At 61.9% G+C, this 57,379-nt stretch carries 45 protein-coding genes and 3 pseudogenes (1 of these 48 cut by a window edge); 21 read left to right on the top strand and 27 right to left on the bottom strand.

All coding sequences use genetic code 11. The features are described from left to right. Positions 1-74, top strand: the 3' end of a protein-coding gene (locus tag ACZRN6_RS30555) for a substrate-binding periplasmic protein (protein ID WP_464009581.1). Its footprint begins 715 nt before the window's first position; 74 of the gene's 789 nt are visible here — the last part of the coding sequence; the start codon falls outside the window, past its left edge; it ends in the stop codon at positions 72-74. Between the two features lie 66 nt (positions 75-140). After that, positions 141-1,154 carry a GNAT family N-acetyltransferase gene (locus ACZRN6_RS30550; RefSeq protein ID WP_464009580.1) on the top strand — a complete coding sequence of 338 codons (1,014 nt, stop codon included), beginning with the start codon at positions 141-143 and terminating at the stop codon, positions 1,152-1,154. A 791-nt stretch (positions 1,155-1,945) separates the two neighbouring features. Here the strand turns inward: ACZRN6_RS30550 and ACZRN6_RS30545 are convergent. Continuing rightward, on the bottom strand, positions 1,946-2,497 hold the full coding sequence (locus ACZRN6_RS30545; protein WP_076953019.1) for an RNA polymerase factor sigma-70: 552 nt from the start codon (positions 2,495-2,497) through the stop codon (positions 1,946-1,948). A 278-nt stretch (positions 2,498-2,775) separates the two neighbouring features. Here ACZRN6_RS30545 and ACZRN6_RS30540 point away from each other — a divergent pair, with 278 nt between their 5' ends. The 3 genes from ACZRN6_RS30540 to ACZRN6_RS30530 all read left to right on the top strand — a co-directional run bounded on the left by ACZRN6_RS30540 (position 2,776) and on the right by ACZRN6_RS30530 (position 19,247). Beyond that, a complete protein-coding gene (locus ACZRN6_RS30540; protein WP_322146312.1) occupies positions 2,776-3,534 on the top strand; it encodes a thioesterase II family protein in 759 nt (252 codons plus the stop codon). A gap of 59 nt (positions 3,535-3,593) precedes the next feature. Next, positions 3,594-16,532 (top strand): non-ribosomal peptide synthetase, encoded by a 12,939-nt coding sequence (locus ACZRN6_RS30535; RefSeq protein ID WP_464009579.1) that lies wholly within the window; start codon positions 3,594-3,596, stop codon positions 16,530-16,532. A gap of 132 nt (positions 16,533-16,664) precedes the next feature. After that, positions 16,665-19,247 (top strand): hypothetical protein, encoded by a 2,583-nt coding sequence (locus tag ACZRN6_RS30530; RefSeq protein ID WP_464009578.1) that lies wholly within the window; start codon positions 16,665-16,667, stop codon positions 19,245-19,247. Between the two features lie 61 nt (positions 19,248-19,308). Here the strand turns inward: ACZRN6_RS30530 and ACZRN6_RS30525 are convergent. The 4 genes and pseudogenes from ACZRN6_RS30525 to dsbD form a co-directional block, all read right to left on the bottom strand. Further along, positions 19,309-19,442 (bottom strand): annotated as a pseudogene (locus ACZRN6_RS30525) (thiol:disulfide interchange protein DsbG); the annotation flags it as partial. 269 nt (positions 19,443-19,711) lie between these two features. Beyond that, positions 19,712-20,473, bottom strand: coding sequence for a thiol:disulfide interchange protein DsbG (gene dsbG, locus ACZRN6_RS30520; RefSeq protein WP_017479476.1), 762 nt, complete (start codon positions 20,471-20,473; stop codon positions 19,712-19,714). Next, positions 20,449-21,318, bottom strand: coding sequence for a TlpA disulfide reductase family protein (locus ACZRN6_RS30515; protein WP_167663529.1), 870 nt, complete (start codon positions 21,316-21,318; stop codon positions 20,449-20,451). The genes dsbG and ACZRN6_RS30515 overlap by 25 nt, the downstream gene beginning before the upstream one ends. Next, on the bottom strand, positions 21,318-23,048 hold the full coding sequence (gene dsbD / locus ACZRN6_RS30510) for a protein-disulfide reductase DsbD (RefSeq protein ID WP_464009577.1): 1,731 nt from the start codon (positions 23,046-23,048) through the stop codon (positions 21,318-21,320). The genes ACZRN6_RS30515 and dsbD overlap by 1 nt, the downstream gene beginning before the upstream one ends. A 175-nt stretch (positions 23,049-23,223) precedes the next feature. Between dsbD and ACZRN6_RS30505 the strand changes: the two genes are divergently transcribed. The 5 genes from ACZRN6_RS30505 to ACZRN6_RS30485 all read left to right on the top strand — a co-directional run bounded on the left by ACZRN6_RS30505 (position 23,224) and on the right by ACZRN6_RS30485 (position 27,972). Next, a complete protein-coding gene (locus ACZRN6_RS30505) occupies positions 23,224-23,904 on the top strand; it encodes a response regulator (protein ID WP_322146306.1) in 681 nt (226 codons plus the stop codon). Next, a complete protein-coding gene (locus ACZRN6_RS30500) occupies positions 23,904-25,223 on the top strand; it encodes an ATP-binding protein (protein ID WP_464009576.1) in 1,320 nt (439 codons plus the stop codon). The genes ACZRN6_RS30505 and ACZRN6_RS30500 overlap by 1 nt, the downstream gene beginning before the upstream one ends. A gap of 123 nt (positions 25,224-25,346) precedes the next feature. Continuing rightward, the gene (locus tag ACZRN6_RS30495) at positions 25,347-26,114 is read left to right on the top strand and encodes an N-acetylmuramoyl-L-alanine amidase (RefSeq protein ID WP_464009575.1); all 768 of its coding nucleotides are present in this window, start codon (positions 25,347-25,349) and stop codon (positions 26,112-26,114) included. 179 nt (positions 26,115-26,293) lie between these two features. Next, on the top strand, positions 26,294-27,694 hold the full coding sequence (locus ACZRN6_RS30490; RefSeq protein WP_464009574.1) for a diaminobutyrate--2-oxoglutarate transaminase: 1,401 nt from the start codon (positions 26,294-26,296) through the stop codon (positions 27,692-27,694). Between the two features lie 53 nt (positions 27,695-27,747). Continuing rightward, positions 27,748-27,972 (top strand): MbtH family protein, encoded by a 225-nt coding sequence (locus ACZRN6_RS30485; protein WP_322146302.1) that lies wholly within the window; start codon positions 27,748-27,750, stop codon positions 27,970-27,972. Between the two features lie 183 nt (positions 27,973-28,155). Here ACZRN6_RS30485 and ACZRN6_RS30480 read toward each other — a convergent pair whose 3' ends face one another. The 8 genes from ACZRN6_RS30480 to ACZRN6_RS30445 are packed head-to-tail and all read right to left on the bottom strand — an operon-like array spanning position 28,156 to position 34,310. Then, positions 28,156-29,103, bottom strand: coding sequence for a metal ABC transporter solute-binding protein, Zn/Mn family (locus ACZRN6_RS30480; RefSeq protein WP_464009573.1), 948 nt, complete (start codon positions 29,101-29,103; stop codon positions 28,156-28,158). Continuing rightward, positions 29,103-30,002, bottom strand: coding sequence for a metal ABC transporter permease (locus tag ACZRN6_RS30475; RefSeq protein WP_029300631.1), 900 nt, complete (start codon positions 30,000-30,002; stop codon positions 29,103-29,105). The genes ACZRN6_RS30480 and ACZRN6_RS30475 overlap by 1 nt, the downstream gene beginning before the upstream one ends. After that, positions 29,999-30,745, bottom strand: coding sequence for a metal ABC transporter ATP-binding protein (locus ACZRN6_RS30470; RefSeq protein ID WP_322146300.1), 747 nt, complete (start codon positions 30,743-30,745; stop codon positions 29,999-30,001). Before ACZRN6_RS30470 ends, ACZRN6_RS30475 begins: the two co-directional genes overlap by 4 nt. Next, positions 30,742-31,662 (bottom strand): metal ABC transporter substrate-binding protein, encoded by a 921-nt coding sequence (locus ACZRN6_RS30465; RefSeq protein ID WP_464009572.1) that lies wholly within the window; start codon positions 31,660-31,662, stop codon positions 30,742-30,744. Before ACZRN6_RS30465 ends, ACZRN6_RS30470 begins: the two co-directional genes overlap by 4 nt. A gap of 26 nt (positions 31,663-31,688) precedes the next feature. Further along, entirely contained in the window at positions 31,689-32,249 is a 561-nt protein-coding gene (locus ACZRN6_RS30460; RefSeq protein WP_464009571.1) for a DUF6162 family protein, read from the bottom strand. Continuing rightward, a complete protein-coding gene (locus tag ACZRN6_RS30455; RefSeq protein WP_322146297.1) occupies positions 32,246-32,575 on the bottom strand; it encodes a hypothetical protein in 330 nt (109 codons plus the stop codon). The genes ACZRN6_RS30460 and ACZRN6_RS30455 overlap by 4 nt, the downstream gene beginning before the upstream one ends. After that, positions 32,572-33,111 carry a thiamine pyrophosphate-binding protein gene (locus ACZRN6_RS30450; protein WP_464009570.1) on the bottom strand — a complete coding sequence of 180 codons (540 nt, stop codon included), beginning with the start codon at positions 33,109-33,111 and terminating at the stop codon, positions 32,572-32,574. Before ACZRN6_RS30450 ends, ACZRN6_RS30455 begins: the two co-directional genes overlap by 4 nt. After that, on the bottom strand, positions 33,108-34,310 hold the full coding sequence (locus tag ACZRN6_RS30445) for a PepSY-associated TM helix domain-containing protein (RefSeq protein ID WP_464009569.1): 1,203 nt from the start codon (positions 34,308-34,310) through the stop codon (positions 33,108-33,110). The genes ACZRN6_RS30450 and ACZRN6_RS30445 overlap by 4 nt, the downstream gene beginning before the upstream one ends. Before the next feature lie 251 nt (positions 34,311-34,561). On the opposite strand from ACZRN6_RS30445, the gene leuC reads away from it, so the two are divergent. Both leuC and leuD read left to right on the top strand, forming a co-directional pair. Continuing rightward, complete coding sequence (gene leuC / locus ACZRN6_RS30440) at positions 34,562-35,983, top strand: 3-isopropylmalate dehydratase large subunit (protein ID WP_464009568.1); 1,422 nt, start codon at positions 34,562-34,564, stop codon at positions 35,981-35,983. Further along, a complete protein-coding gene (gene leuD / locus ACZRN6_RS30435) occupies positions 35,980-36,597 on the top strand; it encodes a 3-isopropylmalate dehydratase small subunit (RefSeq protein ID WP_464009567.1) in 618 nt (205 codons plus the stop codon). Before leuC ends, leuD begins: the two co-directional genes overlap by 4 nt. Positions 36,598-37,384: 787 nt before the next feature. Here the strand turns inward: leuD and ACZRN6_RS30430 are convergent. From ACZRN6_RS30430 to ACZRN6_RS30420, 3 genes are all read right to left on the bottom strand, one after another. After that, positions 37,385-38,299 carry a LysR substrate-binding domain-containing protein gene (locus tag ACZRN6_RS30430; protein WP_464009566.1) on the bottom strand — a complete coding sequence of 305 codons (915 nt, stop codon included), beginning with the start codon at positions 38,297-38,299 and terminating at the stop codon, positions 37,385-37,387. Positions 38,300-38,386: 87 nt separating this feature from the next. After that, positions 38,387-39,691, bottom strand: coding sequence for a C4-dicarboxylate transporter DctA (gene dctA / locus ACZRN6_RS30425; RefSeq protein WP_322146291.1), 1,305 nt, complete (start codon positions 39,689-39,691; stop codon positions 38,387-38,389). A gap of 98 nt (positions 39,692-39,789) precedes the next feature. Then, positions 39,790-40,665 carry an alpha/beta fold hydrolase gene (locus tag ACZRN6_RS30420; protein ID WP_322146290.1) on the bottom strand — a complete coding sequence of 292 codons (876 nt, stop codon included), beginning with the start codon at positions 40,663-40,665 and terminating at the stop codon, positions 39,790-39,792. Between the two features lie 298 nt (positions 40,666-40,963). Between ACZRN6_RS30420 and ACZRN6_RS30415 the strand changes: the two genes are divergently transcribed. Genes ACZRN6_RS30415 through ACZRN6_RS30405 form a run of 3 tightly spaced genes read left to right on the top strand, consistent with a single transcriptional unit; the run spans position 40,964 to position 43,662 of the window. Further along, a complete protein-coding gene (locus ACZRN6_RS30415) occupies positions 40,964-42,187 on the top strand; it encodes an SfnB family sulfur acquisition oxidoreductase (RefSeq protein ID WP_464009565.1) in 1,224 nt (407 codons plus the stop codon). A gap of 3 nt (positions 42,188-42,190) precedes the next feature. Next, positions 42,191-42,856, top strand: coding sequence for a methionine ABC transporter permease (locus ACZRN6_RS30410; RefSeq protein WP_322146288.1), 666 nt, complete (start codon positions 42,191-42,193; stop codon positions 42,854-42,856). Positions 42,857-42,891: 35 nt separating this feature from the next. Further along, positions 42,892-43,662, top strand: a complete 771-nt coding sequence (locus tag ACZRN6_RS30405; RefSeq protein WP_464009564.1) for a MetQ/NlpA family ABC transporter substrate-binding protein — start codon at positions 42,892-42,894, stop codon at positions 43,660-43,662. A 122-nt stretch (positions 43,663-43,784) separates the two neighbouring features. On the opposite strand, the gene soxR is transcribed toward ACZRN6_RS30405, so the two are convergent. Beyond that, positions 43,785-44,234, bottom strand: a complete 450-nt coding sequence (soxR, locus tag ACZRN6_RS30400; RefSeq protein WP_322146286.1) for a redox-sensitive transcriptional activator SoxR — start codon at positions 44,232-44,234, stop codon at positions 43,785-43,787. Between the two features lie 90 nt (positions 44,235-44,324). On the opposite strand from soxR, the gene ACZRN6_RS30395 reads away from it, so the two are divergent. Beyond that, complete coding sequence (locus ACZRN6_RS30395) at positions 44,325-44,690, top strand: antibiotic biosynthesis monooxygenase (protein ID WP_322146285.1); 366 nt, start codon at positions 44,325-44,327, stop codon at positions 44,688-44,690. Here ACZRN6_RS30395 and ACZRN6_RS30390 read toward each other — a convergent pair. The 4 genes from ACZRN6_RS30390 to msuE are packed head-to-tail and all read right to left on the bottom strand — an operon-like array spanning position 44,679 to position 48,747. Further along, positions 44,679-45,782, bottom strand: a complete 1,104-nt coding sequence (locus ACZRN6_RS30390; RefSeq protein WP_003210127.1) for a sigma-54 interaction domain-containing protein — start codon at positions 45,780-45,782, stop codon at positions 44,679-44,681. The genes ACZRN6_RS30395 and ACZRN6_RS30390 overlap by 12 nt on opposite strands. A gap of 11 nt (positions 45,783-45,793) precedes the next feature. Next, positions 45,794-46,981 (bottom strand): acyl-CoA dehydrogenase family protein, encoded by a 1,188-nt coding sequence (locus ACZRN6_RS30385; RefSeq protein ID WP_464009563.1) that lies wholly within the window; start codon positions 46,979-46,981, stop codon positions 45,794-45,796. Between the two features lie 47 nt (positions 46,982-47,028). Beyond that, entirely contained in the window at positions 47,029-48,174 is a 1,146-nt protein-coding gene (ssuD, locus tag ACZRN6_RS30380) for an FMNH2-dependent alkanesulfonate monooxygenase (RefSeq protein ID WP_322146283.1), read from the bottom strand. Positions 48,175-48,183: 9 nt separating this feature from the next. Beyond that, positions 48,184-48,747: an FMN reductase gene (msuE, locus tag ACZRN6_RS30375; protein ID WP_088425167.1), complete on the bottom strand. Its 564-nt coding sequence runs from the start codon at positions 48,745-48,747 to the stop codon at positions 48,184-48,186. A gap of 397 nt (positions 48,748-49,144) precedes the next feature. On the opposite strand from msuE, the gene ACZRN6_RS30370 reads away from it, so the two are divergent. The 3 genes from ACZRN6_RS30370 to ACZRN6_RS30360 all read left to right on the top strand — a co-directional run bounded on the left by ACZRN6_RS30370 (position 49,145) and on the right by ACZRN6_RS30360 (position 52,647). After that, positions 49,145-49,414, top strand: coding sequence for a hypothetical protein (locus ACZRN6_RS30370; protein WP_322146282.1), 270 nt, complete (start codon positions 49,145-49,147; stop codon positions 49,412-49,414). 227 nt (positions 49,415-49,641) lie between these two features. Next, positions 49,642-50,802, top strand: a complete 1,161-nt coding sequence (locus tag ACZRN6_RS30365; protein WP_322146281.1) for a cysteine desulfurase family protein — start codon at positions 49,642-49,644, stop codon at positions 50,800-50,802. 36 nt (positions 50,803-50,838) lie between these two features. After that, positions 50,839-52,647 (top strand): aminopeptidase P family protein, encoded by a 1,809-nt coding sequence (locus ACZRN6_RS30360; protein ID WP_464009562.1) that lies wholly within the window; start codon positions 50,839-50,841, stop codon positions 52,645-52,647. On the opposite strand, the gene ACZRN6_RS30355 is transcribed toward ACZRN6_RS30360, so the two are convergent. Then, positions 52,640-52,792, bottom strand: a complete 153-nt coding sequence (locus tag ACZRN6_RS30355; RefSeq protein ID WP_416152145.1) for a hypothetical protein — start codon at positions 52,790-52,792, stop codon at positions 52,640-52,642. The two genes, ACZRN6_RS30360 and ACZRN6_RS30355, sit on opposite strands and share 8 nt — an antisense overlap. Positions 52,793-52,796: 4 nt before the next feature. Further along, positions 52,797-52,985, bottom strand: a pseudogene (locus ACZRN6_RS30350) (LysR family transcriptional regulator); the annotation flags it as partial. A 133-nt stretch (positions 52,986-53,118) separates the two neighbouring features. Here ACZRN6_RS30350 and ACZRN6_RS30345 point away from each other — a divergent pair. Further along, positions 53,119-53,600, top strand: a pseudogene (locus ACZRN6_RS30345) (alcohol dehydrogenase catalytic domain-containing protein). Here the strand turns inward: ACZRN6_RS30345 and ACZRN6_RS30340 are convergent. Together ACZRN6_RS30340 and ACZRN6_RS30335 are read right to left on the bottom strand one after the other, a co-directional pair. Further along, positions 53,597-54,187 (bottom strand): 2-hydroxychromene-2-carboxylate isomerase, encoded by a 591-nt coding sequence (locus ACZRN6_RS30340; protein ID WP_464009561.1) that lies wholly within the window; start codon positions 54,185-54,187, stop codon positions 53,597-53,599. The pseudogene ACZRN6_RS30345 and the gene ACZRN6_RS30340 sit on opposite strands and share 4 nt — an antisense overlap. 33 nt (positions 54,188-54,220) lie before the next feature. Beyond that, complete coding sequence (locus tag ACZRN6_RS30335) at positions 54,221-54,952, bottom strand: SDR family oxidoreductase (RefSeq protein ID WP_464009560.1); 732 nt, start codon at positions 54,950-54,952, stop codon at positions 54,221-54,223. A gap of 90 nt (positions 54,953-55,042) precedes the next feature. Between ACZRN6_RS30335 and ACZRN6_RS30330 the strand changes: the two genes are divergently transcribed. Then, positions 55,043-55,603, top strand: coding sequence for a TetR/AcrR family transcriptional regulator (locus ACZRN6_RS30330; protein WP_322146277.1), 561 nt, complete (start codon positions 55,043-55,045; stop codon positions 55,601-55,603). Between the two features lie 12 nt (positions 55,604-55,615). Here the strand turns inward: ACZRN6_RS30330 and ACZRN6_RS30325 are convergent, their stop codons facing one another. Together ACZRN6_RS30325 and rhtA are read right to left on the bottom strand one after the other, a co-directional pair. Further along, on the bottom strand, positions 55,616-55,897 hold the full coding sequence (locus tag ACZRN6_RS30325; protein ID WP_322146276.1) for a hypothetical protein: 282 nt from the start codon (positions 55,895-55,897) through the stop codon (positions 55,616-55,618). Positions 55,898-56,064: 167 nt separating this feature from the next. After that, positions 56,065-56,952, bottom strand: coding sequence for a threonine/homoserine exporter RhtA (gene rhtA, locus ACZRN6_RS30320; RefSeq protein ID WP_322146275.1), 888 nt, complete (start codon positions 56,950-56,952; stop codon positions 56,065-56,067). Positions 56,953-57,379: the final 427 nt, after the last annotated feature.

Genomic DNA, 57,379 nt, shown 5'->3' with positions numbered 1-57,379 from the left:
AGCAACTGCGCGATAATGGCCAGTTGCTGAAGATCTTCGAGCCTTACCGCATCGATGTGATGCCGGTGCCGTGATCGTCTAAATTTTTGCGCTTGGCTCACGTCACTTGTTGAACTGTCGACGATTCGTGAGCACATCCCATGTCCAATCTGAATGACCTTTCTGTCTTGCCCTTGCCGGCGGGGCCGGCCCTTGACGCTGATGAAACTGACAGCCGCCTGAGCCTCACCCTTGAGGGCCAGCCGCTGATTCGCTTGCGCCTTGAGCGTGGTGACGAGTTGCTGGTGCATTTGCAGGCGCCGGGCAGTGTGCCGGCTGTGCGTGCGGTGTGGGCGGCCTGTTATTGGCTGTTTGCCAGGGAGCCTGGGCGCCAGCGGCTGGTCTGGTGCCTTGAGCATGCGCCGGAAGATGCCTTGCGCAGCGGGTTGCTGGTGGCGACCGCAGTTGCCGGGCAGTTTTATTGTGAGCGCACGTTGTTTTGGCAATTGCCGCAGCCGTGGTTGGGGCAGTCTCTGAGTGGCGCTTATCCGCAGCAGATGATGATCAGTGGTGGCAAGCGTCATCCCTCGCGTGCGCCGAAGCCTCGGGGTGAGGTGTATCGACGGTTTGATGCGCGGTTGGGGGCGTGGGTTTCATTGCGAACGGTGGAGATTGATGTTGACCTGGCGCGGTTTAATCGTTGGCAGAACAGTGCGCGGGTGGCGAGTTTCTGGCAGGAAAGTGGCAGCCTGGAGCAGCATCGGGAGTATCTGGACAAGCTGGAAGCGGACCCGCATGCGTTGACGTTGATCGGCTGTTTTGATGATGAGCCGTTTGCTTATTTCGAGGCGTATTGGGCGAAGGAGGATCGGATTGCGCCGTTCTATGACGCGGCGGATTACGATCGCGGGATTCATATGTTGGTGGGGGAAGAGCATCACCGGGGGCCGCATAAGGTTGCGAGTTGGCTGTCGGCGTTGGTGCATTATCTGTTTCTTGATGATCCGCGTACGCAGCGTGTGGTGGCTGAACCTCGGGCGGATAACGGGAAGATGATTGGGTATATGCAGAATCAGTGTTTCCACTGTGAGAAGGAGTTTGATTTTCCGCATAAGCGGGCGGCGTTGATGATCCTGGGGCGGGAGCGGTTTTTTGAGCGGTGTGGGTTGGTTTGATCGGGTACATATCCGTTATTCGGGTAACGGCTACTTAGGGTTCCGCTCTTACAGCGGGTCACTTTTGAAAAGCGCAAAAGTAACCAAAACGCTCTGCCCCGCCTGTCGGCGCCTCGCTGTGGCTCGGCGTTCCCTCACTCCGGAATTGCTCCGCGGGCCGCCGCGACGGCCCGTCCCTGGCCCGTCGCGGCTAAACCGGCGTCCTGCCGGTTTACCCGCTCCTCAATCCCTGCGTTCGGCCTCGGGCTGAATGGGGCAGTCAGATCAAGATCAAAAGCAAGAGCACGGCGGCCTGAAAGCCGACCTGAGTGTTAAAAGCCAGATCAAGATCTGTAGGAGCTGGCTTGCCGGCGATGCAGGCGACTCGGTTTCTCAGACACCCAGCGGCGATGCCATCGCCGGCAAGCCAGCTCCTACATTTGAACCGTGCCTGCTTTAGCTTTTGATCTGGCTTTTAACACTCAAGCCGGCCTGTAGGCCGCTGTGTTCTTGATCTGCTTGTGATCTTGATCTTAGGCGCCCCGTCAACCACGCTGGCCGAACGCAGGTATTACGGAGCGGGTAAACCGGCAGGACGCCGGTTTAGCCGCGACGGGCCAGGGACGGGCCGTCGCGGCGGCCCGCGGAGTAATGCCGGAGTGAGGGCACACCGAGCCTAAGCGAGGTGCCGAGTGGTGGGGCAAGAGCCTTTTGGTTACTTTTGGGCTCCTTTCAAAAGTGACCCGCCGTAAGGGCGGAACCCATCTAAGCCATCACCCAAATACCGGATACACACCCAACCGCAAAAACACTCAAACCCGCCGCGCAAACGTGTCGCTATGAGTTCCGGACACCTTGCGACAATGCACCAACGCATCCCGAATCATAAAATTCACAAGCGTCGGCGAAACCCCCAGCTCCTTGGCAATATCCTTCTGCGGCACCCCATGCAACCGGTACATCTCAAACGCATAACGCGTGCGCTGAGGCAGCTCGGTCAGCGCATCAGCGATGTTCTCCAACGTCGAAAAATTGATGTGCGAAGTCTCAGGTGAAGCACCATGAATAACCACATTCAAGCCTTCCTCTTCAGTGCCGGAATACTTCAATTCCAGCGCCTGCTTGCGGTAGTGATCAATCGCCAGGTTACGCACGATCTGGAACAAATAACTCAGCTGCGCCTTGAACGACGACGTTATGGTCGGTGCCGATTGCAAGCGGAAGTAGGCGTCCTGCACCACGTCTTCGGCGCGGGATCGGCAGCCGGTGATACGCGCCGCGATCTTGACCAGGATCAGTCGGTTATCGACGAAAGCCTGGAGTAGGGGTGAGTCGCACCTGCCTGTGGATACTTGTTCCGTCATGGAATTCACCTTGTTGCAAGAGAAGGTTGGGGGAGGGCGTCCTTGCTGAGGCCTCCTACACATCGGGCAACAAATTATGCTTAATGATAATGATTGTCAAATGAGAAGACGAACTAATCTTATGCATTATCCAGTGATGTGAACCGTGTCTCGCTGACTAATTATTTCCAGGTGTCATCCGTTCTCAAGGATGAAAGGCCAGTTAACAAACCGGCCAAGGATCAGCGCCTGGAGGAGGACAAAATGGGGTTTTATCGTGTAAGCGGGAGTGGTCTGAAATGAACACACCGGCTCGATTACGCCTGTTTTGCCTGCCTTATTCCGGCGCCAGCGCCATGGTCTACAGCCGCTGGCGGCGCGTGCTGCCCGAGTGGTTGCAAGTGCGGCCACTGGAGCTGCCGGGGCGCGGCGTGCGCATGGATGAGCCACTGCAGCGCGACATCAAGGCATTGGCCGGGCAATTGGCCGATGAGATCAGTGCCGAGCTAAATGGCCCCTACGCGCTGTTCGGCCACAGCCTCGGCGGCCTGCTGGCGTTCGAGCTGGCCCATGCCCTGCGTGAGCGGGGTGTACCGCAACCATTGGCGCTGTTCGCCTCGGGCACCGCCGGCCCGGCCCGTCGCGATGTGAGCGAATACGCCATCGAGAAAAACGACGAGCAACTGATCGCCCGCCTGCGCGAACTCAAGGGCACCGGCGAAGACGCGCTGGCCAATGCCGAACTGATGCAGTTGATGCTGCCGATCCTGCGGGCCGACTTCCTCCTGTGCGGCAGTTTCGAGTACGGCGAGCGTGAGCCACTGAGCCTGCCGATCCACGTATTCGGCGGCAAGCAGGACACGGTGCGCGCCGATCAACTGCTGGACTGGCAGCAAGACACCGCCAGCGGTTTTTCCCTCGATATGTTCGACGGTCACCACTTCTTCCTGGTGCAGCACGAGAGTTCTGTACTGCGCTGTGTGCGGCGCTATGCCGACGAACACCTGGCCCGCTGGCGCAATGGCGCAGCACGGCAGATGGCCCGGGCGACCGGCTGAACAAGCCCCGGCCACACATTCCCCGATTTCCCCGTAAGCCGATTTCAGGCAGGAACCCCATGATGGACGCCTTCGAACTTCCCCGCACCCTGGTCCAGTCCCTTCAACGCCGTGCCGAGCAAACCCCCGATCAACTGGCGTTGCGCTTCCTCGCCGAAACGGCCGGGCAGAACGTGGTCCTCAGTTACCGTGACCTCGACCTGCGCGCCCGCACCATCGCCGCCGCCTTGCAGGCCAACGCCGACCTGGGCGACCGCGCGGTACTGTTGTTTCCCAGCGGGCCGGATTATGTCGCGGCGTTTTTTGGTTGCCTGTATGCCGGGGTCATCGCGGTGCCGGCGTACCCGCCGGAGTCCACCCGCCGTCATCACCAGGAGCGGCTGCTGTCGATCATCGCAGACGCCGAGCCCCGGTTGCTGCTGACCACTTCCAGCCTCGGTGATTCGCTGGCACAGCTGGACGCCGCGCCACCATTACTGTGTGTTGACCAGCTAAGTGCGGGCATCGCCACCGACTGGATGGCGCCGAACCTGGCGGACGATGACATCGCCTTCCTGCAATACACCTCCGGTTCCACCGCATTGCCCAAGGGTGTGCAAGTCACCCACGGCAACCTGGTGGCCAACGAGTTGCTGATCCGCCGAGGCTTTGGTATCGACCTGAACCCCGACGACGTGATTGTCAGCTGGTTGCCGCTGTACCACGACATGGGCTTGATCGGCGGCCTGCTGCAACCGATCTTCAGCGGTGTGCCGTGCGTGCTGATGTCGCCGGCGTACTTCCTCGGTCGGCCACTGCGCTGGCTGGAAGCGATCAGCGAATACGGCGGCACCATCAGTGGTGGGCCGGACTTTGCCTACCGCCTGTGCAGCGAGCGGGTCAGCGAGTCGGCACTCGGGCGCCTGGATTTGAGCCAGTGGCGCGTGGCGTATTCAGGTTCCGAGCCGATCCGTCTCGACACCCTGGAACGCTTCGCCGAGAAGTTCGCCGCCTGCGGTTTTACCCCGAACAATTTCTTCGCGTCCTATGGCTTGGCCGAGGCCACGTTGTTTGTTGCCGGCGGCTCCCGTGGCAACGGCATCCCGGCCCTGCGCCTGGACGAACACGCCTTGGCCGCCAACCGCGCCGAGTCCGGGCAGGGTGTTGCGATCATGAGTTGCGGCACCAGCCAGCCTGAACACGCGGTGCTGATTGCCGACCCCGCCACCCTGGCGACGCTTCCCGACAATGCCGTGGGTGAAATCTGGGCCGCCGGCCCGAGCATCGCCCAGGGTTACTGGCGCAACCCTGAGGCCACCGCCAAGACGTTCGTCCAGCACCAAGGCCGGACCTGGCTGCGTACCGGCGACCTGGGGTTTATTCGCGAAGGTGAAGTGTTCATCACCGGCCGCCTGAAAGACCTGCTGATTGTGCGGGGCCACAACCTGTATCCCCAGGACATCGAGCAAGCCATCGAGCGTGAAGTGGAAGTGGTGCGCAAGGGCCGGGTCGCGGCGTTCGCGGTAAATGACAACGGCCTGGAAGGCATCGGCATTGCCGCTGAAATCAGCCGCAGCGTACAGAAAATCCTGCCGCCCGAAGCGCTGATCAAGGCGATTCGCCAAGCGGTGGCCGAAGCCTGCCAGGAAGCCCCGAGCGTGGTGGTGTTGCTCAATCCCGGTGGCTTGCCGAAAACTTCCAGCGGCAAGGTGCAGCGTTCGGCCTGCCGCACGCGCCTGGCAGATGGCAGCCTCGACAGTTATGCGCAGTTCCCCGGCGCGCAAGCACAGGTCGGCGATACGGCCCTGGAATCGGAACTGCAATGCCGGATTGCCGCGATCTGGTGCGAGCAATTGCAGGTGGCGCAGGTCGCGGCCGACGATCACTTTTTCCTGCTGGGCGGCAACTCCATCAGCGCCACTCAGGTGGTCGCTCGCTTGCGGGAAACCCTCGGCCTGGAGCTGAACCTGCGCCTGTTGTTTGAAGCGCCAACCCTGGCCGCCTTCGCCGCCAGCGTCGCGCAATTGCAGCAGGACGGCGGCGTTGCCCAAGGCGCGATTCATGCCCTGTCGCGCCAGGAAGACTTGCCGCAATCCCTGGCACAAAACCGCCTGTGGATCACCTGGCAACTCGACCCGCACAGCAGCGCCTACACCATCCCCGGCGCCCTGCGTTTGCGCGGTGAGCTGGATGAAGACGCAGTGCGCTCAAGCTTCCAGCAACTGGTCCAGCGGCATGAAGCCCTGCGCACGCGTTTTTTTGAACGCGATGGCCAAGCTTTCCAGCGGGTCGATGCCAAGGCTGATTTCGAGCTGCAAGTCATCGACCTTAGCCACCTGCCTGCCGCCGAACGTGAAGCCCGCGCGAACCAGATCCGCGAAGACGCAGCCCGCACCCCGTTCGACCTGGAGAAAGGCCCGCTGCTATGGGTGACGTTGGTACGCCTGGATGACGAAGATCACCAACTGCTGGTGACGATGCACCACATCATCGCGGACGGCTGGTCGCTTACCGTATTGATCGAAGAATTCTCCCGCCTGTACGCCGCCGCGTCCCAGGGCCAAACCCTGGCGCTGCCGGCCCTGGCCCTGCAATACGCCGACTACGGCAGTTGGCAGCGCCAGTGGCTGGCCGAAGGCGAGGCCCAGCGGCAACTGGCTTACTGGAAAGCACAACTGGGCGACGAACACCCAACCCTGAGCCTGGCCACCGATCACCCGCGTTCGGCGCATCACGTACGCAGTGCTTCACGCTATAGCGTGCGCGTCAGCGCGAGCCTCAGCGAGGCCATTCGCAAGACCGCCCAAACTCACGAAGCCACGTCGTTCATGCTGTTGCTGGCGGCGTTCCAGAGCCTGCTCTATCGCTACAGCGGCCAGCGCGATATACGCATCGGCGTGCCCAACGCCAACCGTGCGCGCCAGGAAACCCAAGGCCTGATCGGCTTTTTTATCAACACCCTCGTATTGCGCGCCGAACTGGATGCACACCTGCCATTCGCCGATTTGCTCGCGGCAACGCGAACTGCGGCGCTGGGCGCCCAGGCCCATCAAGACTTGCCGTTCGAGCAACTCCTGGAAGCCTTCCCCCACGCCCGCGAGCAAGGCTTGTTCCAGGTGATGTTCAACCACCAGCAACGTGACCTCGGCGCGTTGCGCCGCCTGCCGGGCCTGCTCGCCGACGAGTTGCCATGGCACAGTCGCGAAGCCAAGTTCGACCTGCAACTGCACAGCGAAGAAGACCGCAACGGCCGCTTGAGCCTGTCGTTCGACTACGCCGACGAACTGTTCGAAACTGTAACGGTGGAGCGGCTGGCCGAGCATTTCATCAACCTGCTGCAAGCCGTCTGCGAACAACCGCAGCAGGCCATCGGCGACGTGAAACTGCTACGCGCCGACGAACGCACCCAACAAGGTCAGTGGGGCGCCGCGCCGTGCACACCGGCGCAGCACTGGCTGCCGGAACAACTCAACCAACAGGTCTCTGACCGCACCGCACTGGTGTGGCAGGACGCCAGCCTGACCTTCGCCCAGTTGCACACCCAGGCCAACCGCCTGGCCCACTACCTGCGGGACAAGGGCGTCGGCCCGGACGTGTGCGTAGCGATCGCCGCCGAGCGTTCGCCGCAACTGCTGATCGGCCTGCTGGCGATCATCAAGGCCGGCGGCGCCTACGTGCCGCTGGACCCGGATTACCCGGCCGAACGCCTGGCCTACATGCTCAAGGACAGTGGCGTGCAACTGCTGCTGACCCAGACCTCGCTGCTGGAACAATTGCCCACGGCGCAAGGCGTGTGCGTCATCGCCATGGACAGCCTCAAGCTCGACAGCTGGCCGACTCACGCACCGGGCCTGCACCTGAACGGCGACAACCTCGCCTACGTGATCTACACCTCCGGCACCACCGGCCAACCCAAGGGCGTGGGCAACACCCATGCCGCGTTGGCCGAGCGTTTGCAGTGGATGCAAGCCACCTACACGCTGGATGAAACCGACGTACTGATGCAAAAGGCACCTATCAGTTTTGACGTGTCGGTGTGGGAGTGCTTCTGGCCGTTGATCACCGGTTGCCGTCTTGTATTGGCGGGCCCGGGTGAGCATCGCGATCCGCATCGTATTGCCCAACTGGTGCAGGAACATGGCGTGACCACGCTGCACTTTGTGCCGCCGCTGTTGCGCCTGTTTGTCGATGAACCTTTGGCCGCCGAATGCACCAGCCTGCGTCGTCTGTTCTGCGGCGGTGAGGCGCTGCCGGCCGAGTTGCGCAACCGGGTGCTGGCGCAGTTGCCGGCGGTGCAATTGCACAACCGTTATGGCCCGACCGAAACCGCGATCAACGTGACGCACTGGCATTGCCAGGCGCAAGACGGCGAGCGTTCGCCGATTGGCCGACCATTGGGCAATGTGGTTTGCCGGGTGCTGGACGATCAGTTCAATCTGCTGCCGGCGGGTGTGCCGGGGGAATTGTGCATCGGCGGTATCGGTTTGGCGCGTGGTTACCTTGGCCGCGCCGGGCTGACTGCCGAACGGTTTGTCGCCGACCCGTTGGGCGAGGCGGGCACACGCCTGTATCGCACGGGTGATCGGGTGCGCTGGGGCGCCGACGGTGTGCTGGAATACCTCGGGCGCCTGGATCAGCAGGTAAAACTGCGGGGCTTTCGCGTCGAGCCGGAAGAAATCGAAGCCCGTCTATTGGCCCTCGATGGCATCGCCCAAGCGGTGGTGCTGGTGCGCGAAACCGCTGCCGGTGCGCAGTTGATCGGTTACTACACCGCCAACCAACCGCTGAACGAACAGGAGGTAAAAACCGCCCTGGCCGCCGAGTTGCCGGAGTACATGGTCCCGGCGCAACTGATGCGCCTGGACGCAATGCCCCTGAGCCCCAGCGGCAAACTCGACCGTCGCGCCTTGCCGGAGCCGGTGTGGCTGGTGCGTGAACACGTCGAACCTGAAACAGCGCTGGAGCAGCAAATCGCCGCGATCTGGCGCGAAGTCCTGGTTCTGCCACGCATTGGCCTGCGCGACGACTTCTTCGCCCTTGGCGGCCATTCGCTGCTGGCCACCCAAATCATTTCCCGCACCCGCCAGGCCTGCGACGTCGAGCTGGCGTTGCGCACGCTGTTCGACACCAGCGAATTGGGTGCTTTCGCCGAGCAGGTCCGCCTGGCCCAGGCCATGGGCCAACGCAACCAACAACTGGCCATCGGCAAGGTCGACCGCAGCCAGCCGGTGCCGCTGTCCTATTCCCAGCAGCGCATGTGGTTCCTCTGGCAGATGGAGCCGGACAGCCCGGCGTATAACGTCGGCGGCATGGCGCGACTGCGCGGGGTGTTGGACGTGGGGCGTTTCGAGGCGGCATTGCAGGCCTTGATCATGCGCCACGAAACCCTGCGCACCACCTTCCCGAGCATCAACGGCGTGGCGCAGCAGAAGGTTGCGGCGCAAACCGGCTTGCGTATGGAGTGGCAGGATTACTCGGCGCTCAATGAAGCCGAGCGCCAGTTGCGTGTGCAGCAACTGGCCGACCATGAGGCCCACACACCGTTTGACCTGGAGACCGGCCCACTGCTGCGCGCCTGCCTGGTCAAGGCCGGCGAACAGGAGCATTACCTGGTGCTGACCCTGCACCATATCGTCACCGAAGGCTGGGCCATGGACATCTTTGCCCGTGAACTCAGCGCGCTGTACGAAGCGTTCATCGACGACCGAGAATCGCCACTGGCGCCGCTGCCGGTGCAATACCTCGACTACAGCGTATGGCAGCGCCAGTGGCTGGAGTCCGGCGAACGCCAGCGCCAACTGGATTACTGGACCGCGCAGCTGGGCACCGAACACCCGCTGCTGGAACTGCCGGGCGACCGTCCGCGGCCGCCGGTGCAAAGTCACCAGGGCGAGCTGTACCGTTTTGATTTGAGCGACGACCTTGCTGCCCGCGTGCGTGCCTTCAACGCCGAGCGCGGCCTGACCCTGTTCATGACCATGACCGCCACCCTCGCGGTATTGCTCTACCGCTACAGCGGCCAGACCGACCTGCGCATCGGCGCGCCGGTGGCCAACCGCATTCGCCCGGAAAGTGAAGGGCTGATCGGCGCGTTCCTCAACACCCAGGTGCTGCGTTGCCAGCTCAACGGGCAGATGAGCGTCGGTGAATTGTTCGACCAGGTTCGCCACACTGTGATCGAAGGCCAGTCCCATCAGGACCTGCCGTTCGACCATCTGGTGGAAGCCCTGCAACCACCACGCAGTGCGGCGTACAACCCATTGTTCCAGGTGATGTGCAACGTGCAGCGCTGGGAATTCCAGCAGAGCCGCACGCTGGCCGGGATGACCGTCGAGTACCTGGCCAACGATGCACGCGCCACCAAGTTCGACCTCAACCTGGAAGTCACCGACCTCGACCATCGCCTGGGTTGCTGCCTGACCTACAGCACCGACCTGTTTGACGAGCCGCGTATTGCCCGCATGGCTGCGCACTGGAAAAACCTGCTGGAAGCCTTGCTCGCCGATCCGCAACAGCGCCTGAGTGAGTTGCCGTTGCTGGAGGCTGGCGAGCAGCGCGCCCTGCAACACAGCCTGGGCATTGAAGCCGGCGAGCACCGTCTCGACCAGTGCATTCATCACCTGTTCAGCGAGCAAGCCCTGGCCCGCCCCGATGCACCAGCGTTGACCTTTGCCGGGCAGACCCTGAGCTACAGCGAACTCGACGGCCGTGCCAATCGCCTGGCCTGGATGCTGCGTGAGCGCGGCGTGGGCCCGCAGGTGCGGGTTGGCCTGGCGCTGCCACGTTCGCTGGAAATGGTCGTTGGCCTGCTGGCGATCCTCAAGGCCGGCGGTGCCTATGTGCCGCTGGACCCGGAATACCCGCTGGACCGCCTGCACTACATGATTGAAGACAGCGGCATCGGCCTGTTGCTCAGCGATGCGGCGATGTTCGACGCGCTGGGCGAGCTGCCCGCCAGTGTCGGCCGCTGGTGCCTGGAAGATGACCTGCCGACCCTGGCCGAGTACCCAGCCGGCGAGTTGCCTTTTATCAGCCTGCCACAGCACCAGGCGTACTTGATCTACACCTCAGGTTCCACCGGCAAGCCCAAGGGCGTGGTGGTGTCCCACGGTGAGATCGCCATGCATTGCAAGGCGGTGATCGAACGCTTCGGCATGCGCCCGGATGACTGCGAGCTGCACTTCTATTCCATCAATTTCGACGCCGCCACCGAGCGTTTGCTGGTGCCGCTGCTCACCGGCGCCCAGGTGGTGTTGCGTGCCCAGGGCCAATGGGATGCGGAAGAAATCTGCGGGCTGATTCGTCAGCACCGCATCAATATCCTTGGCTTCACACCAAGCTACGGTAGCCAGTTGGCGCAATGGCTGGCCACGCAAAACCAGACGTTGGCGGTGCGCATGTGCATCACCGGCGGTGAAGCCCTGACCGGCGAACACTTGCAGCGCATTCGCGCCGCGTTCAAGCCGGCGCTGTTTTTCAACGCCTATGGCCCGACTGAAACGGTGGTGATGCCGCTGGCCAGCCTGGCCCCGGACACACTGGAAGAGGGCGCCGGCAGCGTGCCGATCGGCAGCATCATCGGCGCGCGTGTGGCCTACATTCTTGACGCGGACCTGGCCCTGGTGCCGCAAGGCGCGACTGGCGAGCTGTACATCGGCGGTGCCGGCCTGGCCCAGGGTTATCACCAGCGTCCGGGCATGACCGCGGAGCGGTTTGTCGCCGACCCGTTTGCCACGAACGGCGGTCGCTTGTATCGCACCGGCGACCTGGTGCGCCAGCGTGCCGATGGCCTGGTGGAATACCTCGGTCGCATCGACCATCAAGTGAAGATTCGCGGTTTCCGCATCGAGCTGGGGGAAATCGAAACCTGCCTGCTGGAACACGCAGCGGTGCGGGAAGCGGTGGTGTTGGCGCTGGACTCACCGAGCGGCAAACAGTTGGTCGCCTATCTGGTCAGCGACCACGAGCAGGGCGCGTTGCGTGAATCCCTCAAGGCGCATCTGAAAGCGCAACTGCCGGACTACATGGTGCCTGCGCACCTGATCGTCCTCGACAGCATGCCGCTGACCGCCAACGGAAAACTTGACCGCCGCGCCTTGCCGCAACCGGACCCTGAGGCGAATCGTCAGCAGTACGTGGCCCCGCGTAACGAGCTGGAGCAAACCCTGGCAGCCATCTGGTGTGCGGTGCTGAACGTGCAACAGGTTGGCCTCGACGATAACTTCTTCGAGCTGGGCGGCGACTCGATCCTGTCGATCCAGGTGGTCAGCCGGGCGCGGCAGGCGGGGATTCATTTCAGCCCGCGTGACCTTTTCCAGCACCAGACGGTGCAAACCCTGGCTGCCGTGGCGACCCGCACCGAGCAGGTCATCGCCGAACAGGGCGTGTTGAGCGGCGCGTCCGGGCTGACACCGATCCAGCACTGGTTCTTCGACACCGACATCCCGGAGCGCCAACACTGGAACCAGGCATTGCTGCTGGAGCCGGCTCAACCGCTAGAGGCTCATCGCCTGGAGCAGGCGCTGCTGGCCGTGCTGGAGCACCACGATGCCCTGCGCCTGAGCTTTACCCAGCGCGACGCCCAATGGCACGCCGAACACCTGGCGGTGCCGAAAGGCGGCCTGCTGTTGCAAGCCCAGGTGGCGGACATGGCGCAGTGCAGCGCGCTGTTCACCGACACCCAGCGCAGCCTCAACCTTGCCCATGGCCCGCTGTTGCGCGCCCTGCTGGTAGACGGCCCGCAAGGCCAGCGCCGACTGCTTATCGCAGTCCATCACCTGGTGGTGGACGGGGTTTCCTGGCGGGTATTGCTGGAAGATTTGCAGACCGTGTACCGCCAATTGAGCGACGGCCAACCCGTCAGCCTGCCGGCCAAGACCAGCGCCTTGCGCGACTGGGCGGCGCGCTTGCAGGCGTATGCCGGCAGCGAGTCCCTGCGTGAAGAACTGCACGTGTGGCAGCAGCAGTTGGCCGGGCCCGCCGTTGAGTTGCCAGTGGACCGCCCGCAAGGTTCGCTGCGCAATCGCGACGCCGATACCGTCAGCGTGCGCCTGGATGCCGAGCGCACGCGCCAGTTGTTGCAGCAGGCGCCGAGCGCCTACCGCACCCAGGTCAACGATTTGCTGCTGACGGCCCTGGCCCGTGTGCTGTGCCGTTGGAGTGGCCATGAATCCGCATTGATCCAGCTGGAAGGCCACGGCCGCGAACCGCTATTCGACGAGATCGACCTGACCCGCAGCGTGGGCTGGTTCACCAGCGCCTACCCGTTGCGCCTGACCCCGCTGCACATCGAAGACGCCGCCGGGCAGGGTGCCTCGATCAAGGCGATCAAGGAGCAGCTGCGCGGCGTGCCCCACAAAGGATTGGGTTACGGCGTGCTGCGCTACCTGGCCGACGGCTTGTGCCGCCAGACCATGGCCGCGTTGCCGACGGCCAGTATCACCTTCAACTACCTCGGCCAGTTCGACCAGAGTTTTGGCGCTGACGCGCTGTTCCACCCGCTGGACGAATTCGCCGGGATCGCCCATGACCCGGACGCACCGTTGCCCAACGAACTGAGTGTCGACAGCCAGGTGTATGGCGGTGAACTGGTGCTGCGCTGGACCTTCAGCCGCGAGCGTCACCACAGCCACACCATCGCGGAACTGGCAGACGCATACCTGGCGGAACTGCAAAGCCTGATCGAGCATTGCCTCAAGCCAGGCGCGGGTGGCCTCACGCCGTCGGACTTCCCGCTGGCGCACCTCACGCAAGGGCAACTGGACGCGCTGCCGGTGCCGGCCAATGCCATCGAAGACGTGTACCCATTGACCCCGATGCAGGAAGGCTTGCTGCTGCACACCCTGCTGGAACCGGGCACGGGCCTCTACTACATGCAGGACCGTTACCGCATCAACAGCGCCCTGGACCCGGAGCGGTTCGCCCAGGCCTGGCAGGCGGTGATCGCCCGTCATGAAGCCTTGCGCGCCTCGTTCTGCTGGAACGTCGGCGAAGACATGTTGCAGGTTATCCACAAGCCTGGCAGCACGCCGATCGAGTACCTCGACTGGAGCCAGGAGCCGGAAAGCGAGCAGGAACCGCGTCTGCAAGCGCTGCTGAAAAGCGAGCGTGAAGCCGGCTTCGATCTGCTCAACCAGGCGCCGTTCCACCTGCGGCTGATCCGCGTGGGCGAGGCGCGTTACTGGTTCATGATGAGCAACCACCACATTTTGATCGATGCGTGGTGCCGCTCGCTGCTGATGAACGACTTCTTCGACATCTACATGGCCCTCGGCGAAGGCCGCGAGGCGCAACTGTCGACACCACCGCGCTACCGCGACTATATCGCCTGGCTGCAACGCCAGAATCTCGCCGAGGCGCGCCAGTGGTGGCAGCAGAACCTGCACGGGTTCGAGCGCACCACGCCGATCCCGAGCGACCGGCCGTTCCTGCGCGAACATGCCGGCCACAGCGGCGGCATGGTGGTGGGCGACTGCTACACCCGCCTCGATGTGCGCGACGGCGCGCAATTGCGCGAGCTGGCCCAGGCTCATCAATTGACGGTGAACACCTTCGCCCAGGCGGCGTGGGCCCTGGTGCTGCGGCGCGTGAGTGGTGAGCGCGACGTGCTGTTCGGCGTCACCGTGGCCGGGCGCCCGGTAGAAATGCCCGAGATGCAGCGCACGGTCGGGCTGTTTATCAACAGTATCGCGTTGCGGGTGAAGCTGCCCGAAGACGATCAACCGTGCAGCGTGCGCCAATGGTTGAGCGGCCTGCTCGACAGCAATATGCAACTGCGCGAGTACGAGTACCTGCCGCTGGTGACGATCCAGGAACACAGCGAACTGCCCAAGGGCCAGCCGCTGTTCGACAGCCTGTTCGTGTTCGAAAACGCCCCGGTGGAAGTCTCGGTGCTGGACCGTGCGCAAAGCCTGAACGCCACCTCGGATTCCGGGCGGACCCACACCAACTTCCCGCTGACGGCCGTGTGTTATCCGGGGGATGACCTGGGCTTGCACCTGTCCTACGACCAACGTTATTTCGATGAAACCACGGTGCAGGGCATGCTCGGTGAGTTCAAGCGTTTGCTGCTGGCGCTGGTGCAGGGCTTCCATGGCGACATGGCCGACTTGCCGCTGATTGGCGAGCAGGAGCGTGAATTCCTGGTGGACGGCTGCAACCAGAGCGAGCATGCGTATCCGCTGGGGCGCAGTTACGTCGAGCTGTTCGAAACGCAGGTGGCACAGCATCCACAACGGGTTGCCGCCAGTTGCCTGGATCAGCAATGGAGCTATGCCGAACTGAACCGGCGCAGCAACCGCCTGGGGCATGCGCTGATTGCGGCGGGTGTCGGGCTGGATCAGCCGGTGGCCTTGCTGGCCGAGCGTAATCTGGATTTGCTGGGCATGATCATCGGCAGCTTCAAGGCCGGTGCGGGTTACTTGCCGCTGGATCCGGGGCTGCCGAGCCAGCGCCTGAGCCGGATCATCGACCTCAGCCGTACGCCGTTGCTGGTGTGCACCGAGGCTTGTCGGGAACAGGCGGATCTGTTGCTGGAACAGTTCGCCTGTGGCTCGCGGCCGAAGTTACTGGTGTGGGAGGAACTGGTCGGCTCAGAGGAAAACCTCGGGGTCTACAGCGCGCCGGACAACCTCGCCTATGTGATCTACACCTCGGGTTCCACCGGCCTGCCCAAAGGCGTGATGGTCGAACAGCGCGGCATGCTCAATAACCAATTGAGCAAGGTGCCGTACCTGAACCTGAGCCAGGACGATGTGATCGCCCAGACCGCCTCGCAGAGTTTTGATATCTCGGTGTGGCAGTTCCTCGCGGCGCCGCTGTTCGGGGCGCGGGTGGACATTGTGCCGAACGCCATTGCCCATGATCCGCAAGGCTTGCTGGCGCACGTCCAGGCCCAGGGTATTACTGTGTTGGAAAGCGTTCCGTCGCTGATTCAGGGCATGCTCGCCCAGGACCGCATGAGCCTGGATGGCTTGCGCTGGATGCTGCCGACCGGCGAGGCGATGCCGCCGGAGTTGGCGCATCAGTGGTTGCTGCGTTATCCGGAAATTGGCCTGGTTAACGCGTATGGCCCGGCGGAATGCTCGGATGACGTGGCGTTCTTCCGCGTCGACCTGGCGTCGACCTGTAGTACCTACCTGCCGATTGGCACGCCGACCGACAACAACCGGTTGTACCTGCTGGATGGTGCGTTGGAGTTGGTGCCTCAAGGTGCGGTCGGCGAGTTGTGCGTGGCCGGGACCGGTGTGGGTCGTGGTTATGTCAGCGACCCGCTGCGCACGGCGCAAGCGTTTCTGCCGAATCCATTTGGTGCGGACCGGTTGTATCGAACAGGGGATTTGGCCCGCCGTCGCAGTGATGGGGTGTTGGAATATGTCGGGCGCATCGACCATCAGGTGAAGATTCGCGGTTATCGGATCGAGCTGGGTGAAATCGAAGCGCGCCTGCATGAGCAACCGCAAGTGCGGGATGCGGCGGTAGGTGTGCAAGAGGGCGCCAACGGCAAGCACCTGGTGGGTTACCTGGTGGCGGCGGATGCGCAGCTCAATCCCGGCGAGCGCCTTGATCGCATCAAGCAACGCCTGCGGGCCGAGCTGCCGGAGTACATGGTGCCGTCGCATTGGTTGTGGCTGGACCGGTTGCCGCTGAACGCCAACGGCAAGCTGGACCGCAAGGCCTTGCCGGCGCTGGAGATTGGGCAGTTGCACCGCCAGGATTATCTGGCGCCGCGCAATGAGCTGGAGCAGACGTTGGCCGGGATCTGGGCCGAGGTGCTGAAAGTGGAGCGGGTGGGTGTGCAGGACAACTTCTTTGAGCTGGGCGGGCATTCGTTGCTGGCTACGCAGATTGCTTCACGGGTGCAGAAGACGTTGCAGCGGGATGTGCCGTTGCGGGCGATGTTCGAGTGCGGCACGGTGGAGGAGTTGGCGGGGTATATCGACGGGCTTGCGGCGAATGAGATCAGCGCCGAGAAGGTGGATCGGTTGAGTGATTTGATGGCGGAGCTGGAGGGTTTTTAACTCGGATCGCAACGCGCCACTCGTCGGGTGGCGCGGTTTTTGAGGTTCGAACTGTGAATTCTGACAGTAGGCAGAAGGGGCATTTCGGCGTGTGATGGGCAGTACCATCACTCATTGAAAGGGAGTTCCATCATGCCCAAGTCATCAACGTTGACCCTTGATCTGCCCAAGCCACAGTTGGTCGAAGCCGAGGGAGAACCCCGGGTTGACCCGCTCCAGTTGCTGGAGGGGGCTACTATCCGGGTGTTCTACGAAGGGATGCTCAACACCGACAGTATTGCGTTGCGCTGGGAGTCGACACCGGGGGAATACGCGCCGATTGCCTCCCAGGATGGCGTCCAAGCGGGCTCGGTCGAGTTCCACGTACCCCCGTTTTACGTAGGGCTGCGCATTGATAACTTCGCGCTGTTTTCCTATGTCGTTACCCGCGATGGCGAGGAACATCCTTCCCCCGTTGCCGACGTGTTCATCAAGCTGCCGTCCAATTTGCCGCAACCGCAGATTCTGCAAGCCTCAGGCGGCGTCCTGGATCTGTATTCCCTGTGTGGTGAAGACCCGGTGATTTATGTTGCTCCTTGGGCGTTTATCGATTCCGGTCAGGTTGTCCGGGTCTTTATCGGCGCTACCTACGCTGACGGCTCGGAGGCGCGGCTCTATCCTTTTGCTGCCGAGCCAGTGACCGAGGAAGACGTACGCAGTGGGTGGCGCAGAACCTTGTCACTGGATGAGTTGGCGAAACTCAAAAATCACAGTGAGCTTCTTCTTCTCTTCAGCGTGAGGTTCCAGCCGGCCAGTACCGGGGTCTACCGGTCGTTCCCGTCGCTGTTGCTGACCTTGCGTACCGACGCTCACCTGGACTTGCTCGAGCCTTCTGTGGTGGAGGCTACACAGGTCACGCCTGAGTGCTATGCGCTGAATCCGGTCAATAGCCGGGAGGGTGCGACGGTTCGCGTCAGCTATGAGCACATGTGCCCGTGCGACTGGGTTTGTGCCTTTTGGGAAGGGACTGCCGGGGCAGGCACTCCGGTACTCGAGTGCAAGCAGGCTGACAATCGGGACTTTGTTGATTTTAACGTGCCGGCGTCAGCCATCAGTGCCAATTTCAATAAGCAGGTGTCGGTCCGCTACACCGTCCGGCGGGAAGGGCACACAGGGTCGTCGCTGCCGCGACAGGTAAAAATCCTGAATATCTCCGGCCTGCCCAAGCCGCAAGTGGAACAGGCCACGGGCAGTACGCTGGACCTCAATACGTTCCAGGAGGACGCGCAACTGACGGTGGCGGTCTATGCCTACGGCGCCTTGGGGCAGCCCTGCTGGATGTGTGTAACCGGTGAGCGGGAAGATGGCGCGCCTTATTGCTTCGATGTGCTGGACGGCGAGCCTCTCTCCGAGCAATGGCTGCAGGATGGCGTCAGTACGCTGCTGTCCCGCCGCGACCTGCAAAAACTGGCCGATTGCAGCCGCTTTGACGTGCATTTTGCGGTGAACTTCGATGGCCGGTCCGACAGGGCCAGCGCCGAGCCGTTTCCTGTGCTGCACCTGGATATTCATCAGGAAGACTTGGTCCTGAAACCCTTGACCATTCGGGAGGCCGTGGGCTCGCAGTTGACGGTATGGAATGGCCGTGATGGCGTGACGGCACGGGTGGAATATGACCACCTCAGTGCTCATGACGAGATCAGCGTGTGTTGGACACAATCGGACGGTAGTTGCCTGCCGTTGGCACCCAAGCCGGGAAACACTGATCCGAAGTACGTTGACTTCACCATTCCCCGGGAGGCTGTAATCGCTGGAAGCGGCAAAACAGTGCCCGTCAGTTACAGCGTCGCGAGCGCATGCAAGCACGTCACATCAGCTGACCTGGAGCTACAGATCAGTGTCCCGCAGCGCTTGCCTGCGCCAGAGGTGCCGCAGGCCATTCAGTTGCCCGGTGGCCCGGGGACACTGGACTTGCGCAACTTTACCGGGGATGCCGAGATTACGCTGCAAGCCTGGTGGTTCATCCTGGAGGGGCAAAAGGGCTCGCTGGGATGTACGGGAACCTTGCTCGACGGGTCGTCCCATACCCTCAAGCTGCTGGTCAATGAGCCGATCACGCAAGAGCAGGCAAACCATGGGTTGTCGCACATTCTGCCTCGTGAGGAACTGGAAAAGTTTCGCCACAGGTCCGTATTGAACATCGTGTTCAAGGTTACGGCGGACGGCAGCTCCCATGTGAGCGAAGCAATTGTGTTCCCTGTGCTGATGTTGCTGTTGCGCAAGCAGTACCGAGACCTGACGGATTTCAACGATCAGACCTTGGGTTTATGGACCGTAGGGTCAGGCGCACCCGATGCCAGGGATATCAGCATTGAATATATGGGGACGGGACCTGACGGCAAGCCGGATTACGCAGCCAGGAATTTCACACACACCGATCACAGTTTCGGCCCGATCCTGCAGCGGCGCTTCTTGGATTTGGAGAGCGGTTTTACTTACCGGTTTTCCGTACGGGTTCGACGGTACAGCGTTGAGTTCGCGACGCCCAAGCTATCGTTGCGCAAAGACTCCATTCAACAAACACCGATGGAAGAGTTGGTTGACCTGAACTGGCACACATTGAGCTTCACGTTCACAGCAGCGATCGCTCCCGTGCTGCTGGAAATCTATAGCCATGAAGGCGCCACGGACGGCAACGATTGGTACATGGATGATTTCCTGGTCGAGGGGATTTAATCCGCGCTGAAAAGACAATGCCCGCTTCGATGCGGGCATTGTCTTTACAGGCGAGGGCTGATTATTTCGGCCCGAGAATCTTCACCAACTTATCCGGCGCGGCGCCCCTTGCTGTTGCTGCAAACCGCCCTTGTCAATCAACTTCATGTTCGAATCCAGCCTGGCATGGATATCCGCCGGGATTTCGTTGCTGGCCACGCAGATTGCTTCACGGGTGCAGAAGAAGCGGCAGCGGGATGTGCCGTTGCGGGGTATATCGAGGGGCTCGCCGCGAATGAGATCAGCGCGCAGAAGGCGGATCGGCTGAGTGATTTGATGGCGCAGCTGGAGGGGTTGTAAGGCGCTGAATCTTCGCTGTTTGTGACGGCCTCATCGCAGGCAAGCCAGCTCCCACATTTTGGATTGTGAACACATTCAAAATGTGGGAGCTGGCTTGCCTGCGATGGCGTCAGACCGGTCGCCGCTTATTTCGGCCCGAGAATCTTCACCAACTTATCCGGCGACGGCGCCCCTTGCTGTTGCTGCAAACCGCCCTTGTCATCCAGATAGAAAATCGCCGGCGTCGCCGACAACTCCAGCTCGTCCATCAGCTTCATGTTCGAATCAAGCTTGGCCTGGATATCCGCCGGGATCTTCTCCAGCGCCTGCAACTTGCTGCCTTTACCGGCCGACTCATGGGCTTCCAGCGCCTGCTGGGGATCCTTGGCGGCAAACAGCGCGGCCGACTTGCCCGGGCTGTCCTCACGAATAATCCCCACCATGATGTGCCGCAACTGTACCTTGCCCGACTTCACCCACGGCCGTGCCTGTTCCCAGAACATGTTGCAGTACGGGCAGTTCGGGTCGCTGAACAGGTACACGATGCGCGGCGCGTCCTTGTTGCCGTCCTGGATCCAGTTGCTGTGTTCCATCTTGGCCCAGACTTCCTTGGCCATGGGCGCATATACCAGTTTTTCCAGGGGCGCGGTGCTCAGGTCATTGCCATCGGCGTCGTACAGGTTGCCGGCAATCACGCTTTTGCCGTCGGCGGTCAGGTACAGCGCCATGCCGCGGTTCTGGTATTGCGCCGCATAACCCGTGAGGCCGCTGGGTGCATCGAACTTGCCGATGATCTTGGCACCCTTGGCTTCGATGTTTTTGATCGGCGCCGGCCAGTCTTCGGCCTGTACAAGCGTGGCGGCCAGTGTCAGGGGCAACAGGGTCAGCAGGTGGCGGAGGCGGAGCATGGCGAATTCCTTGTGGTAGCCGGCTGGGCCGGTTTAGCGTTGATCGGCTCGAAGCGCTCCATGGCGCGGGCCAGGCTGGCTTGGGACAACTCGCCCAGGTGGCTGTTGATCAGGCGACCGTCCGGTTGATAGAACAGGGTGGTGGGCAAGGCCATGGAACCGACGGCCTGGCCGAGGCGGCCGCTGGCGTCGAACAGCACGTTGTCCAGGTTCAGGCCCTGGGTCGCCAGGTAAGTGGCGACGCTTTGCATGCTTTCGGCCTGGTTGACGAACAGGAAGGTCACGTCCGGGCGTTGGCGCTGGGCGCTTTCCAGTACCGGCATTTCACGCCGGCACGGCGGGCACCAGGTGGCCCAGAGATTGATCACCAGCGGGCCGCCCTTGTAGTCGGCCAGTTGCACGGTTTCGCCATTGGCGTTGCGCAGGGTGATGTCCGGCAGGTGTGTGCCTTTTTCGTAGAGGGTCAACGACAGACTGGTCAGCGCCCAGAACGCCAGGCCGGTGATCACGCCGGCGCTCAGTGGCTTGCGCAGCAGCGGGCGGCGCCAGCCGTAGATCAAGGCGCCGAGGATCAGCGCGATAACGCCGGGCCAGGCGAGAAAGCCTCCGTCCCGCAGGTCGACGATTTGCAGCGGGTCATTTTGGTAATACGACCAGTACATCAGCACGAAGCTGACGCGGGCGGCGAGCATGCCCACCAGAAACAGGGTGAACAGCACCGACTCCGGGTTCTCGCCGCCGCGCTTGGCCACCCGCCAGCCCACCAGGGTGGCGAGGATCAACGCCGTGATCAGCAGCAAGTGGTTCAGGGCGATGGCGAAGGTGCCGATGGTCAGTGTCAGCATCAGAGGGCTTCCCGGGCTTGGGTCCAGCGTTGCAGGAAGGCAGCGGCGTCGACTTCGCCGGTGATGCGCTGGGCGCGGCGCTCCTCACCGTCGGGGCCGATCCAGACGAAGCTCGGCGGGCCGGGGACCTTGTAGCGGCCCAGCAGCTCGCGGCTGGCGGCGTTGTCGGCGGTGACGTCGAGGCGCAGCAGGCGCACATCCTTGAGGGCGTCCATGACTTCGGGTTTGCCGAACACCTGTTTCTCCATGATCTTGCACGACACACACCAGTCGGCGTAGTAGTCCACCAGCACCCATTGGCCTTGGGCCTTGGCGCTATCGAGTTGGCTTTGCAATACGGCCGGGTCGTTGATGGTCATGAAGGCGTCGTGGGCGCTGGGGGCACCGGCCACCCGCGAGCCGCTATAGACCTTGAGCGGTTGCCACAGGTCGTCGCTGCCGCCGGCCGCACCGATCACCAATACGCTGCCCCAGAGGCCCAGCACCAGCGAACCGGCACCGAACAGCATGGCGGTGCGCCCGAAGTCGTGGGCCAGGCGCCAGCCGCAGTAGGCCATGACCAGCGCCAGTACACCCCACAAGCCGAGCCACAGGGTGTCACCGACCACTGGGCGAATCATCAGCACGGCGGTGGCGAGGAACAGGAAACCGAAAATGCCCTTGAGGATGTTCATCCAGGTGCCGGGCTTGGGCAGGAAACGGTTACCCACGGTCACCAGCAGCAACAGCGGCACGCCGATGCCGATGCCCATGGCAAACAGGATCAGGCCGCCGTGCAGGGCGTTGCCGCTTTGGGCGATATACAGCAGGGCGCCGGCCAGGGGCGCAGTCATGCATGGGCCCACCAGCAGGCCGGACAAGGCACCGAGCACGCCGGCACCCACCAGGCTGCCGCCGCTCTGGTTGCGGCTGACGTTGTCCAGGCGGTCCCGCAGGAATGTGGGCAGTTGCAGTTCAAAGAAGCCGAACATCGGCAAGGCCAGGATCACAAACAAGGCGGCGAAGCTGCCGAGGATCCACGGGGTTTGCAGCAGGGCGGCGAGGTTGCCGCCAAGCAGTGCGGCCAATACGCCGAGGGCGGCATACACCAGCGCCATGCACACCACGTAGCTGGTGGCCAGCGCAAAGCCGCGTCGTGGGCTGGCGCCGCTGCCGACCACAAGGCCGGCGAGGATCGGCAACATTGGCAAGGAGCACGGGGCAAAAGCCAGCAACAGGCCCAGGCCGAAGAACACCAGCAGGCTCCAGCCCAGGCTGCGCTGTTGCAGGCCGCTGGCCAGGCTTTGGTCCTGGGCCTGGCCGGTAGCGGCGACGGCGGGGTTGCCGCCCAGGTCCACGGTGATCGATTGCGGCGGGTAGCACAGGCCGGCATCGGCGCAGCCTTGCCAGCCGACTTTAACCTGGCCGGTGGCGCCAGCAGGAATCTTCACTTCCAGGCCTTGGCGATAGACTTGCTGTTCGCCGAAGAACTCATCGCTGTGCGCTTCGCCCTGGGGTAACGTCGGCTTTTGGGCCAGGCCGTCGAATTTCATGCGCTGCTGGTACAGGTAATAACCGTCGGCAATCTGCCAGAACAGCTGGGTTTCACCGGAGGCCAGGCGCTCGGAGGTAAAAGTGAAGGCTTTGCCCACCGGGAGGAAATCGGGTTTGGTCTCGAAAGGATTGTTGCCCGGCGCGGCCTGGGCGAATCCAGCAAACACTACCAGCAGAAAGATAAACAGATGCCGCATGATCAAGCCTTAGTTCGAAGCAAGTGGGACACACAATGTGTGGCGTTGATTAACCGATGATTAACCGGGCTATCCTAGAAAGACGGGATTATCCGGGTTTACGCGCGCAGGCGGCATAATGCGCGCTTAATCCGCTGCCTTTTTAATCACCCTCATATTTTGCAAAGGGTTCACCATGCACGTACTGGTCTGTGAAGACGATGAACTGATCGCCAGCGGCATCGTTGCCGGGCTCGGCGCCCAGGGGCTGACCGTGGAGCGCGTCGGCACGGCTTCGGCCGCCCGGGCGATGCTCAAGGTGGCGGAATTCGACGTGATGGTACTCGACCTCGGCCTGCCGGATGAAGACGGCTTGAAGCTGTTGCAGCAATTGCGCAGCCAGGGCCTGGAAATTCCGGTGCTGATCCTGACCGCGCGGGACTCGGTGACGAACCGGGTCGATGGCCTGCAGGCCGGTGCTGACGATTACCTGCTCAAGCCCTTCGACCTGCGCGAGCTCGCCGCGCGCCTGCACACCCTGTTGCGGCGGGTGGCCGGGCGTAGCGTCAACGTGATTGAACACGGGCGCTTGACCTACAACCCCAGCAGTCGTGAAACACTGCTGGGCGGTAAGTCGGTGGACCTGTCCCGCCGCGAGCAGGCGCTGTTGCAGGCCCTGCTGCAAAACCGTGGCCGCGTGCTGTCCAGCGAGCAGCTCAAAGACAGCGTCTACGGGCTTAACGACGAGCTGGAAAGCAACGCCCTCAACGTGCACATCCACCATCTGCGGCGCAAACTCGGCAACGGCATCGTCGAAACCGTGCGCGGCCTGGGCTATCGACTGGGCCCGGCTGCCGCAGGAAAGGACGCTTCGTGATGAGCCTGCGCCTGCGGCTGACCTTCAAGCTCGGTGCGGCCTTTGTGCTGATCTGGGCCTTGGCCGCCGCGTGGATGCTCAACGACCTGCGCAACCAGATGATGTTCTCCCTGGACCAGCGCCTGGTGGCATCGGCGCGCATGGTCGCCGGCTTGATGGAGCAGATGCCGGGCTTGTCCAGCACGGGCGAGGGCGCGCATTTCAGCGCCGGGCAATTGAATGTGCCGGGTGGCATGGCGTGCCAGGTCAGCTCCTTGCGCGGGGTGATTCTTGCCCGCAGCCACACCGCTCCGGACCAAGGGCTGGAGTCGCGCAAGAGCGGCTTTCGCGACCAGATGATTGATGGCGTGGGATGGCGCAGCTTTACTCTGTCCCGTGGCGATCTGTTTATCACCACTGCCGACCGGCAGGTAGAGCGTGAAGCCTTGAACCTGTCGATCCTGCTGGCCGCATCGGTGCCGGTGGGCGTGGCGCTGCTGGGCTGCCTGTGCCTGTTGTGGCTGGGGATCGGCCAAAGCCTGTTGCCGCTCAACCGCATGCGTGATGCTTTGATGCGCCGCAGTGCCGACTCCCTCGAGCCCTTGCAGATCAGCCCGCTGCCCAGCGAACTCAAGCCGCTGCTCGACACCCAGAACCAATTGCTGCAACGCATCGCCAAGACCATCGAGCGCGAGCGCCGCCTGACCGGTGATGCCGCCCACGAACTGCGCAGCCCGCTGACCGCGATCAAGACCCACCTGCAAGTGGCGCGCATGACCGAAGGCGCTGCGCGTGACCAGTCCCTGGCCCACGCGGAGGAAGGCGCCGACCGCTTGCACCGGACCCTGGAGCAATTACTGCTGCTGGCGCGGGTCGAAGGCAGCCTGTCGTTTGATGACGGCCTGCAATCGAGCGCCGAGCAAGTCGCACAACTGGCGATCCAGGATGCCAACGGCGGAGATAATCAGCGCATTGACCTGATCCTGTCGGACAGCCTCTGCGATAAACCAGTGGAAATGCCCGTAGGGCTGGCCGTCGCCGCCTTGCGCAACCTGCTGGACAACGCCCTGCGTCATACGCCGGCGGATACTCGGGTGGAACTGAGTGTGTCGAGCACGGGCGACAATGTGGTGTTCCGGGTGCGTGACCACGGCGCGCCGATTTCCAGCGAAGACTTGCAACATTTGACCCAGCGCTTCTGGCGCAACGGCAGCAGCCCGGGTTGCGGCCTGGGGCTGGCGATCGTCCAGGCGATTGTGCAGCGCTGTTCATGCTCGTTGAAATTCGACAGCCAGGCCGATGGCATGCGTGTCGACCTGGGCATGCCATTGCGTCGCTGAACCCTTCTTTTCGCGGCACACATAGTTACCGCCACCCTCAAGCGCAACGCTTCAGGATGGCGGTAATTTTTTTGTGTTTGAACGGGCTGAATGACTCAGCCTGTGTTGAAAAGGACAGCCCCCATGTTGGTTATCGACTCCACGTATTCCGCAAAAGACTTTAATGAGCGCAATGGCGAAGCTGTACGCCAGGTGATCGTGCATTACACCGCTGCGCCCTTTGCCTCTTCATTGCGCACGCTGACCCGCGACGGTGTCAGCGCGCACTACTTGTTGGCCGACCCCGATGACGCCAGCTACCACGCCGCCGGCTACGACGAGCTACGGGTATTTCGCCTGGTGGACGAAACGCAACGCGCCTGGCATGCCGGCACCAGCCACTGGGCCGGGCGCGACAACCTCAATAGCCGCTCCATCGGCATTGAAGTCGTCAACCAGGCCCGGGATGACGCCGGTGTGTTTACCTTCCCGGCGTATGGCGCAGAGCAGATCGACGTGTTGATAGCCCTGATTCGTGACATTCAGGTGCGTTACCCGGCGATGGCTCCCACCGACATCCTCGGGCATTGCGACGTTGCCTATTGGCGCAAGAGCGACCCTGGGCCACGGCTGCCATGGCGCTGCCTGTTCGAGGCAGGCGTGGGTGCCTGGTTCGATGAGCCGGTCAAGGCAGCTTACGCGCGACGATTTTCCATGGGGTTGCCGCCGGAAATGGAGGTTGAACGGGCGTTTCAACGCTACGGTTATGCACCTGCAAAAGACCGGCAAGGCTTCCGACAACGGATCAGGGCGTTCCAGATGCACTTTCGGCCCCGTGATTATCGCGGACAACTGGACGGCGAGACGTGCGCGATTCTGTATGCCTTGAATGAAAAATACACAGGGATTTAAGGGTATTCCCACATTCATGTAGGAATGGGCTGAAGTAAATGCGGGATTTAACGCTGCGGGTGTAAATCCTCCCTTCGTTGATGCGTTTCCAGAACAGGAAATCCGTGCGCTGCCCTTGGGCCAAGCGCCAACGGGTTGGCAGTTTGGTCACCATCATCAGCGTATTGAGGGATCGAGAGATGTCAGTCGCTACCAGCCGTATCGAGGAGACCCAGGCGGTCCCTGCGGAAACGCTCTACCAGTTCGATGAAAACCCGCTGCTGGCCCGCCAGCGCCAGCAGGAATCCAATGCCCGCAGCTATCCCCGGCGCATTCCCCTGGCGCTCAAACGCGCCCGGGGGATCTATGTCGAGGACGTTGAAGGGCGCAGCTTTATCGATTGCCTGGCCGGCGCCGGCACTCTGGCATTGGGGCACAACCACCCGGTGGTGATCGAGGCGATTCGCCAGGTGTTGAGCGATGAATTGCCGTTGCACACCTTGGACTTGACCACGCCGGTCAAGGATCAATTCGTGCAGGACCTGTTCGGCCTGCTGCCACCGGCGCTGGCGCGGGAAGCCAAGATCCAGTTCTGCGGCCCCACCGGCACCGACGCGGTGGAAGCCGCGCTGAAACTGGTGCGCACCGCCACCGGGCGCAGCACGGTGTTGTCGTTCCAGGGCGGTTATCACGGCATGAGCCAGGGCGCCCTGAGCCTGATGGGCAGCCTGGGGCCGAAAAAGCCGCTGGGCGCCTTGCTCGGCAATGGCGTGCAATTTTTGCCATTCCCTTATGACTACCGTTGCCCGTTCGGGCTGGGCGGGGCGGAAGGGGTCAAGGTCAACCTGCATTACCTGGAAAACCTGCTAAACGATCCCGAGGCCGGTGTGTTGCTGCCAGCGGCGGTGATCGTCGAGGTGGTGCAAGGCGAGGGCGGCGTGATCCCGGCCGATCTCGACTGGTTGCGCGGCCTGCGGCGCATTACCGAACAAGCCGGTGTGGCGTTGATTGTCGACGAAATCCAGAGTGGTTTTGGTCGCACCGGCAAGATGTTTGCCTTCGAACACGCCGGCATTGTCCCGGACGTGGTCGTACTGTCCAAAGCCATCGGCGGCAGCCTGCCACTGGCGGTGGTGGTGTATCGCGACTGGCTCGACACCTGGTTGCCGGGGGCCCATGCCGGGACCTTTCGGGGTAACCAGATGGCCATGGCGGCCGGGTCGGCGGTAATGCGCTACCTCAAGGACCACGACATTCCTGCCCATGCGGCGGCCATGGGCGAGCGCCTCGGCGAACACCTGCGCATCCTGCAACGCGACTTCCCGCAGTTGGGGGACATTCGAGGCCGTGGGCTGATGCTTGGTGTGGAGCTGGTGGATCCTGCGGGCACACTCGACACCCAGGGCCATCCGCCGGTGCATCGCCACCTTGCGCCGCTGGTGCAGCGCGAATGCCTTAAGCGTGGGTTGATTCTTGAGCTGGGTGGGCGCCATGGCAGCGTCGTGCGTTTCCTGCCGCCGCTGGTGATCACCGCCGCAGAAATCGACCGTGTGGCGGAGATTTTTGGTCGTGCGCTGGCGGCAGCCGTTGCCAGCTTCTAATTTTTTACCGGGCTGGCACGTTCCTTCTTACATTACACCGACGGAGAACCGTAATGACCTCAGTATTCGACCGCGAAGACATCCTGTTTCAGGTAGTGGTCAACCATGAAGAGCAATATTCCATCTGGCCCGACTACAAGGCCGTGCCGGAAGGCTGGCGCACGGTGGGTAAAAGCGGAATGAAGAAAGAGTGCCTGGCCTACATCGAAGAAGTGTGGACCGACATGCGCCCGTTGAGTCTGCGCCAGAAGATGGACAGCCAGGCACTGACGGGCTGATCCGGACCTCGGGCAAAACATAGATCCAAATGTGTGTGCGGGCTTGCTGCGGTGATCGGGCTTGCCGTGGTGATCGGGCTTGCTGTGGTGAGCGGGCTTGCCCCGCGCTGGGCTGCGAAGCAGCCCCCTCACCACAGCAACCCCGCTCCCACATTTACTATGTTTTGCCTATAGGAATCAGGATCACAGCGCCTTGATTACCTGCTCCACATTGCCCTCAAGCTCCGCCACCGGGTCTGCGCCATCGGTGCCCAGCACCAGCAGCTTCGACCCACCCGCTGTGACAGCCGCCTGTACCGCATCGCTTGGCGTGCGGTGATGCAACACCAAGGCAACCTCGTTCTCCTTCAGGCTTTCACTCAAATGCTGCAACGCTTCGGGTGTCCAGTCTGTATCCGCCCGTGGCTCAGTGCTGACCAGTTCCAGGTTCAACCCGCTCACCAGATAACCCAAGTGATCGCTCAAGCTGACCACCGTCAGGCTTTCGGCCTTCGCCAGTCGCGCCTCGCTGTCGGCGGTGAGCTTGAGCAGGCGTTGCTTGAGAGCGGCCAGGTTGGCCTCTATCTGCGGCTTGGCCGCGGGCGCCAGGCGGCTCAGGTCGGCGGCCATCACATCGGCCATGCGCCCCATATTGTTGCTTGATTGCCACGGCTGGCTGTTCAGGCCGTCGGTGGCACCCGGCTGCACGGCAATGCCCGGCAAGCCACCGTCCACCGGGCGGGCAGCGTCGACTTCGATGATGCGGATATTGCTGCGTCGGGCCACTGGGTACAGCGGGTCATCCGGCCATAACGAGCGCAGGCCGATGGCCGCGTCGGCGTCCAGGGCAAGCGTGTTCAGCGCCTGCGCACCACGCCCGGTGAAATAGGCCACTTGCCGCGAGCCGGGCAGGTTGGCCGGCGCTGCGCGTTCAAGCTTCACGTCGGTGCCGTTGAGCAGCACCTGTGCCAGGCCATAGGTGATCGGCAGCGCGGCGAGTACTTTCAGCGGTTTTGTCGCGCGGGCCTTGTTCAAGGCGGCGTGTCCGATGCCTTGGTTGGCGACGATCTGCAGCGGTTTGATGCCGTCGGCAGCGAGCGCCGGTGTGGCAATGGCCAGGGCCAGAAGCAGTGGTCGAAAAATCGGGCGCATTATCCAAGATTCCCTTTCAGGCTGGGGACCGTGCCGCGGGCTATGGCGGCGAGGGCGAAGGCGATACCGGCGACCAGGATGATGGCGGCACCGGACGGAATTGGCAGGTCGAAGATGATCGGCAGCAGGATCCCGCACAGAGTGCTGACGGTGGCGATCACCACCGAGATCCAGAAGAAGCCCTTGAGCGACTGGCTCAACAAGCGCGCGGCGGCGGCGGGAATCACCAGCAAAGCGCCCACCAGGATCGCGCCAATGACCTTGACCGCCGCAACGGTGATCAGCGTCACCAGGATCACAAATAGATAATCCAGGGTCTTCACCGCCACCCCGCGCACCGCCGCCAGTTGCGGGTTGAAGCTGGCGAGCATGATGCGGTTGTACAGCGGCAAGGCCAGGGCCATCACCAGCGAACCGACAATCGCCAGCACCAGCAGGTCATTACCGTTCACCGTCAGCACCGAGCCGAACAGTACGTTCTCGAGAATGTGCACGTTGATCTTGCCTGCCAGAATCAACAGCAGGCTCGCGCCCAAGGCCAGGGACACCGACAGGAACACGCCGATCAAGGTATCCGGCGCCAGCCCGGTGCGGTTGCGCAAGTAGTTGAGCAGGATCCCGAACAGCAGGCAGTAACCGAACAGGCTGCCGTAAGGCCCGGTGTAAGGTTCCCCCAGCAGAATGCCCACTGCCACGCCGGTCAGCGCCGCATGGCCCACGGCTTCGGAAAAGAACGCAAAGCGCTTGACCACCACCAGGGTGCCCAAGCCGCCCAGCACCGGGCCGATCAGCAGGCCGGCGAGCAGGGCGTTGACCACAAACCCATAGGCCAGCGCTTCGGGCAAGTACCCGGATGACGCCCAGCCCTGGACCATCAAGCGAAAGGCTTCGTAGCTCATAAGGCCGGGCTCCGTGGGTGGGTTGAGAACAGGGTCAGCAGGCGGTCCGGGGTCAGCGCCTCCTTGGGCGTTGCGTCGAACAACACACGGCGGTTCAGGCCGGTAACGCGGTCGGCCAGGCGGCCGACGGCTTCCAGGTCGTGTTCGATCCACAGCACGGTGATGCCGGCCTGGCGCCAGTCGCGCAGCAACCGCTCGAACACCTGGATACCGGCTTCATCCAGCGCCGACATCGGTTCGTCCAACACCAGCAATTGCGGCGCCGGGATCAAGCCCTGGGCCAGCAGCACCCGCTGGCGTTCGCCGCCAGACAGGGCGCCCATGCGCCGTTTGCGCTTGTCTTGCATGCCCACCCGCTCCAGCGCGTCGCCGATTGCGCCCGCGTAATGCCTGGACAGCCCGAGAAACGCCGGACGTCGCTGGCACATCGCGGCCATGAAATCGTCGACGGTCATCGGCAAGCCGCGGTCGAACTCCAGCGCCTGGGGCACATAGCCGATGGTGCCGGGTGCGCCAGGCCAATGCAGGCTCAACTGGCCCTGGTGTGGCGTTTGCCCCAGCAAGGTCTTGATCAGCGAGCTTTTGCCGCCGCCGTTGGGCCCCACCAGCGCATGGATGCTGCCGGGCCAGACCTGGAAACTCACCGCGTCGAGGATCACCGTACGGCCCAGGGTCAGCGCCACCTTATCGAAGTCGAGGGTCGGGCCAACGCTGGCCACACTCAAGTGTTCAACTGCTGTCATGCCCCGGACTCCTGAATCGCGCGCACCACGGTGTTGAGGTTGCCGGTCATTTCCACTTCGTACTTTTCAGTGCTGTAGTCGCCATAGGAAATGTGCGACAACGGGTACAACTTCACCCCGGATTCACGCTGGATGGTGTCGACGTAGCTGGACGGGAAGTCCATCTCCGAGAAGATCACTTTCACGTCCAGCTCCCGCAGTTGGTCGATGGTTTTCTTCAACTGGCTGGGGCTTGGCTCGATGCCGTGGGCCGGTTCCACTACAGCGGTCACTTCCAGGCCGAACTCCCGCAGCAGGTAGTCATACGCCGCGTGCACTGTGGCCACCCGCAAGTCGGGGTTGGGTGCGCTGGTGAGCCTGGCCAGTGCGTCGGCGCGCATCTGGCGCAGGCGCTTGCCGTAGGCGCGGGCGTTCTGGGTGTAGGTCTTGGCGTTGTCCGGGTCGAGCTTGCCCAGTTCCCGGGCGATGTTATTCACCTGGGCAATGGACGCGCTGATGGACAGGAAGGTGTGCGGGTTGACCACCTTGCCGGCACCGCGCGCGGCATTGCCGGTGGCGGCCAACAGCGGCACGTTGGCGTTGGCTTCGATCACCGGGATGTCCGGCCGCTCGCTGGTGGCGATCATCCGGTCGGCGAAATCGTCATGGCCGACGCCGTTGAGCACGATCACATCCAGAGTGCCAATGCGCTTGATGTCGTCGGCGCGGGGCTCGTAGGCGTGAGGGTTGAAACCGGCCGGAATCAGCGGGACGACTTCGGCCTTGTCACCGACGATATTGGCCACGTAGCTGTAATACGGGTGCAGTGTGATGCCGATGCGCAGGCGCTTGGCAGGGTCGGCACTCGCCAGCGGTGCGAGCAGCAGTGTGAACAAACCCGCAAGCACCAGGCGTAATAATGGAGATGAAATGGACATGGGCTTCTCTCGGCTACAACGTGAATTCAATGACGATGCTGGCGGGTGACACCGGCATCGAATTGCGCGACTACCTGTTGCCAGCCCGCATTAGTCAGTGCCTGGTCAGACAGGTCGGTGGGGGCGGTGAGGTTGGCGCTGCGGTTGAGCCAGATATCCGGCTCGGCACCGCTGATACGCATCAACACCGAACCACTGAGGTCCGGTGTCTGGCTCAGGCCCAGGTAAGCGGCGTCGAGCAACTGCCAGCGGTGGTCGCCACGGCTCATCGAACTGGCGTCCTGGGCGAAGGGCGCAAAGCCTTCTTCGGCCAGTTGCCCCGGCGTGGGCAGGGCGCTGTGTTCTTCCTGCAGCAAGTGAATTTCATCCAGGGTCACTCGCAGGTCGGCGTAGATGCCTTGCTCGGCGGCGCTGAGGTCGCGGCGTGCGTCCAGTTGGTGGCTGGGCACGACGGCGAGCACCTGGCGTTCACCACGCAATGCCACCACCGTGCCGGCAACTGCCAGGATGACCAGGCACAACAGCAGGACATACAGGGTTTCGTGGCCGGCACCGGCCGGGCGTACGACTTGGGTAGTACTGCTCATTGGGGCTGGATATCCGCTTGGTCGATTTCCACCACGTGGCCGGGGCCGGCATCAAACAACACGTAGAACTCGGCGGACGGTTTCTTGAAGGTCAGTTTTGAGTCCTCCCCCAGCTTGCCGGGCACCAAAATGGTTTCGTCGTAGCCGATCACGTCCAAGGTAACGCCCGGGGCGCCGCTGCCATCGGAGAACCCGCCGGTGCACTGGATTTGCTCGCCGGCGACTTCCTTGCATTCGCACATCGGGTTGTGGGCCAGGGCAACGGTGCTGAAACCGGCGCCGAGGATCAGCGCGCCACAGGTGCGAGCCAGTTGCTGCAAAGTCATGGTTTAACTCCTCGTGTGTTCAGCCAGGCGATAGTGGCCGGCGATGCCTGGCTCAAGGGAATGGAGGCCTGGTGCATGGCGCCGTCCCAGCCTTCCATGGTGATCCATAGTTGTGCGTCCAGCGGGGTGCGTTCAGGGATCGGCAGCAGGGCGCCCATGCGATACGGTGTGCCGAAGAAAATCACCCCGGCAGCCCGCAGGCTGCGGGGCTTTCCAATGCGCAGGTAGGTCGCCTTGACCTGCTCGGTACAGGTGTCGCACAGGGCGGCATTGAAGGATTTCATCGGGCCCGCGGGGTTGGGGCGAGGAGGCTCGTTACGCAATTCGGCGAGCTTCACGCTCCAGGGGCCGACCTGCACGTCACCAATCTCACGTTCACCCAGGCCGCTGTCCCCGCGAAACAGGGCAGCGTCGGCAAAGTACTTGGGCATGAAGCCCAGGGGCACCAGCAGCAGCAGGATATTGATATGGAAGCGCCATTTGAGCCAGAAGGCCCGCAGGGGCGAAGGCGGTTGAACTGTCGTGGCCTTGTTCATCGATTGCCCTGCGAAGTTTCAACCTGCATGGCGGGAAGTTGCGCCGGTTGCCGGGGCGCCTTGGTGCTGCGCTTGAGGGCGTTGAGGGTGGCCAGGGCCGTGCGTTTGGTCCAGATAAGCAGGCCACTCAAGACCATCATGCTCAACACCAGGCCGAAGAAGGCCCAGATCAGCTTGATCCATATCCCGCCAAAATCCCCGGTGTGCAGCGGTCGCATGGATTCGGTGACGAACTCCAGGGCCGAACGGTCGGACAGCAGGTGCGAGGCGGCGATTTCGCCGTTGTACGGGTTGATTTCTGCGGTCTGGAACATCAGCGGGTACCAGCCACGCCCGCCGATGCGCAGGTGGCCATAGGCGTTGCTGGGCAGGCTCACAAAGCTGGCCTCAAGCCCCGGAATACGCTGGGTGGCGATGTTGATTGCGTCGTCCAGCGCAATCATTGGTGCCGGTACGCCCGGGGCGGACATTGGCACTTTGTCGCGGGCGATCGCGGGGACGATCGGCTCGCTGGAAATGGTGATCTGGTTATCGCTGAGGATTGCCTGGATCAGGAACCAGGTGCCGGTGATGGAGATTACCGCGATAAACCAGATCGACCAGATGCCGCTCAACCGGTGGAAGTCGCCCCAGAAGATCCGTGCGCCATGGTTAAAGCGCAACGTCGGCTTGAAAAAGCCTTTCCAGAAGCGCTTGTAGACCACAAGGCCGGTGACCAGCGATGCCAGCAGCGGCAAGCCCAGCAACGACACCAGGTACCAGCCCCAGCTGAAGCCGTTGGTGAACGGCACCAGCCACCAGCCATGCAGGGCGCGGGTAAAGCGCTGGAAGTTGAAAGACGGGCTGATGCCCTGGATGACTCCGGTATACGGGTTTACGTAGACCTCCAGCGAGCGCCCATCGGGGTAGCTGAGGTCGACGGTGAGGGCGAAGTGCGATTCGTCCGGGCGGCTCAGGGATTCGATGATCACCTGGGGTTCGGCGCGCTTGATGGCACCGATCACCTGGTCGTAGGTGAGCAGCTCGGCATCGTCCGACGGTTTGCTGGCGCGGATGTCCGGGTTGGCCAGCCAGACGATTTCCTGGCTGACCACCGCCAGGGTGCCGGTGACACAGACGATCAGCACAAAGAACCAGATGGGCAATGCCAGCCAGCTGTGCACCAGAAACCAGAGTTTTGAGCGTGACTTCTTCGACATGTGAGTGAGGGTCTTGATCGGAGGGAGGCGGTAAAGGCCCGGAAAACGCCACCCGTAGCTTTTGCTGACGCGAGAGGCTGTATCTAAGTTAAGACGGATGAGAAACCCAAAACCCTAAGCCGGATATGAAAGTAAATGTTTCAGATACTCATTCATGCAACACGAAACATGTTCCGAGTCATCACCAAGGCGGGATTGATGGGGCGGGGGCGCTGCCTATCATGGAGCCATACCGTTGAGCGAGCCCAATAATGACTTCTGCCAGAACCCTCTACGACAAACACATCGACTCCCACACGGTGTGCCGCCTGGATGACCAGGGCCATGTGCTGCTGTACATCGACCGCCAGGTGATCAACGAATACACCAGCCCACAAGCCTTCAGCGGCTTGCGCGAGGCGGGCCGTGGTGTATGGCGCCCCGGCACCGCGCTGGCGGTGGTTGACCACGTGAACCCGACCACGCCCAAGCGCACCGCGACCATGCCGGATGCGGGTGGCGCACGCCAAGTGTCGTACCTGGCGGAAAACTGCCGGGATTTCGGGATTGAGCTGCTGGACATCCTCGACAAGCGCCAGGGCATCGAGCACGTGATCGCCCCCGAGCAGGGTTTTATCCTGCCGGGCATGGTGATTGCCGCCGGCGATAGCCATACCACCACCTATGGTGCATTGGGCGCGTTCGGTTTTGGCATTGGCACGTCGGAAATCGAGCATTTGCTGGCCTCGCAAACCCTGGTCTACAAACGCTTGAAGAGCATGCGCGTAACCGTGGACGGCGCGCTGGCTCACGGCCTGACCTCCAAGGACGTGATCATGGCGCTGATCGGCAAGATTGGCGCTTCGGGTGCTACCGGCTACGCCATCGAATTTTGCGGCTCGACCATCGACGCCCTGAGCGTCGAGGCACGCATGACCATCTGCAACATGGCGGTGGAAGCGGGCGCGCGTGGTGCCTTCATGTCGCCGGACGAAAAAGTCTTCACCTACCTCAAGGGCAAGCCCCGCGCGCCGACGGGCGAATTGTGGGAACGCGCGTTGGTGGGCTGGCGCCAGTTGCACTCGGATGCCGACGCGGTGTTCGACCTCGAAGTGCAACTGGACGCCACCGCCCTGGAGCCGATGGTCACCTGGGGCACCAGCCCCGACCAGGCCTCGCCCATCGGCGCCCGCGTGCCCGACCCGCAAGACGTCAGCGACCTGATCCTGCGCCAGGACATGCGCCGCGCCTTGAACTACATGGGCCTGGAAGCCGGCATGCCGTTGAGCGAAATCGTGATCAGCCATGCGTTTATCGGTTCCTGCACGAATGCCCGCATCGAAGACCTGCGCGATGCTGCCAGTGTGGTGCGCGGCAAGCATGTGGCCGACCACGTACGGGCGATGATCGTGCCGGGCTCCACCGAAGTGCGTGACCAGGCTGAAGCCGAAGGTCTTGCCGCGATCTTTATCGACGCCGGGTTTGAATGGCGCCAGTCCGGTTGCTCGATGTGCCTGGCGATGAACGATGACGTGCTGGAGCCGGGCGACCGCTGCGCCTCCAGCACCAACCGCAACTTCGAAGGCCGCCAGGGCGCGGGTGCACGTACGCACTTGATGAGCCCGGCCATGGTTGCCGCGGCCGCCATTACTGGCCGCCTGACGGATATTCGCCATTTTGGAGACCGTACATGAGCGTGCAACCGTTTACCCGGGTCACCGGCAAGGCTGCGCCGATGCTGGCGGCCAATATCGACACCGATGTGATTATGCCCAAGCAGTTTCTCAAGGGTATTGACCGTAACGGGTTGGATCGTGGGCTGTTCTTTGACCTGCGGTTTTTGCCGTCGGGTGAGCTCAATCCTGAGTTTGTGTTGAACCAACCTGCCTTGCAGGGTGCGAGCTTTATGGTGGTGGGGCCGAACTTTGGCTGTGGTTCGAGCCGGGAGCATGCGGTGTGGGGTTTGAAGCAGATGGGCATTCGGGCGCTGATTGGCAGCAGCTTTGCCGGGATTTTCTATGACAACTGTCAGCGTAACGGGGTGCTGTTGATCACGTTGGAGGAGGCGGTGTTGCAGCACCTGGGGCAGACGGTGAGCCAGCCGGAGCAGGCGCAGATCAGCGTGGATCTGGAGGCGCAGGAGATTTGGTTGGCTGGCGGGGAGGTTATCCCGTTTCAGATTGATACGTTGCGCAAGACGGCGTTGTTGCTGGGGCTGGATGCTATCGGTACGACCTTGCAGCGTCGGGAGCAGATCAAGGCGTTTGAGCATGAGCACCTGGCTTTGAATCCTTGGCTCGGGGGGTAGTGGTACATATCCGTTTTTGCGGTTACGGCGGCTATTGGTTCCGCTCTTACAGCGGGTCACTTTTGAAAAGCGCAAAAGTAACCAAAACGCTCTGCCCCGCCTGTCGGCACCTCGCTTAGGCTCGGTGTGCCCTCACTCCGGCATTGCTCCGCGGGCCGCCGCGACGGCCCGTCCCTGGCCCGTCGCGGCTAAACCGGCGTCCTGCCGGTTTACCCGCTCCTCAATCCCTGCGTTCGGCCTCGGGCTGAATGGGGCAGTCAGGTCAAGATCAACAGCAAGAGCACGGCGGCCTGAAAGCCGACCTGAGTGTTAAAAGCCAGATCAAAATCTGTAGGAGCTGGCTTGCCGGCGATGCAGGCGACTCGGTCTTTCAGATACACAGAGGCGATGCCATCGCAGGCAAGCCAGCTCCTACATTTGAACCGTGCCCGCTTTAGCTTTTGATCTGGCTTTTAACACTCAAGCCGGCCTGTAGGCCGCTGTGTTCTTGATCTGCTTGTGAACTTGATCTTAGGCGCCCCGTCAACCACGCTGGCCGAACGCAGGCTTTGGAGCGTGGGTAACCCGGCAGGACGCCGGGTTAGCCGTCCTGGGCCAGGGATGGCCCATGACGGCGGCCCACGGTCCAAAGCCTGCGTGAGGGCACACCGAGCCTAAGCGAGGTGCCGAGTGGTGGGGCAAGAGCCTTTTGGTTACTTTTGGGCTCCTTTCAAAAGTGACCCGCCGTAAGGGCGGAACCCATACCAGCCCTAACAAAAAAAACGGATATGCACCCAAGCCCGAAGCGTCAAATCGACAGCCCCTTAAAATGTTCCTGCAAAAACTCCACACACGCCCGCAACTTCCCGGAGTAAGCCAGTCGCGTCGGGTAAACCGCCCACACGTTGGCGCTCTGGGTGTAATGGTGCAGCACTTGCACCAGTTTCCCTTGCTCCAGCAGCGGCTTCACATCCCACATCGAACGCAGCAGCACCCCGCGCCCGTCGAGCGCCCATTGCAAGACAATCTCACCATTGTTGGAGGACAGCGGCCCGCGCACGCGCACGCTGTCTTGCACGCCATCGCGCTCCATGTGCCAAATGCCAAAGGCGTTATCGCGCTCCTTGAGCACCAGGCAGTCGTGCTGTTCCAGGTCGCTCAAGTGCAGCGGCGTGCCACGGCGTTCGAGATAAGCCGGCGCGGCACACAGCACCCGGCGGTTACTCACCAGCCGACGGCCAATGTGTTGCCCGGGGATGTCGTCACCCACGCGGATTTCCAGGTCAAAGCCTTCGCTGACGATATCCACTACCCGGTCAAACAGGTCCAGGCGAATCTCCAGCTCCGGGTATTGTTCGGCCAACAACGACAAGGCCGGCGCGACATGGTTGCGGCCAAATCCGAAGCTGCTGCACAGGTGCAGATGGCCACGGGGGCTGTCGTGGGCGTCGGACAATTCGTCGGACAGCTGCTGGAAGTCTTCGAGAATACGCACGGCCCAGCGCTGCACCCGCTCACCGTCTTCGGTCAGGGCGATACGCCGGCTGGTGCGGTGCAGCAGGCGGGTGGCGAGGGTGGTTTCCAGAATCTGGATACGCTTGCTGACGTAGGCCGGGGACAACCCAAGCTCATCGGCAGCCGCAGCAAAGCCAGCCTTGCGGATCACGGTCAGGAATACCCGCAGGTCTTCAGGTAGGGGCACGGTATCTTTCTTGTTAGTCATCAGAAACAGGCGTGGCGGCATGAGCCGCCAGAATAGCACCGGTGTGGCGAGGGAGTTCCCTCGCCACAGGGGGTTGGTGCTTAAGGTTTACTCGGCGGCGATCTTCGCCTGTGCAGCAGCCCGCGCATGGCGGCCATGCTTGAGGGCAATAGGCGCCATCTTCTCGCGGTCCAGTTCACCCTCCCAGGCGGCCACCACCAGCGCGGCCACGGCATTGCCGATGATATTGGTCAACGAACGGCACTCGGCCATGAAGCGATCCACACCCAGGATCAACACCATCGCGGCCACCGGCACCGTGGGCACTACCGCCAGGCTGGCGGCCAGCGCGACGAAGCCTGCGCCCACCACCGCACCGGCGCCTTTGGAGGTGAGCATTGCCACCGCCAGCAGGGTCAATTGTTGCTCCAGCGTCAGGTCGATATTGGTCGCCTGGGCCAGGAACAGCACCGCCAGCGTCATGTAGATGTTGGTACCGTCCAGGTTGAAGGTGTAGCCGGTCGGCACCACGATACCCACCACGCCTTTGGAGGCGCCGAGGCTTTCGAGCTTTTGGATCAGTTGCGGCAGGGCCGATTCAGATGAGCTGGTGCCCAACACGATCAGCAGTTCGGCCTTGATGTAAGTCAGCAGCTTGAAGATGCTGAAACCGGCATACCTGGCGATGCTGCCCAGCACCACGGCCACGAAAAAAAACGCGGTGACGTAGAACGTGCCCACCAGTTTCAGCAGCGGCAGCAGCGAACCCAGGCCGTACTTGCCGATGGTGAAGGCAATTGCCCCAAAGGCACCGATCGGCGCGACGCGGCTGATCATCCCGACGATGCGGAAGAACACTTCGCTGGCCTGGTTGATCACGCCGACCAAAGGCCGGCCCTTCTCGCCGATCATCACCAGCCCGAGGCCAAACAGCACCGACACAAACAGCACCGGCAGGATTTCTCCCTTGGAGAAGGCGTCAAAAAAGGTGGTGGGGATCACGTGCATCAGGAAGCCGATGACGCCTTCGCCGTGTTCGGCCTGGCCGACAAAACCGGCGATGGCCGAGGTGTCGAGGGTCTTCACATCGATGTTGAAGCCCACGCCCGGATGCAACAGGTGGGCGGCGAGGATCCCGATTACCAGGGCAATGCTGGAGACGATCTCGAAATACAGCAGCGCCTTGCCGCCCACGCGGCCTACCTGTTTCACGTCGTGCATGCTGGTGATACCGGAGACCACGGTGCAGAAGATGATCGGGCCGATGATCATCTTGATCAGCTTGATAAAACCGTCGCCCAAGGGCTTGAGGTCGATGCCCACCTGGGGCCAGTGGTTGCCGATCAACACGCCTAGCACAATGGCGATGATCACCTGCACATACAGGGTTCCCAGCAGTTTTCTGATTGTCATTTTTATTATCTCGCGGCGTTTTTTGGGCAAGCAGGTGCCGTCGCAGGCTTTTCAAGCCTGCGGGGCGGGATCGATCAGGTCAGCGGTTGACTAAAGGTTCAGCGAAGGAAGGCCAGGACTTCGGCAAGCAGGATTTCTGGAACCTCTTCGGCGATGTAGTGGCCGGCCGGCAGGGCCTTGCCACGTACGTCGGTCGCGACTTTTTGCCATTCCTTGAGGGGGTCGAAGCAGCGGCCGACGGTACCTTCGGCGCCCCACATCACCAGCAACGGCAGGTTCAGGTGGTTGCCTTTGTCGATATCGGCCTGGTCGTGTTCAAGGTCAATACCGGCGGCAGCGCGGTAGTCTTCGCAGATACCGGTGGCAGTGCCCGGCAGTTTCAGGCAACGCAGGTATTCGGCAAAGGCTTCATCGGTGAATGGCTTGAGCCCTGCACTGCGGCTGCCCATGACGCTGCGCAGGTAGAGTTCCGGGTTGCCTTCGATCAGGCTCTCGGGCAGCGGCGCCGGGCGGATCAAGAAGAACCAGTGCCAGTAGGCGCGGGCGAAGGCTTCGTCGGTCTGGGCGTACATTGCAAGGGTCGGTGCGATGTCCAGCAACACCATGCGCTGCACAGCCCTTGGGTGATCCAGCGCCAGGCGATGGGCGACGCGGGCACCGCGGTCGTGGGCCAGCACCGAGAACTCCTCAAAGCCCAGGGTCTTCATCAGCTCGACGCCGTCGCGGGCCATTTCGCGTTTTGAATAGTGGGTGTGATGGTCATTGGCGTCGGGCTTGCTGCTGTCGCCGTAACCGCGCAGGTCGGCGGCGACCACAGTGAAGTGTTCGGCCAATTGCTCGGCGACTTTGTGCCATATGACGTGGGTCTGCGGGTGCCCGTGCAGCAGGAGCAGGCCGGGACCTGCGCCACCTTTGCGGTAGCTGATGTCCACGCCGTTGACGTGGCGCTGGTCTTTTTGGAATCCGGCGAACATGGAATGACTCCTTGTGATGATTGCCTGCATCCTGAAATTACACGGGCCCCGGGGCAAGGGGGAAAACGTGGAAGGGTTGTTCATGAAGTGTGTTGAAGCCGGCGCCCGGGACCTGGCGGGGTCTGGCGCAGGTCAGTCTTGCCACAGTGTTGGCCAGGCAACAGCAAACCGGCAGTTTGCTGCGCCATGGGCGCTTTACCGCGCGCGCAGCGGGTGCAAACCCTGGTGTTTGAAGGCTTGGCGCCTCAGGCACAGAAGCTGCAATGCCTCAGGTAAACCATTCGCCCGAGAGCGTTGTATGTCTGTACTGCCTGTATCTGCCGATTACCCGATCCACACCCCCAACGCCGAGCTGATCCGCGACGAGGCCCAGGCGCTGGCCGTTGCCCACCGGGTCGCCGCCGTGTTGCTGGAGCAAGACGCCGAACGCGACCGCACCCGCCAGGTGCCGGCACAAGTCGTGGATTTGTATTCCAATAGCGGCCTGTGGGGCATCAGCGTGCCCCGCGAATTTGGCGGCGCCCAGGTGTCCTACGCGGTGCTGGCCCAGGTGATTGCGATTATCTCGGCGGCCGACCCGTCGCTGGGGCAAATCCCGCAGAACCATTACTGCCTGCTGGAAGACATCCGCCTGCAAGGCACGCCCGAGCAGCAGGCGTACTTTTTTGGCCTGGCGCTGCAAGGGCACCGGTTTGCCAATGCGCTGTCGGAAACCGGCGGCAAGAACGTCCAGGACATCCAGGCGACCATCCGCCGGCAAGGCGACGGCTATGTGATCAACGGTCGCAAGGGTTATTGCACCGGCTCGTTGTACGCCCATTGGCTGGCGGTGCTGGCGCTGGACGAAGAGCAAAACGCGCAGTTGGCGTTCGTGCCACGCGGCACTGAAGGCCTGGTGGTGGTCGACGACTGGGACAGCATGGGCCAGCGCACCACCTCCAGCGGTACGGTGTTGGCAGAGGACCTGGCGGTGCCCGCGTTCAACCTGTTTGCGACCCATCGTTCCTACGATTCACCGACTCTGGCTGGCCCATTCGCACAACTGACCACTGCTGCCATCGACGCCGGCATCGCCCGCGCCGCACTGCGTGACACGGTGCTGTTCGTCCAGCAATTCGCCCGCCCCTGGATCGATGCCGGGGTGGAAAATGCCAGTGAAGACCCGCTGACCATCATCCAGGTCGGCGCGTTGGATATTCGCCTGGAAGCGGCGGAAGCCTTGCTGGAACGCGCCGGAAAAGCCCTGGACGCCGCCCGCCCGGCACCCGACGAAGACAATGTCGCCCACGCCTCACTGGCTGTCGCCCGGGCCAAGGTACTGACCACCGAAATCGCCATCGAAGCCAGCAACAAGCTCTTCGAGCTCGGCGGCACCCGTTCCACCTTGAAAAAGCACAACTTCGACCGTCACTGGCGCAATGCCCGGGTGCATACCCTGCATGACCCGGTGCGCTGGAAGTACCACGTGATCGGCAACTGGCTGCTTAACGGCGCCAAGCCACCGCGTCACGATTGGTCTTGAACCATGGCCGAGCTGTTTAAACACATCTACTGGGCCGACATCGGCCAAGCCTGCCTGGAAACCCTGAGCATGCTCAGCGCCGCACTGGGTTTTACCGTGCTGCTGGGGTTGCCGCTTGGGGTGGTGTTGTTCCTCACCGGCAAGCGCCAGCTGCACGAAACCCTGGTGGTGTACCGGGCGCTGTCGGTGGTGGTGAACGTGCTGCGCTCGCTGCCGTTCATCATCCTGCTGATTGTGCTGATCCCGGTGACCACCTTGCTGGTGGGCACTTCGCTGGGCGTGGCCGGCACGATTCCGCCGCTGGTGGTGGGCTGTACGCCGTTCTTTGCGCGGCTGGTGGAAACCGCCTTGCGTGAGGTCGACCGCGGCGTGGTGGAAGCCACCCAATCCATGGGCGCCAGCACCTGGCAGGTGATCCGCCACACGCTGCTGCCCGAAGCCCGGGGCGGGCTGCTGGCGGCGGTCACCGTCACCGCGATTGTGCTGGTGGACTACACCGCCATGGCCGGGGTGATTGGTGGCGGTGGCCTGGGCGACCTGGCCATCCGCTACGGCTATCAGCGTTTCCAGACCGACGTGATGGTGGTCACCGTGTTGCTGCTGTTGGTGTTGGTACAGGCCCTGCAAATGACCGGCGACCGCTTGGTGGCGCGTTACAGCCGCCGCTGATACCTATTCCTGTAACTACTGTCTTCGGAGCAACCATGAAAAAATCCCTGGCCATCTTGGCCGCTGTCTTCTCCCTTAATGCCGTCGCCAACGAAACGTTGGTAGTGGGTGCCACACCGGTGCCTCACGCCGAGATTCTCGAGTTCGTCAAACCCGTGCTGGCCAAGGAGGGCGTGGACCTGCAAATCAAGGTCTTCACCGATTTCATCCAGCCCAACCAGCAACTGGCACTGAAGAATATTGACGCCAATTACTACCAGTACCGGCCATTTCTGGATGACTACAACAAGACCCGGCATACCAATCTGGTGCCGGTAGTCGGTGTGCACATCGAGCCTTTCGGCGCTTATTCGACCAAGATTAAAAATATCTCGGAGTTGAAAGACGGCGCGACGGTGTCGATCCCCAACGACCCGGTCAACACCGGCCGCGCGCTGGTGCTGCTGGACGAAGCCGGCCTGATCAAACTCAAGGATTCGAGCAACACCCTGGCCACGCCCCGGGACAGCGTCGAGAACCCCAAGCACCTGAAAATTCGTGAACTGGAAGGCGCGTTGCTGGCCCGTTCGGTGAGCCAGGTGGACCTGGCATTTGTGTTTGCCAACTATGCGTTGGAAGCGGGGATCGACACCAACAGTGCGTTGATCGTGGAGAAGGGCAAGAGCCTGTACGTCGAGTATTTGGTGGCGCGCCCCGACAACATCAACGACCCGGGCATCCAGAAGCTGGCCAAGGCGTTGAATTCCGATGAAGTACGCCAGTTCATCCTCAGCCGCTACAAAGGGCAGATTGCCCCGGGTTTCTAAGACCCGGACAGATCCAAGGTGGACGCTGGCTTGTGTGGGAGCTGGCTTGCCTGCGATAGCGGTGGTGACTGATACACCGCTATCGCAGGCAAGCCAGCTCCCACATTGAGTGGGTTCACACATCAGGGATCAGGGGTGGGCTCCAAGAGTTGCGCGCCGGGGCCGCGCTCACCGAGTACGTCGTCCTGGTTGCGCAGCGGGCACGCCTCCAGCGACAAACACCCGCAGCCAATACAGCCACTGAGTTTGTCCCGCAGCAGCATCAGCTTGTCGATGCGCTGGTCCAAATCCTCACGCCATAGTGCAGACAGGCGCTCCCAGTCGGCGGCGGTGGGCGTGCGGCCATCGGGCAGGGTTTGCAGCGCCTCAAAGATCGTCGCCAGGGGGATGCCCAAACGCTGGGCTATCTTGATCACCACCACGCGGCGCAACACATCCCGCGGGTAGCGCCGTTGATTGCCGGCATTGCGGTTGCTCTTGATCAACCCCTTGGTTTCGTAGAAGTGCAGCGCGGTAACCGCCACGCCACTGCGGGCCGCCAACTGGCCGACGGTGAGTTCTTTGCTGACCATGAAAAAGCCCTTGACCTTGACTTAACTAGAGGTTTTACCCTGCGCGGCATCGAATCGCAAGATTGTGCCTACAGTGAGAGGGGAATATTCATGCAGGTATCAGAGAAGGGTCTGAGTTTTACCCAGATGGTCGAGTTCCAGATCGAGCCTCAGCAGCAGTCCGCGTTGGTGGCGGCTCTTTCATCCCAAAGCGAGCGTTTGGCCCAGGGCCATGGCGGCTTTATCAACGCCAGCGTGCAGGTCAGCGATGATGGACGCCGGGTGCTCAGTTACTTGCAATGGCGCTCTCGCGAGGATGGCGAGGCAGCCTTCAAGTGTTTTGAGCACGGTGAGGAAGATTTCTGGACGCTGATCCGCGCCCACCAGGCCACGGCGGTGACCTTCGGTTCGTTCCAGGTGCTGCGCAGCATCGAGCGCAGCCATGACAACGCCTTGCAATGCCGCCTAAATGGATAGGTGCAACATGCGTTCGCCCTGCACGTTCTCGCCGGGGCGGCGTTTGTTCACAGCCAACTCGCCGATCTTGATCAGGCGGGTACGCGTCACGTTGCGGCTCAGGCCCAGCAGGTTGGCGGTGTGCACCTGGTTGTAATGGCTGAAGCGGTAGGCGGCGCGCAATAGCGCATCCTCGACCTTTTCATGCAGGGCGCCGGCCTGTTCCTCGAAGAGCTTTTGAAAAGCCCGTTCCAGCAACGCTTCGGCGCTGTTGTCGGTGCCGTGCTGGCTGTCGTCCTGACGCTCGATACGCATGTTCGACAGGCGCAGGTCGTCGCGCTCGATCACACCGTTGCGGCAAATCAGCAGGGTGTGGTGGATGACGTTTTCCAGCTCGCGGATGTTGCCCGGCCAACTGTAGCTTTTGAGTTTCTGCTCGGCTTCGCGGCTGATGGTGATCGGGCCATAACCCAGGCGCTGGCTGTAGGCTTCGATGAAGTGCCGGGTGAGCGGCAGGATATCGCCGGGACGATCGCGCAGTGGGCTCAGTTCCAGGCTGACCACGTCGAGGCGGTAGTACAAATCCTCGCGAAAATGCCCGGCATTGATGGCTTTTTCCAACTGAACGTTGGTGGCTGCCAACACCCGCACATCGATGGGAATGCTTTTGCGTGAGCCTAGGCGCACCACCTCACGTTCCTGGAGTACTCGCAGCAACTTGACCTGAATCGCCATCGGCAAGTCGCCGATTTCGTCGAGGAACAAGGTGCCGCCGTCGGCCTCCTCGAACCAGCCGGCCTTGGCGCTGAGGGCGCCGGTGAAGGCGCCTTTTTCATGGCCGAACAACTCGGCTTCCACCAGGGATTCGGAAAACGCGCCGCAGTTCACCGCCACGAACGGCCGGTTGCGCCGGGCGCTGAGGTTATGGATATGGCGCGCCACCAGCTCTTTACCGGTGCCGGTTTCGCCGATGATCAGCACGCTGGCTTCGCTGGGCGCGACTTGCTGGATGTGCGCCAGCAACGCCTGGGATTTCGGGTCTTCGAAGACCTGGGCCGTGGCGCGGATCGAGGTCGCAAGCGCGGGCGAGGGCGGTAAGGTTAAAAGCTGCATGGGCACCTCTTTCAGGAGTAGAACGTTGGAATCGGCAGGGACTGGTTCAACGCCCAGTCCCCCAGTTCGTGGAGTTTGTAGTCGACCGGGTCGTGCAAGGTTTGTGTGCGCAGGTTGCGCCAGTGCCGGTCCAGCCGCAGGGAGGCGTGGGTGGAGCGCGCGCCAGTGACTTCGAACAGGCGGCTGCACAGTTCCAGGCCATTGCGGGTGGCGGCGACCTTGGCGGTGGCGATGGCGATGGCCAGCTCACCGCGCTCGCTTTCTCTGAGGCTCGGGCCCTTGGCCCAGGCCTGGTCCAGCAGTTCGGCGGCGCGTTCCACCAGCAGGCGCACGCCTTCCAGGGCGACCCAGAATTCGCCGTAGTGGTTGAGCACGTACGGGTCCTGGCGAATGTCCTGCACGGTGGACTTATGCCAGGGCCGCGTTTCGGTCAGGGTGTAGTTGCGGGCTTCGGCGAATGCGCCTTCGGCGATGCCGAGGAACATATGGGTGAACGTCAACTGCGCGATCAGCGGGCGCAGGCAGGCGAAGGGCGTGCTCAACGGGCCGGGATCCAGAAGCAACTCCGACTCTTCGACGCGTACCCGTTCGAAGCTGGCACTGCCGCTGTCGGTCTGGCGCTGGCCGATATTGTTCCAGTCGTTGTGCAAGGTGATGCCGGTACGCCCGCTCGGGATGGCCGCGATCAGCAGCTTGCCGCCGGCGCTTTCATCCACGGCCGAGGCGATCAGCATTTCCGAGTCGCTGGCGCCGGAGCAAAAACTCTTCTTGCCGGAAAATTCGCGCCAGCCACTGAAGGCCTTGACCACCGTACGCGTATCCAGCGGGTTGAGGGCATTGCCCCAGAACCAGTTTTTGCGCGCGGTTTGTTCGAACCACGGTTGCCATTGCTCCGGGCGGGAGAACAGCCGCACGGTGGCGAGCATCAGGTGATGAAACCCGAAGACGTGGGCGATGGAGCTGTCGACCTTGGCGAATTCGCGCACCACCTCAAGGGTCTCGCTCCAGCGCGCACCGAGGCCGCCGTATTGGGTGGGAATGCTCAGGGCCAGCAAGCCGCTTTGGCGCAGGGCGTCACGTTCGGCTTTCGGTGTGCCGCCACGCTCGTCGCGTTCGACGGCGGTGAGGGCGAATTCGGCGGCCAGCAGTTTGGCAGTCTGCAAGGGTGAGGGCAGGGCGCTGTTGGGTTTGGCTGTCACGCGGTGTTCCTCATGGTGTGCCGGGGCGTGCCCCGGCAGACGGCAGGTCAGGCCTTGGCTTTTGCCGGCAGGACGTCGTTGGCAATCATTTCGCCGAACGGCCCCGTGAGGTTGGTGATGCCGCGCCCGGCCAGGCTGGCGTAGGGTTCCGGCAGCAGCGGGAACACCAATTCGGCAAAGCGGTACGCCTCTTCCAGGTGCGGGTAGCCGGAGAAGATGAAGCTCTCGATGCCCAGGTCTGCGTATTCCTTGATCCGCTCGGCGACCTGCTGCGGGTTGCCCACCAGGGCCGTGCCCGCGCCGCCACGTACCAGGCCGACGCCGGCCCACAGGTTGGGGGCGATTTCCAGGTTGTCGCGGCGCCCGTCGTGCAGCGCAGCCATGCGGCGCTGGCCTTCGGAGTCAAAGCGCGAGAAGGATTTTTGCGCGGCAGCGATGGTTTCGTCGCTGATGTGTTCGATCAGTTTGGCGGCGGCTTTCCAGGCGTCTTCTTCGGTTTCTCGCACGATCACATGCAGGCGAATCCCGAACTTGACGGTGCGGCCATGACGCGCGGCGCGCTCACGCACGTCGGCAAGTTTTTCCGCGACGGCGGCCGGTGGTTCGCCCCAGGTCAGGTACACATCCACCTGTTCGGCAGCGAGGTCGTGGGCGGCGTCGGAGGAACCACCGAAATACAGCGGTGGGTAAGGCTTCTGCACTGGTGGGTAAAGTGCCTTGGCGTTCTGTACGCGCAGGTGTTTGCCTTCGAAGTCCACCGATTCGCCCTGCAACACACGGCGCCAGATCTTGAGGAATTCGTCGGTCACTTCATAGCGTTCGCTGTGATCGAGGAAACTGCCGTCGCCGCGGTTCTCGTCGGGGTCGCCGCCGGTCACCACGTTGATCAACAGGCGGCCATTGGACAGGCGGTCGAGGGTCGCGGCCATGCGTGCCGAGACGGTTGGCGAAATGATCCCCGGGCGAATCGCCACCAGGTAACGCAGGCGTTCGGTCAACGGCACCAGTGCCGAGGCGATCACCCAGGAGTCTTCACAGGAGCGGCCGGTGGGGATCAGCACGCCGTGATAGCCGAGGTTGTCCGCAGCCTGGGCGACTTGTTTCAAATAGTTGAGGGTGACCGGGCGAGCGCCTTGGGTGGTGCCCAAGTAATGGCCGTCACCGTGGGTAGGCAGAAACCAGAAAACATCCATGACAAATCCTTAAGCGATTTTCAGCAGAGAGGTGGGGTGCGCGGCAAACAACGGCGCGGCGCGTTCTGCAGCAAGGCGAATGCGGGCCTTCAAGGGCTCACTGGTTATTTGGTAATCGGTGAAATCGGCCTCGGTGGCGTACACGCCAATCGGCAAGGTCAGGGCCTGGAAGAAGCTGAACAGCGGGCGCAGCTGGTGATCGAGTACCAGCGCATGGCGTTCGCTGCCGCCGGTGGCCGCCAGCAATACCGGGGTGTTGATCAGCGCGTTGAGGTCGACCAGGTCGAACAGGTGCTTGAGCAGGCCGGGGTAAGAGCCGCGGTACACCGGCGCCGCGACGATCAGCAGGTCGGCCTGTTCGATGGCTTGCAGTTGCGCTTCGACGTCGGCGGGCAGTTCCTGGCGGGACAGCGCGCCACCCAGCGGCCGGGCAATGTCGCCCAGTTCAATCAGGGTGGTCTGGATCGGCAATTGATTGGCCAGTTCGGCCAGCACCGCTTGGGTCAGCACCAGCGTGCGGGACGGGCGCCAGGTTCCGCCGGAGAGGGCAACGACATTCAATGGACGGGTCATCAACAGTTCCTTTTTCAACAGTGGCTCAGGGCAAGAGCAGTAGCAGGGCTTGAGCAAGAGCTGTACCAAGCGGCGCAGGCCTTGACTGGCGCGGGCTGTGGGCCAGGTGTTGGAAAATGACGGTGTTGTCTGCCTGGTGTTTTGTTGAATGACTGTTGCCTGGGCAACAGTTGCCAGGCGAACAGCGGCGTGTGCATTGGAGCCATTTATAGAGGGTTGTAGTTATTCCGTAAATGAACGTATTTCCATATTTATAGACCTGTATGGAATATGAGATGTGACTATCACGGGTGTCGAAACGGTTGATAGCGACTATCACGGCGGGTGATTTTTCACCGCACAGGGGCGGGAGTAGCCTGTGCTCATTGACTTCAACCCGTTTCGCAGGACCTTCGCCATGAACCGTTTTCTCGCCATTTGTGTATTGCTTGTCACCTCAGTCCTTGCCGGTTGTGCGACGCCTTCGTCGCCTGAACTGCGTGGCTACTCGGCCGAGGAGAGCAAGGAACTGGCGCTGGAAGCGTTGAGCCGTCGAGGCCTGTCGTTTGATGAATACCAACAGAAGAGAGCCGAACTGACCGGCCAGCCACAGAAAACCTTTGGTTTTGACCGCCAGGGTGAAATGAATGCCGAGCGCGGCGTGATGCTGCACGGTCGCCCCAGTTGAGCCAGCGGCCAAGTCGATGAGCCCGAGGTTTCCTACAGGAACCTCGGGCTTTTTGTTTGCCATCCGTTTCGTGGAGCCTGTTAAGCTGAATTTCAGGAGCGTTCCTACGCACTTTTAAATAAAGTGGTCTTTCTTTAACGGCACGGGATCAGGTAAACCATCTTTCTTTCTGATCGCTGCCCCTGAGACGCTGTTCTCGGGAACATGCTCTGCGAGTCTTTAACGTCATGAATAAACGTCCGCTGTATTTCGACTACGCCGCCACCACGCCGGTGGATGAGCGGGTCATTCAGGTCATGGTCGAGTGTCTGGGCTTCAATGCCAACTTCGGTAACCCGGCGTCCAGCTCCCACGCGTTTGGCCAACAGGCCCGGCAAACGGTTGAGCAGGCGCGGTGCCAGGTGGCTGAACTGGTTGGTGCCGAACCGGCACACATCGTCTGGACCTCCGGTGCCACTGAATCCAATAACCTCGCGATCAAGGGCGTCGCCCAGGCGCGGGGCGTGGCCGGCGGGCACATCATCACCAGCCAGATCGAACACAAGGCCACGCTCGATACCGCTCGCCAGTTGCAGGAAGCCGGGGTCGCCGTGACGTACCTGGTGCCGGATGCCGAGGGTTTGATCAGCGTCGAGGCGGTGAGCGAAGCCTTGCGTGAGGACACCTTCCTGGTGTCGCTGATGCTGGTGAACAACGAGTTGGGCACCCTCAACGATATCCAGGCGATCGGCGCGCGAGTGCGTGAGCACGGGGCGTTGTTTCACGTGGATGCAGCGCAAGGCGCGGGCAAGGTGGCGATTGACCTGGCCGAATGGCCGGTGGACCTGATGTCGTTTTCTGCCCACAAGCTCTATGGCCCCAAGGGCATCGGCGCACTGTACGTCGGCCCGCGTGCGCAGCAGAAAGTGCTGGCGCAGATTCACGGCGGTGGCCATGAAGGCGGCTTGCGTTCGGGCACCCTGGCAACGCACCAGATTGCTGGCATGGGCACCGCGTTCGCGTTGGCGGCAGCCTCCTTTGCAGAAGAGAAGGCGACCATTGTTGCCTTGCGCGAGCGCCTGCTGGAACAGCTGAATACGATTGCCGGCGTGCGCCTCAATGGCAGCCTTACCCAACGCATTCCCCACACCTTGAGCCTGACATTCAGCGAGGGCGAGTTCAATTCTGCCGGCTTGAGCGCAGGCATTGCCTTCTCGGCCACTTCGGCCTGCAATTCGGCGAGCAATGCACCGTCCCATGTGCTTCTGGCGCTGGGCCATGATGCCCGCAGCGCAGGTCGCACCATTCGCTTGAGCCTCGGGCGGTTTACCACCGAGCAGGACATCGATCAGGCGGTACAACTGATCAAGGCGGCACTGGCCAGCGCACCGGCGTTTTGGGCCGTTTGACCCCATAACAATTATTAGTGGTTAGCAGGAGACACGATGAGCACACAGCCTTTGACCCATGGAACGGTTCCCCAGCGCCTGGCGCGCACTCGCGAACTGATGAGCCGCGAGGGCATTCATGCCCTGTTGGTGCCGTCGGCCGACCCGCACTTGTCTGAATACCTGCCGGGTTACTGGCAAGGGCGCCAGTGGTTGTCGGGCTTTCACGGCTCGGTGGGCACGCTTATTGTCACCGAAAATTTCGCCGGCGTGTGGGCAGACAGCCGCTATTGGGAACAGGCGACCAAGGAGCTCAATGGCAGTGGCATTGAGTTGGTCAAGCTGCAACCCGGCCAGCCCGGGCCGCTGGAATGGCTGGCAGAGCAGACGCCGCAAGGCGGCACAGTGGCAGTGGATGGCGCAGTCATGGCCGTGGCCTCGGCGCGCACCCTGGGCAGCAAGCTGGAGGCACGCGGTGCGCGCTTGCGCACGGATATCGACCTGTTGAGTGAAGTCTGGCAAGACCGTCCCACCTTGCCGAACCAGCCGATCTATCAGCACCTGCCACCTCAGGCCACCGTCAGCCGTGGCGAAAAACTTGCTGCCCTGCGCGAAAGCTTGAGTGAGAAGGGCGCTGACTGGCACTTCATCGCGACCCTGGATGACATTGCCTGGTTGTTTAACCTGCGTGGTGGTGATGTTTCGTTCAACCCGGTGTTTGTGTCCTTTGCCTTGATCGGCCAGCAGCAAGCAATGTTGTTTGTGGCCTTGAGCAAAGTCGATGCCGAGCTTCGCGCCGTGCTGGAACAGGATGGCGTGACCCTGCGCGATTACAGTGAAGTCGCGGCGGCGTTGAAGGCCATTCCATCGGGCGCCAGCGTGCAAGTCGACCCGGCGCGGGTGACTGCCGGCTTGCTGGAAAACCTCGGCAGTGGCATCAAGCTGATCGAAGGCCTGAACCCAACCACCTTGGCCAAGTCGCGAAAGAGCCTGGCGGACGCCGAGCATATTCGCCAGGCCATGGAACAGGATGGCGCGGCCTTGTGCGAATTTTTCGCCTGGCTCGACAGCGCATGGGGCCGGGAGCGCATAACCGAGCTGACCATTGATGAGCACCTGACGGCGGCGCGTACCCGTCGTCCGGGTTATGTGTCATTGAGCTTCAACACGATTGCTGCGTTCAACGCCAATGGTGCGATGCCGCACTATCACGCCACCGAAGAGGAACACGCGCTGATCGAAGGCGATGGCTTGCTGCTGATCGACTCGGGCGGCCAGTACCTGGGCGGCACGACCGATATCACGCGGATGGTGCCTGTCGGCACGCCAAGCGAAGAGCAGAAACGCGACTGCACCCGTGTACTCAAGGGTGTGATCGCGTTGTCCCGCGCGCATTTCCCCAAAGGCATTCTTTCGCCGCTGCTGGACTCGATTGCCCGCGCGCCTATCTGGGCCGAAGGCGTGGACTACGGCCACGGCACCGGGCATGGCGTAGGCTATTTCCTGAACGTGCATGAAGGCCCGCAGGTTATTGCTTACCAAGCTGTCGCTGCGCCACAAACCGCGATGCAGGCCGGCATGATTACCTCCATCGAGCCGGGCACTTACCGCCCGGGCCGTTGGGGTGTGCGCATCGAGAACCTGGTGTTGAACCGTGAAGCGGGCAAGACCGAGTTTGGCGAATTCCTCAAGTTTGAGACGCTGACCCTGTGCCCGATCGACACCCGTTGCCTGCAGCCAGCGTTGCTGACGCTGGAGGAGCGCCAATGGTTCAACGACTACCACGCGCAGGTGCGTGAGCGCCTGAGCCCGCTGCTCAGTGGCGCGGCGCTGGAATGGTTGCAGGTGCGTACGGCGGCTATCTAAGGGGCTGCAACTCGGGCGCCTGGGTCAGGGCATCGGCCATGTAGTCGATAAACGCTTTGACCCGGGCGGACTCGCGACGATTCGGTGCCGAAACGGCATGAATCGGCAGCGCCCTTGGGGTGTAGTCCTGCAGCAGCGCGACCAACCGGCCGGCCTTCGTCTGTCAGGGAGAGTTTGCGTGTGCTGCGGGAAATCAGCCTGCCTCCCAGTTCTGTCTCCAGCGCGCGCAGTACTTTACTGATAGTGGGCTGAGTGGTCTGCAATTCCCGGGCGACCGCAGAAAAACTCCCGCGCTCGATCACCCGGACGAAAATCGCCATTGCGTTGAGCTTATCCATGGGGTTCCCGATTCATGCCAAATGAGCATGGTCACTATAGCTTTTAAGCGTCTTATCGGCATGAGTGGGGCGGATCATTATCGTGGTCACTTCCTGACGAACCGAGAGCACGACCGTGACTGAAACAACTCAAATGCAGGCGTTGATGGTGGATGTGGCGAATGGGCCGTTACGGCTGGCAACGATTACCAGGCCGCCTGCGGGTAACGGTGAGGTTCTGGTGAGAATCAAGGCCAGCGGCCTCAACCCATTGGACGGGAAAATTGCTGCGGGCGAGGCTGCTCATGCCCGTCAGCCTTTGCCCGCAGTGCTGGGATTGGATTTGCCAGGACTTATCAGGGCCATGTGCTCAGTTGCCTGGGCTGGGGCTCTCATAGCCTGGCGCCGTTGTCGTTTCGCGGGGTGACGTATTCAGGAGTGTTTACCCTGTTGCCGATGCTGACGGGTAAGGGCCGCGCGCACCATGGGCAGATTCTTGCCGAAGCAGCGCGGCTGATTGACGCCGCAAAGCTCAAGCCGATCCTCGATGCGCGGCATTTCGACCGGCACACGGCAAACGCCGCCTATAAGTTACTCAGAGGCGGCGCTCAAGGGCGTTTGGTGATTGAAATCTAACTCAGCGCTTCGCGGACAAATTCCAGGCGGTCCTGGCCGAAGAACAACTGGTTGCCGACGAACAGGGTTGGGGCTCCGAATACGCCACGCTGAATGGCGTGCTCGGTGTTGTCCTTGAGGGTGGCCTTGACGTCGTCATCTTGGGTCAACGCCAGGACTTCTTCGGGATCAAAACCGTGCTCGGCCAGCACTGCGGCTATTACGGCGGGGTCTCCCAAGTGTCGGCCTTGCACCCAAAGTGCGCGGAACAGGCCGTCGATGAAGTCGAGAAAGCGCTCGGGCTGGCGCATTTGAATGCCGGTGACGGCGCGCATCAACATCAATGTATTGATGGGAAAGTGCGGATTGAACTTGAGCGGGACGTTGTAACGCTGGGCGTAGCGCGCGAGGTCCTGAAGCATGTAGCGGCCTTTTGCGGGAATGGTGACCGGCGACACATTGCCGGTGGCCTTGAACACGCCTCCCAGCAACATGGGCTTGTAAATCAGCTGGGCGCCAGTGACTGCGCACAGGCCTGGAAGCTGGGTGTAGGCCAAGTAGGTGGCGGGGCTGCCGAGGTCAAAGAAAAACTCAACGGTTTTACTCATGCTGGGTACTCGCTGTTTTTGTTATAGGCGTACTTACCAGGGCTCATTCCAGGGGCGCAGGTCCAACTCGAAGGTCCAGGCATCCCGGGGCTGGCTGTGCAGGTACCAATAGTTATCGGCGATGTGCTCGGGGTTGAGAATGCCGTCCTGATCCTTGAGAGCATACTTTTGCGGGAAGCTGTCGCGGATGAAGTCAGTGTCGATGGCGCCATCCACTACCACGTGGGCAACGTGGATGTTCCGCGGGCCCAGCTCGCGGGCCATGCTTTGCGCCAGTGCACGGATCCCGTGTTTGGCGCCTGCGAATGCGGCAAAACCGGCGGCGCCACGCAGTCCGGCGGTGGCACCGGTAAACAGGATGGTCCCGCGTTCCCGGGTGACCATGCGCTTGGCCACTTCCCGCGCATTGAGGAAACCTGAGAAACACGCCATTTCCCAGATCTTGAAGTATTTGCGGGCAGTTTCTTCCAGGATGCTGCACGGCACATTGGCGCCGATGTTGAACACGAAGGCTTCAATCGGGCCCAGTTCGGTTTCAATCTTCTCGATCAGCGCGATGACGTCTTCTTCCTTGCGGGCGTCGCAGGCAAAACCACGCGCCTCGCTGCCAGTTGCCTGGATGCTTTCTACCAGGGGGCGCAGTTTATCGGCGCTGCGCCGAGTCACGCATGCCACGTAACCTTCGCGGGCGAAGCGTTTGGCGATGGCGCCACCTGTAGCGTCGCCGGCACCCACCACCAGTACGATTTTATTGTTGTTCGTCATGGGAGATCCTTTAATAAACGATCGTTTGGCAAACGAACGTTATGCTACGATTTAACAGGCGTCAAGCTGCCAATCCAGCGGGGGGAAGTCATGCGATATTCGGCCAGTCATAAACAGGAAACCAGAGAGAAACTGCTGGACAGCAGTGCGGCGCTTGCAAAGAAAGAAGGGTTTGCCAGTGTTGGCGTGGACGGCTTGATGAAAGCCATTGGGCTGAGTGGCGGTGCGTTTTACAGTCACTTTGCTTCGAAGGACGAATTGTTCAGCTCGATTGTGGAGCGTGAATTGAGTCACTCTCTTGAGCGTTTGAATGGCAATGGCGTGCAGAGCCGTGAGCGGCTGCATCGCTGTTTGAAGTTCTACCTGAGCATGGCCCATGTGGAGCAGTCGCAAGCCGGCTGCGCGTTGCCAAGCCTGGGTGCGGAGATTGCGCGATCTGATGCGGCGGTGCGCCAGCAGGCGCAGGACTGGATTTGCCGATTGCAGGCGGGCTGGGCGGCAACGCTGGGCAGCGAGGCACTGGCGTGGTCGATTCTGTCGCAATGCATCGGCGCGCTGGTGGTCGCGCGAATGATGGTCAGCCCGCAAATACAGGCGCAGGTCTTGTCATCGAACTACGAAGTGCTCAGTCAGCAGCTGTCGAACCTGTGAGGGGGCCAACAGCTACTTGCAGATGACAATCATGCTTCGGCTGGTATAACCGGCGGGGTTTAGGCCGAACGGGTAGTCGCCTGGGTCTTCGGCATTGTCGCCGGACTTGGCGATGACTTTATAACCTTTCGCGCCACATGAATTAACAGCACTGGCGTAGCACTGGTCCCAGGAAGAGGACAGGCCCGAGCAGTTGATATGCAGCCCTTTTTTTCCCCGTTTCACTTCGGTCTTGGTGGTCGCGGCGCACCCTGCGATTGCCACAATCACGAACAGCATCAAAATTCGCTTCATTCCTATCCTTAATAGCCGCCTCGCTTAACCGCACGAAGCTTGCTTTGCTCGCTCTCGAGTGTAGCGTTCATGATGTCCTTATCGAAATTTTCCATGAATGACACTGGGTTACGGCCTAAACATGGCCTAATTGAGCGGCAAATGCCAGAGCTACGTAAAATCCTGAATCAATCGGCCGGAACGAGCGGCTTTGATTCGTTACGCATGGTCAGGGTTGCACCGACCGACGCCAGAATAATGCAGGTGATGGCCAGCCATTGCGCCAGGGAGAGGTGCTCTTGAAGGAAAAACAGGCCTGACAAGGCGCCGAACGCGGGCTCGACACTCATCAACGTGCCGAAGGTGCGGGCAGGCAGGCGGGTCAGGGCAACCATCTCCAGCGTGTAGGGAAGGGCGGTCGATAAAACGGCAACACCAATGGCAACCGGAATCAGCGACGGCGTGAGTAATGCAGCGCCCGCATGCACGATTCCAATTGGCGCGACAAACAGTGCAGCAATCATGACGCCGAGGGCGGCGGTCTGTACGCCGTTATCGGCGCCCGCCTTTTGACCAAACAGAATATAGAGCGCCCAGCACACGCCTGCGCCCAATGCATAGGCGGCGCCTGTCAGGTCGATGCCGTTGCTGGTTTCTCCCATGGGGATCAACAACAGCAGGCCAATGATGGCAAGCGCGATCCAGAGAAAGTCCACCGCGCGGCGTGAGGCATAGATGGCGACCGCCAGTGGGCCGGTGAACTCGAGCGCCACCGCGATTCCGAGTGGGACTGTGCGTAATGACATATAGAAGAGGAAATTCATTCCGCCCAGCGCCATCCCATAAACAATGACTGTCTGCAGCGACTTGGCTGTCAGCGTGGCGCGCCATGGACGTAATAGAAGCAGCATGATCACGCTGGCGAAAACCAAGCGCAAGGTGGTGGTGCCCTGGGCGCCCACGATCGGGAACATGGTCTTGGCGAGCGATGCACCTGACTGAATGGAGGCCATCGCAATAAGTAGCAGGCCGACGGGGAACAATGTCGAGGCCATGCTACGGGGGGAGGTGGTCATTGGGGGTGTTCGTCCGGGGTCGTATTAAAGAAGCAGAAGTGACTATGATGCTCAAGTGTTGAGCAATGGGCAATATATTGCTCAGTTTGTTGTGGGTCGCTCTATATAGAGGAGGGTCTTACGACTCGCGGGATGGATTGATCGAAATCCTGAATTAAGGGTTGACGGCAGATCCTGGAAGTCTATAATTCGCCCCACTTCCGGCGCAGTCGAAACGGAAAACTCCTTGGTAAACAAAGAGTTATGCAGGTTTCGACAGCGAGCTGCTTCAGTTCATCGAAGTCCAGAAGGAGTTGGTAGGGCAGTGTTGTTTGGCTCTATTAACGTCTCGATCTTCTCGGTCGAAAGCGGAGAAAAAGAGGTGTTGACAGCAGCGTGTAACGCTGTAGAATTCGCCTCCCGCTAACGAGAGATCGGAAGCGCAAGT

Source organism: Pseudomonas sp. A125 (genome assembly GCF_055409485.1).
Note: the sequence above shows the minus strand (reverse complement) of the source record. Positions and strands in the feature narration are given on the sequence as shown.

Coding starts and splice junctions, on each gene's coding strand:
- ACZRN6_RS30550 (WP_464009580.1), top strand. CDS start 141: ATGTCCAATCTGAATGACCTTTCTGTCTTGCCCTTGCCGGCGGGGCCG.
- ACZRN6_RS30545 (WP_076953019.1), bottom strand. CDS start 2,497: ATGACGGAACAAGTATCCACAGGCAGGTGCGACTCACCCCTACTCCAG.
- ACZRN6_RS30540 (WP_322146312.1), top strand. CDS start 2,776: ATGAACACACCGGCTCGATTACGCCTGTTTTGCCTGCCTTATTCCGGC.
- ACZRN6_RS30535 (WP_464009579.1), top strand. CDS start 3,594: ATGATGGACGCCTTCGAACTTCCCCGCACCCTGGTCCAGTCCCTTCAA.
- ACZRN6_RS30530 (WP_464009578.1), top strand. CDS start 16,665: ATGCCCAAGTCATCAACGTTGACCCTTGATCTGCCCAAGCCACAGTTG.
- dsbG (WP_017479476.1), bottom strand. CDS start 20,473: ATGCTCCGCCTCCGCCACCTGCTGACCCTGTTGCCCCTGACACTGGCC.
- ACZRN6_RS30515 (WP_167663529.1), bottom strand. CDS start 21,318: ATGCTGACACTGACCATCGGCACCTTCGCCATCGCCCTGAACCACTTG.
- dsbD (WP_464009577.1), bottom strand. CDS start 23,048: ATGCGGCATCTGTTTATCTTTCTGCTGGTAGTGTTTGCTGGATTCGCC.
- ACZRN6_RS30505 (WP_322146306.1), top strand. CDS start 23,224: ATGCACGTACTGGTCTGTGAAGACGATGAACTGATCGCCAGCGGCATC.
- ACZRN6_RS30500 (WP_464009576.1), top strand. CDS start 23,904: ATGAGCCTGCGCCTGCGGCTGACCTTCAAGCTCGGTGCGGCCTTTGTG.
- ACZRN6_RS30495 (WP_464009575.1), top strand. CDS start 25,347: ATGTTGGTTATCGACTCCACGTATTCCGCAAAAGACTTTAATGAGCGC.
- ACZRN6_RS30490 (WP_464009574.1), top strand. CDS start 26,294: ATGTCAGTCGCTACCAGCCGTATCGAGGAGACCCAGGCGGTCCCTGCG.
- ACZRN6_RS30485 (WP_322146302.1), top strand. CDS start 27,748: ATGACCTCAGTATTCGACCGCGAAGACATCCTGTTTCAGGTAGTGGTC.
- ACZRN6_RS30480 (WP_464009573.1), bottom strand. CDS start 29,103: ATGCGCCCGATTTTTCGACCACTGCTTCTGGCCCTGGCCATTGCCACA.
- ACZRN6_RS30475 (WP_029300631.1), bottom strand. CDS start 30,002: ATGAGCTACGAAGCCTTTCGCTTGATGGTCCAGGGCTGGGCGTCATCC.
- ACZRN6_RS30470 (WP_322146300.1), bottom strand. CDS start 30,745: ATGACAGCAGTTGAACACTTGAGTGTGGCCAGCGTTGGCCCGACCCTC.
- ACZRN6_RS30465 (WP_464009572.1), bottom strand. CDS start 31,662: ATGTCCATTTCATCTCCATTATTACGCCTGGTGCTTGCGGGTTTGTTC.
- ACZRN6_RS30460 (WP_464009571.1), bottom strand. CDS start 32,249: ATGAGCAGTACTACCCAAGTCGTACGCCCGGCCGGTGCCGGCCACGAA.
- ACZRN6_RS30455 (WP_322146297.1), bottom strand. CDS start 32,575: ATGACTTTGCAGCAACTGGCTCGCACCTGTGGCGCGCTGATCCTCGGC.
- ACZRN6_RS30450 (WP_464009570.1), bottom strand. CDS start 33,111: ATGAACAAGGCCACGACAGTTCAACCGCCTTCGCCCCTGCGGGCCTTC.
- ACZRN6_RS30445 (WP_464009569.1), bottom strand. CDS start 34,310: ATGTCGAAGAAGTCACGCTCAAAACTCTGGTTTCTGGTGCACAGCTGG.
- leuC (WP_464009568.1), top strand. CDS start 34,562: ATGACTTCTGCCAGAACCCTCTACGACAAACACATCGACTCCCACACG.
- leuD (WP_464009567.1), top strand. CDS start 35,980: ATGAGCGTGCAACCGTTTACCCGGGTCACCGGCAAGGCTGCGCCGATG.
- ACZRN6_RS30430 (WP_464009566.1), bottom strand. CDS start 38,299: ATGACTAACAAGAAAGATACCGTGCCCCTACCTGAAGACCTGCGGGTA.
- dctA (WP_322146291.1), bottom strand. CDS start 39,691: ATGACAATCAGAAAACTGCTGGGAACCCTGTATGTGCAGGTGATCATC.
- ACZRN6_RS30420 (WP_322146290.1), bottom strand. CDS start 40,665: ATGTTCGCCGGATTCCAAAAAGACCAGCGCCACGTCAACGGCGTGGAC.
- ACZRN6_RS30415 (WP_464009565.1), top strand. CDS start 40,964: ATGTCTGTACTGCCTGTATCTGCCGATTACCCGATCCACACCCCCAAC.
- ACZRN6_RS30410 (WP_322146288.1), top strand. CDS start 42,191: ATGGCCGAGCTGTTTAAACACATCTACTGGGCCGACATCGGCCAAGCC.
- ACZRN6_RS30405 (WP_464009564.1), top strand. CDS start 42,892: ATGAAAAAATCCCTGGCCATCTTGGCCGCTGTCTTCTCCCTTAATGCC.
- soxR (WP_322146286.1), bottom strand. CDS start 44,234: ATGGTCAGCAAAGAACTCACCGTCGGCCAGTTGGCGGCCCGCAGTGGC.
- ACZRN6_RS30395 (WP_322146285.1), top strand. CDS start 44,325: ATGCAGGTATCAGAGAAGGGTCTGAGTTTTACCCAGATGGTCGAGTTC.
- ACZRN6_RS30390 (WP_003210127.1), bottom strand. CDS start 45,782: ATGCAGCTTTTAACCTTACCGCCCTCGCCCGCGCTTGCGACCTCGATC.
- ssuD (WP_322146283.1), bottom strand. CDS start 48,174: ATGGATGTTTTCTGGTTTCTGCCTACCCACGGTGACGGCCATTACTTG.
- msuE (WP_088425167.1), bottom strand. CDS start 48,747: ATGACCCGTCCATTGAATGTCGTTGCCCTCTCCGGCGGAACCTGGCGC.
- ACZRN6_RS30370 (WP_322146282.1), top strand. CDS start 49,145: ATGAACCGTTTTCTCGCCATTTGTGTATTGCTTGTCACCTCAGTCCTT.
- ACZRN6_RS30365 (WP_322146281.1), top strand. CDS start 49,642: ATGAATAAACGTCCGCTGTATTTCGACTACGCCGCCACCACGCCGGTG.
- ACZRN6_RS30360 (WP_464009562.1), top strand. CDS start 50,839: ATGAGCACACAGCCTTTGACCCATGGAACGGTTCCCCAGCGCCTGGCG.
- ACZRN6_RS30340 (WP_464009561.1), bottom strand. CDS start 54,187: ATGAGTAAAACCGTTGAGTTTTTCTTTGACCTCGGCAGCCCCGCCACC.
- ACZRN6_RS30335 (WP_464009560.1), bottom strand. CDS start 54,952: ATGACGAACAACAATAAAATCGTACTGGTGGTGGGTGCCGGCGACGCT.
- ACZRN6_RS30330 (WP_322146277.1), top strand. CDS start 55,043: ATGCGATATTCGGCCAGTCATAAACAGGAAACCAGAGAGAAACTGCTG.
- ACZRN6_RS30325 (WP_322146276.1), bottom strand. CDS start 55,897: ATGAAGCGAATTTTGATGCTGTTCGTGATTGTGGCAATCGCAGGGTGC.
- rhtA (WP_322146275.1), bottom strand. CDS start 56,952: ATGACCACCTCCCCCCGTAGCATGGCCTCGACATTGTTCCCCGTCGGC.